This is a genomic window from Kitasatospora sp. NPDC001603 (assembly GCF_040298365.1).
Taxonomy (GTDB): domain Bacteria; phylum Actinomycetota; class Actinomycetes; order Streptomycetales; family Streptomycetaceae; genus Kitasatospora.
In genome coordinates, this window is the sequence record NZ_JBEPAA010000051.1 from 1 (window position 1) to 57,671 (window position 57,671).

Here is a 57,671-nt window from a genome sequence, read left to right on the forward strand (position 1 = left end):
TTGACTTTTGGCACGCTGTTGAGTTCTCAAGGAACGGACACTTCCTTCGGACCGCCTTCCAGCGGGCCCTCCGGGCGCTTCGTTCTTTCGTGTTTGAAGCTTATCAGATGTTTTCCGCTCCGTTTTCCGGAGTTTCATTCATCGGATTCGCATTCCGCCGCCCCTCTCGGTGCGACTCCGGAACTGTACGGGGACCGGCCCGCCACATGCAAATCGCCCCCGTCCGGGCATCCGGGCGGGGGCGATCGAAGAGCGGTCGGCCGGCTCGGCGCCGGCTCAACGCCTGCTCAGCGGACCTCGGTGATCTCCGGGCCGCGGGCGAACGGGTCGAGCGCGGCGCCGCCGAAGCGGTTGCTGTCGCTCTCTCCGGCAGCGGCGGCTGCCCCGCCACCGTCGGCCACCATCTGCGCGTCCTCGGGAAGCTTCAGCACGATCGGGTCGCGCGGCGCCATCGGGGTCTCGCCACGGACGACGACGGTCTGCTGGAAGACCTGCTCCAGGATCCCGGCCATCTCCGGCTGCACCGCGGCCTGGCCCGAGATCACACCGCGCAGGAACCAGCGCGGCCCGTCGCAGCCGACGAAGCGCACCAGCTGGACACCCTGCGTGCCGTCCGGCAACTGCACGGGGACCTGGGCCCGGAGGTGCCAGCCGAGCGGGCCCTCCTCCTCCTCGATGAGGCCGCCCTGCGAGGTGATGCCGTTGGCGATCTCCTCACGGACCTCGCCCCAGATGCCCTCGGACTTGGGAGCCGCGAAGGCCTGGAGCTGGATGGCGCTGTTGCCGAGGACCAGCGTCGCGGCCACGATCGCGTCCCCGGCCACCTCGACGCGCAGTTCCATGCCCTCGACACCGGGGACCAGCAGGCCTCCGAGGTCGACCCGGCCTTCCTCCGGCTGCTCCAGCTCGGAGTGGTCCCACGGACCGTCCGGACGCGGAGCCGGCGGCAGGCCGACCCGCTCCGCCGGGTCCAGTTCGGTCACGTTCTCGCTCTCGGCGGAACCTTCGACGTCATCGGCCGGCTCGTCGGCGCTGATGGCGTCGTCGGCGAGCTGCTCGACAGCGTCCTCGCTCTTCTGGCGACGACGGAACACGGTCACTGTCCTTCCCGGTCCAAGACCGATGCGAATACCTGCTCGGCTTCCTACGAGGCCGCGGGCAGCCTAGACCGCGGCGTGGCCGCCGGTCGACCCGAACCCGCCCTCGGCTCGTGCCGACCCGGGCAGTTCGGCCACCTCGTGGAAGCGGGCCTTCTCGACCTGCTGGATCACCAGCTGGGCGATCCGGTCCCCTCGGCGGAAGCTGACGGCTTCGCGCGGGTCCAAGTTGACGACGATCACCTTGATCTCTCCACGGTACCCGGCATCGACCGTCCCCGGGGCGTTCACCAGAGCAACTCCGCAACGAGCTGCGAGCCCGGAGCGCGGGTGGACGAACGCCGCGTAGCCGTCCGGCAGCGCGATGGCGATGCCGGTGGGCAGGACGATCCGCTCACCGGGGGCCAGTTCGGCGTCGACGGCGGTCCGCAGATCGGCGCCCGCGTCACCGGGCTGCGCGTACGCGGGCAGCGGCAGCTCGGTGTCGATTCGCCTGATCAGGACGTCTACCGGCGGACGGGGGGTGCTGCTCAAGGGTTCACCTCAAAGGCTCGGGCGCGCTTCATCAGATCAGGGTCGTCGAGGACCTTCTCGATGTCCTCGGGACGACCGTGCTGGGTGAAGTGTTCCAGCTTCACCTGGATGAAGAGTGCCTGGGCGCGGAGCGCGACCGGGCCGTCGGGCCCGCCGATCCGCGCCTCGCCGGCGCTGTAGATCTTCCGGCCGTGCACGCCGGTGATCCAGGCGCGCAGGTGCAGCACGGAGTCGACCGGCACCGGGCAGACGAAGTCGGTCTCCAGCCGGCCGGTGACGGCCGGGGCGTGCAGCAGCCAGTTCAGCGTGCCGAGCGTCTCGTCCATCGCGGTGGTCAGCAGCCCGCCGTGGGCCAGGCCGGGGCCGCCCTGGTGGGCGGAGCGGACGGCGAACTCGGCGGTGACGTCGAGGCCCTGGCCCGCCACCGCGTCGATCCGCAGCCCGCCCGGGTGCTCCGGGCCGCAGCCGAAGCAGTGCTCGTAGTGCGAGCCGAGCCGGGTTCCCGGGGCCGGGGCCTCGGGGGCGCGCGGCGGCAGGACGGCGCCCGGCGGGGGCGTGGTGGGCGAGAGCGGCAGGGGCGGCGCCGGCCGCTCGGACGGGGAGGCTGGGGCTACGGAACCGGTCACGGTGCCCAACCCTACCGACCGGTAGCCGGTCCGGGCCCGGGGGTGCCGTCCGCCGCCGGACGTAACGGCGACCACAATGGGGGCATGTACGACGAACGCCTCACCGTGCCGCGCTCCTGGTGGTTGCTCCCGGTCGCGATCGGGCTCACGCTCGCATTGATCCTGCTGCGCCTCAGCGCGGTGGGCGCGCTGGTCGGGCTGGTGGTCGGGATCGCCGCCGGCGCCGCCGCGATCAGCAGCTACGGCTCCGCCCGGATCCGGGTGGTGCAGGGTTCCCTGGTGGCCGGCCAGGCCCGGATCCCGGTCGACGCGCTCGGCGCCGCGCACCCGCTCAGCCCCGCCGAGGCGATGGCCTGGCGCGGCCCGAAGTCGGACCCGCGCGCTTTCATGCTGCTGCGCAGCTACGTCCCGACCGCCCTGCGCGTCGAGGTCAGCGACCCGGCCGACCCGACCCCGTACCTCTACCTGTCGACGCGCTCGCCGATGAAGCTGGCCGAGGCGCTGGACGAGGCCCGGCGCGGCGCCCGCGCCTGACCCGGCAGTCTCCGTTCTCCGGACCGGATCCGGCCCGGAGAACGGAGAGGGACGGTTCCGCGATGCGGGACCGTCCCAGATGTCTCCGTACTGCACGAGCTGCTGCCACGCCGCGCAGTGCGCGGTACCGCGCCGGTACGAATCGGCGCGGTACTGCCGGTACGCCCGCCTCGACGGCCGTCGCCGGTACTGCCGTCCGGCCCCGCTGCCCGGGGCCGGAAGGGGCGGTGTGCCGGTCTCACGAGGTTCCGCGAGCCCGGGCCCATGGCCGCCCTGATACTCAGGCGCCGCAGTCCCGGCAGATCGGGTTGCCGTTCTTCTCGCTGTACAGCTGGCTGCGGTGGTGGACCAGGAAGCAGCTCATGCAGGTGAACTCGTCGGCCTGGCGCGGCAGCACCCGGACCGAGAGCTCCTCGTTCGAGAGGTCCGCGCCGGGGAGCTCAAGGCCCTCCGCCGCTTCGAACTCGTCGACGTCGACCGAGCTGGTGCTCTTCTCGTTCCGCCGGGCCTTGAGTTCCTCGATGCTGTCCTCGTTGAGGTCGTCATCGGTCTTGCGTGGGGTGTCGTAGTCAGTTGCCATGTTTTCGCTCTCCCCCTCCGGGTTGTGCGGTGTGTGCGGTATCTCCAGCGCACGTAACGCATGGGGGGCCGGTCTTGTGCCCGACCCGAGGCGGAGATTTTGCCTTACTTCAAGCCCTGTTACTCAATCGACACTCAGCCAGGGGTCCGTTGGAGTGATCCGATCGGGCGCGGGAGGCCTCACGCTGGGCCATCACCGACCGGCGGCCGGACCCGCCCACCGGACACGCTCAGTCATCAGAGGCCTTGCGACCACTCGATCGTTCCCTTGCCCACCAGGGCTCCCGGCCGATCCGCCCGGACCGCATCGACCCCGAGACCGGTCACGGAACGCAACCGGAGCGGCCTCGACCATGATCACGCTCCGAGACCGCTCCACCCCGTGGAGCGACACGGTGTGACCTTGCTCACGTTCCGAATCTTCCGGGGCAAACCACGGAAAATCCACCCAACAGGAACGGCCGGGTCCACGGCCCGGCGCGTCCTGCGGTTCGTGTCCGGCTGCTACTGGGCGGCCTTGCGGGCGGCCCGGCGGGCCAGCAGGGCGGCCTGCCGCTCGTCGAACTTGGTCGCCTGCGCGTCCAGCCCCCCGAGGAAGACGCCGAGCTCGTCCTGGGCCCGCAGACCGACCGGACCGAGGCCGCCGACCTCCATCACCTTGAGGTGGCGCAGCACCGGCTGCAGCACGTCGTCGTGGTGGATGCGCAGGTTGTAGACGCCGCCGATGGCGATCTGGGCGGCGGCCCGCTCGAAGCCGGGGATGCCGTGGCCGGGCATCCGGAAGTCGGTGACCACGTCGGCGATCGCGCGCATGGCCTGGTCGGGGGCGATCTCCAGGGCGGCCTTCAGCAGGTTGCGGTAGAAGACCATGTGCAGGTTCTCGTCGTTGGCGATCTTCGCGAGCAGCTGGTCGCAGAGCGGGTCGCCGGCGGAGTGGCCGGTGTTGCGGTGCGAGATCCGGGTGGCCAGCTCCTGGAAGGCCACGTAGGCGACCGAGTGCAGCATGCTGTGCGAGTTGTCGGACTCGAAGCCCTCCGACATGTGGCTCATCCGGGCCCGCTCGAGCTCGTTCGGGTCCACGGCCCGGGTGGCGAGCAGGTAGTCGCGGATGGCTATGCCGTGCCGGCCCTCCTCGGCCGTCCAGCGGTGCACCCAGGTGCCCCAGGCGCCCTCGCGGCCGAACATGGTGGCGATCTCGTGGTGGTAGCTGGGGAGGTTGTCCTCGGTCAGCAGGTTGACCACCAGCGCCACCCGGCCAAGCGGGGTCACCTGCGACTGCTCCAGCGACCAGGGCTCCCCGCCCAGCACACCGTCGAAGTCGCGGCCCTGGCTCCACGGGACGAACTCGTGGGGCATCCAGTCCTTGGCGACCTTCAGGTGGCGGTTGAGCTCGGTCTCCACCACCTCTTCGAGGGCCATGATCAGCCGCGCATCGGTCCAGGCGCTGGAACCGGTCGGGGCGGTGCGCTGCACGGGGGCGATGGTCACGAGTGTTGCTCCAGGGGGACGGGCACGCGCGGGACGGGCGCGTTGGGCGGGCACGTCGGGGACACCGAAGTCGGGACGCACTTACGGTTGCGTAGGTTACGACACCGTAAGTTGCTCGGACCGGAAATGACAAGCCGCCCCCGCCAGGCCTTATGTCGTCTTGACGGGCCTGGCGGGGGCGGCGGGATCGGTCAGCGCACGGAGCGCGGGTGGGACGGGCGGCGCAGCGGGGGCGAGACGGGCCTGTGGGGGTGCTCAGGCCGCCGGGATCCGGACCCGCATGGTCAGGCCGCCACCGGAGCGCGGGGTGGCCTCGATGGTGCCTCCGTGCGCCCGGACCACCGAGCGGACGATGGACAGGCCGAGTCCGACGCCCTTGTCGCTGCGGGTGCGGTCGGCGCCCTTGACCCGGCGGAACGGCTCGAAGATGTGCTCCAGCTCGTAGCCGGGGACCACCGGGCCGGTGTTGGACACCACCAGCTCGCCGCCGCCGGGCACCTCGGCGGTGGCGATCTCGACCCAGCCGTCGGCGGAGTTGTAGCGCACGGCGTTCTGCAGCAGGTTGAGCGCGATCCGCTCCAGCAGCACGCCGTTGCCGGAGACCACGGCCGGGTTCAGGGTGGCGCGCAGCTCGACCTCGCGCCGGTCGGCCTCGGCGCGGGTCTGCACCAGGGCGCGGGTGGCGACCTCGGAGAGCTCCACCGGCCGGCGGTCGGTGAGCTCGTTGTCGCTGCGGGCGAGCAGCAGCAGGCCCTCCACCAGTTGCTCGCTGCGCTCGTTGGTGGCCAGCAGGGTCTTGCCGAGCTGCTGGAGGTCGGCCGAGGCGGCCGGGTCGGAGAGCTGGACCTCCAGCAGGGTCCGGTTGATCGCCAGCGGGGTGCGCAGCTCGTGCGAGGCGTTGGCGACGAAGCGGCGCTGGGAGTCGAAGGAGCGGTCCAGCCGGTCGAGCATGTCGTCGAAGGTGTCGGCGAGCTCCTTGAGCTCGTCGTCCGGCCCGTCGAGCTCGATCCGCCGGTGCAGGTCGGACGAGGCCACCTCGCGCGCGGTGCGGGTGATCCGCCCGAGCGGGCGCAGCACCCGGCCGGCCATCGCGTAGCCGGCGGCGAAGGCGATCACGGCGAGGCAGACCAGCACCGTGAGGGCCTTGCGCAGCAGCGTGTTGAGGGCCGCGTTGGAGGCGACCTCGTGCCGGCTGGCGAGGTACTGGTTGAACTGCTCGCTGCTCATCGGCACGCCGTTGACGGTGATGTCCTTGCCGAACAGGAAGGGCGGCGGCTGGACGTCGTGCAGGGCCTGCCGGACGAAGAAGTACATCAGCAGCAGCAGGACGACGCCGGCCATCAGGAACATGCCGCCGTAGAGCAGGGTGAGGCGGATCCGGATGGTCGGGCGGAACGGCAGCCAGGCGAGCATCCCGTCGCCGGGCACGTAGGTGTCGCGCGACGCGTGGTGGAGCAGGGGCGCCCGCGGTGCGTGCGCGGGCTTCGGCGGCACGGGCCCGGGCGGTACGGCGCGCGGGCCGCCGGCGGGCGCGCCGGAGGGCCCGCCGGCCGGGGGCGGGGTGGTCATGATCGTCCTCTCGGGGCGTCCGCCGGGGCGGTCGCGTGGTGGGGGTGGGGCCCGCGGGTGTCCGGCCGGAGCCGGTCAGATCCGGTAGCCGGAGCCCGGCACGGTGACGATCACCGGCGGGTCGCCGAGCTTGCGGCGCAGCGTCATCACGGTGACGCGCACGACGTTGGTGAACGGGTCGGTGTGCTCGTCCCAGGCCTTCTCCAGGAGCTGCTCGGCGGAGACCACGGCGCCGCCGGCCCGCATCAGCACCTCCAGGACGGCGAACTCCTTGGGAGCGAGCTGGACGGGCCGCCCGTCGCGGATCACCTCGCGGCGGCCGGGGTCGACGGAGATGCCCGCGCGCTCCAGCACCGGCGGCAGCGGGACGGTCGCGCGGCGGCCCAGCGCCCTTACCCGGGCGACGAGTTCACTGAAGGCGAAGGGCTTGGGGAGGTAGTCGTCCGCACCGATCTCCAGACCCTCGACCCGGTCGCTGATGTCGCCCGAGGCGGTCAGCATGATCACCCGGGTGGCCAGGCCCTGGTCGACCACGCTGCGGCAGACGTCGTCGCCGTGGACCAGTGGCAGGTCCCGGTCGAGCACCACCACGTCGTAGTCGTTGACCGCGATGCGCTGGAGCGCGGCCTCCCCGTCGTACACCACGTCGACGGCCATCGCCTCGCGGCGCAAGCCGGTGGCGACGGCCTCGGCGAGCAGCTGCTCGTCCTCGACGACGAGAACCCGCACGGTCGTTGTCCCTTCTCCAGGCCGGCCCCGGAAGCGGACGCGCGGCTCCGACGGTGCCTCCATCCTGCCTGGTCGTGCGGTAAAGCAGCGATAAGCTGCCCCGGAGGCAGGAGCGCCCGGGGGCGCGACCGTCGCCGCGGCGACGGCCTCCGTCCCGATTCGTGCCGGGAACACTCCGCTTGGACTGTGACACGGGCAACTTTCTCGCCGGGGGAGGTTTCCCCGACCAGGGGCTGGGGAGGACAGCTGCACACCCGCGATCCGGCTGACGGCCGATCGCACCCACCCGCCGTGCGTTTTATCCGCGCCGGCCCTGGGGCCGGGGCGTCACCGGGAGCGGCCGAGGGCCGTCTCCGCGCCCGACCGGAGATCACGACCTACCGGATCGGACGCTTCCGCTGGCTACCACGATCCTGGGGCGGGGGACGCACGAACGTGCACGTCCGACACAGTAAGGGGGCCCGTATGGACGCCTTCACCGCCGGAATCCTGCAGCGCATAGCCAGCGCCGAGCAGGACCTGCACCGCGCGATCGAGGCCGGGGACGAGTTCCTCGCCGAGGTGGAGCAGTCCGAGCTGGACGACCTCCGCCGACTCGCCGCCGAACACGGCGTCGACACGGTGCTGGAGCGCCACCGCAGCGCTGCCTGACCGACCTGCCGACCCGACGCCGGACTCCGGCACCAGCGGCCCTGTGGGGGCCGTGCGAAACCTCCAGCCCTGGCATTCCCCGTATGCCAGGGCTCTTCGCTGCCCGGACGCCTCTTCGCTGCCCGGACACCGGCCGGGGGGCCGGGTTCCGCACCACCGCGGAACCCGGCCGCCCGGCCGGGGCGGGTCAGTCGGCCCAGGCGCGCAGCCGCGCCAGCCGCTCCTGGAGCGGCTCGTAGACCCCGGGCGCGGCCGCGACGGTCAGCTCGCCGTCCGGCCCCTCGCCGGGGCGGCCGCCGACCAGGGCACCGGCCTCGGTGGCGATCAGACAGCCGGCCGCGCGGTCCCAGGGAGCCAGTCCGCGCTCGTAGTAGCCGTCCAGGCGCCCGGCCGCGACGTCGCACAGGTCCACCGCGGCGGCGCCACCGCGCCGGATGTCACGGACCTCCGGCATCAGCGCGAGCAGTACCTCGGCCTGCCGGACGCGCACCGCCTGCACGTAGTTGAAGCCGGTGCCGATCAGCGCTTCCCCCCACGGCGGGGCCGGGCGGGCCGACACCGGCCGGCCGTCCAGCCGGGCGCCCCGGCCCAGCACCGCCTCGAAGAGCTCCCCCCGCGCGGGGGCGTGGACCACGCCGACGACCGCCCGGCCGTCCAGCTCGGCGGCCACGCTGACGGCCCAGGAGGGCAGTCCGTAGAGGTAGTTGACGGTGCCGTCGAGCGGGTCGACGACCCACCGGACCCCGCTGGTGCCGGGCCGCTCGGACCCCTCCTCTCCGAGGTAGCCGTCGTCCGGGCGGCGGGCGGCGATCAGCTCCAGGAGGAGCTTCTCGGAGGCGAGGTCCATCTCGGTCACCACGTCGACCGGGCTGCTCTTGGTGCCCGCGACCCCCAGGTCGGCGGGCCGGCTGTCGCGCAGCAGGGCGCCGGCCCGCCGGGCGGCGTCCAGGGCGACGTCGAGCAGTTCGTCCAGCAGGGCGGCGGGCGGGGCGGCGGGTCCGGGGCTGGGCACGGGGTCTCCTCGGTGCGGGGTCAGCGCTCGGCGGCGGCCGGGCGGGGGGCGCGCGGGTTCGGGCAGCAGGCCACCGCGCACACGTCGTGGCTGGGGCCGAGCGCGCCGAGGGCGCAGCGGGTCACGGGCGCGCCGCGTTCGGCGGCGGCCCGCTCCAGGACCAGCTCCCGCACGGCGGCGGTGAACCGGGGGTCGGCACCGACCGTGGCCGCCCGGGCGACGGGCAGGCCGAGCTCGGCGGCCTTCGCCACCGCCTCGGTGTCCAGGTCGTACTTGACCTCCATGTGGTCGGAGACGAAGCCGATCGGGACCATCACGACGGCGGGCGCGCCCTGCGCGTGCTGCGCCTCCAGGTGGTCGCAGATGTCGGGCTCCAGCCACGGGGTCTGCGGGGCGCCGCTGCGGCTCTGGAAGACCAGCTCCCAGGGGCGGTCGGCGACCCCGGTCCGCTCGGCGACGGCCGCCGCGATCAGCCCGGCGACGTCCAGGTGCTGGGCGACGTACGCGCCGCCCGGCCGGCCCCGGGCCGGGTCGTCCGGTGCGCCGGAGGTCCGCGCCATGGCGTCGGGGACGGAGTGCGTGGTGAACGCCAGCCGGGCACCGGCCCGCACCGCCTCGGGCAGCCGCGCCAGCGCGGCCAGCGTGGCGTCGATCATCGGCTCGACGAAGCCGGGGTGGTTGTAGAAGTGCCGGAGCTTGTCGACCCGGAGTCCGGACAGCCCCTCCTCGGCGAGCCGGGCCAGCGCGTCGGCGAGGTTCTCCCGGTACTGGCGGCAGCCGGAGTAGCCGGCGTAGGCGCTGGTGGCGAGGACGGCGACACGGCGGTGCCCGTCGGCGGCGAGCTCGCGCAGGGTGTCGGTCAGGTAGGGCGCCCAGTTGCGGTTGCCCCAGTAGACCGGGAGGTCCAGCCCGTGCTCGGCGAAGTCCTTGCGCAGCGCGGCGAGCAGCTCGCGGTTCTGCTCGTTGATCGGGCTCACGCCGCCGAACATGAAGTAGTGCTTGCCCACCTCCTTGAGCCGTTCCTTGGGGATGCCGCGTCCCCTGGTGACGTTCTCCAGGAAGGGGACGACGTCCTCGGGGGCCTCGGGCCCGCCGAAGGAGAGCAGCAGCAGGGCGTCGTAGGGAGCGGCCCCGGTGGGTGAGGGATTGCGCACGTCGGACATGGGACCGATCCTGCCATTGAGGGGCCGGACCGCGACGCCGGGATCGCACCGGTGTCCGGAAAATACGGTTTGCCAAGGTACGTAAGCTGTGTAGTCCAGCCTCGTTCCTTACTCCTGCGGAGCTCCCGTGCTGTCCAGCTACCGCCAGATATTCGCCGCCCCCGGCACTCTGGCCTTTTCCACCACCGGCTTCGTCTCCCGGCTCCCGATCTCGATGACCGGCATCGGCATCGTGACCATGCTCTCCCAGCTGAGAGGCTCCTACGGGGTCGCGGGCCTGGTCTCGGCGACGCTGGCGGTGTCCGCGGCCGTGCTCGGGCCGCAGGTCTCCCGGCTGGTGGACCGCCACGGACAGCGCCGGATCGTCCTGCCGGCCACTGCGGTCACCGTGCTGGCCGCCGTCGGCCTGCTGCTCTGCGCCCGGCTGGAGGCACCGGACTGGACGCTGTTCCTCTTCGCTGCGGGGATGGGCGTGATGCCGAGCACCGGCGCGATGGTCCGCGCCCGCTGGGCCCACCTCTACCGGGACGACGCGCCCAAGCTGCACACCGCGTACTCCTTCGAGGCCGTGGTCGACGAGATCTGTTTCATCGTCGGCCCGATCCTCTCGATCGGCCTGGCCACCGCCGTCTTCCCGGAGGCCGGGGTCCTGCTCGCCGGGCTCTTCCTCATGGTCGGCGTGGTGCTGTTCGCCGGGCAGCGCTCCACCGAGCCGCCGGTCCACCCGGCCGCCCGGCACGCCGGCAGCTCGGTGATCCGCAACCGCGGCCTCCAGGTGCTGATCCTGACCTTCGTCGCGACCGGGGCGATCTTCGGCTCGGTCGAGGTCGTCACCGTCGCCTTCTCCGAGGCCCAGGGCCACAAGTCCGTCGCCAGCGTGATCCTGGCCCTGTGGGCGTTCGGCTCCTGCCTGGCCGGCGTGGTGTTCGGCACCCTCCGGCTCAAGGGCTCGATGGCCGCCCGGTTCTTCGGCGGCGTCCTGTTCATGGCCGTCAGCATGGTGCCGCTGCTGCTGGCCGCCGAGTCCGTGCGGGGCGTGGGCGGACTGATCGCGGTCGGCGCCGCCCTGCTGGTCGCCGGCATCGCCATCTCCCCCACCCTGATCACCGCGATGGCCCTGGTCGAACGGCTCGTCCCGGCCTCCCAGCTCACCGAGGGCATGACCTGGACCACCACCGGGCTCGCCCTGGGCGTCGCCCTCGGCTCCTCGGCCGGCGGCTGGGTGGTGGACGCCTCCGGCGCCGCCGCCGGATACTGGGTGCCGGTGACCGCCGGGGTGTTCGGCGTACTGACCGCCCTGGTCGGCCTGCGGCGCCTCGGAACGGGCCTGGCCGCCGCCTCGGCCGGGCAGCCGACCGCCGAGACCGTAGACCTCGAACGGTGAACTGACTACTCTCCTGCCTACTCGCGGGTCCTACCCGCGGGTAGGGACACCCGGGGCGGCCCCCACCGCCCGGGAGCGCGCCGACACCGTTCGGCCACGGAGCAGGAGGCACGGCATGCCCCAGGCCAGTACCGCACCCCGCACCCGCTGGACCAACTGGGCCGGGAACCAGAGCGCGCACCCCGCCAAGGTGGTCACGCCCGGGACTGCGGAGGAACTGGCCAAGGAGATCACCCGGGCCGCGGACCAGGGGCAGGGCGTCAAGGCGGTCGGCTCCGGCCACTCCTTCACCGCGATCGCCTCGGCCGAGGGCGGCGTCCTGGTCCGCCCCTACGCGATGACCGCCGTCCGCGCCATCGACCGCGAGGCCGGGACCGTCACCGTCGAGGCCGGCCTCCCGCTCGCCCGGCTCAACCGCGTGCTGGCCGCGGCCGGGCTCTCGCTCACCAACATGGGCGACATCGAGGTGCAGACGGTGGCCGGCGCGACCAGCACCGGCACCCACGGCACCGGCCGGGACTCCGGCTCGCTCGCCGCCCAGATCCGCGCCCTGGAGATCGTCCTCGCCGACGGCAGCGTCCGGCACTGCTCGCCCACCGAGGACCCGCGGCTCTTCCACGGCGCCCGGCTCGGCCTCGGCGCCCTCGGCGTGATCACCGCGGTGACCCTCGCCGTCGAACCGGCCTTCCTGCTCACCGCCCACGAGCAGCCGATGCGCTTCGACGAGGTGCTCGACCGGCTCGACGACCTCACCGCGGTGAACGAGCACTTCGAGTTCTACTGGTTCCCGCACACCGACCGCTGCTCCACCAAGCGCAACAACCGCAGCCAGGGTCCGGCCGCCCCGCTGCCCCGCTTCAAGAGCTGGCTGGAGGACGACTTCCTCTCCAACACGGTCTGGGAGGGCGCCTGCCGGGTCGGCCGGCGCTTCCCCCGCAGCGTCCCGACCATCGCCTCGCTGGCCAGCCGCGCCTGGTCGGACCGCAGCTACACCGACACCGCCCACAAGGTGTTCACCAGCCCGCGCAAGGTCCGCTTCACCGAGATGGAGTACGCGGTGCCGCGCGAGGAGCTGGCCGGGGTGCTGCGCGAGCTCAAGGCCATGATCGAGCGCTCCGACTGGCGGATCAGCTTCCCCGTCGAGGTCCGGTTCGCCCCCGCCGACGACCTCTGGCTCTCCACCGCGAGCGGCCGGGACACCGCCTACATCGCCGTCCACCTCTACCGGGGCACCGCCGAGCAGGGCTACTTCACCGAGGCGGAGAAGCTGATGACCGCCCACCGGGGCCGGCCGCACTGGGGCAAGCTGCACACCCGCGACGCCGGCTACCTCGCCGAGGTCTACCCGCACTTCGCCGACTTCACCGCGCTGCGCGACGAGGTCGACCCGCGGCGGGTCTTCGGCAACGACTACCTGCGGCGGGTCCTGGGCGCCTGACCGCCCTCAGCCGGCGGCCGGCCCGGTCGGCGCGCCGCTCGGGGCGGGCGGGGCCGGGGTCGCCGACCCGGCCGGCTTCGACGCGCTCCCGGTCGGCGCGGACGACCCGCCGGACGACCCGCCGGACGGACCTCCGGACGGACTGGCGGACGGGCTGGCGGACGGACCGGTGGAGGGCGACCCGGACGGCGCCCCGCTCGGGCCCGCCGAGGGCGGGGCGGTGCCGCCGCTCCCCCTGCTCGGGCTGCCGCCCGGGGCCGCCGGCTCCGAGGCCGCACCACCGCTCCCGGCCGACGGCGAGGGCGAAGCACCGCCGGTGCCCCGCGACGGCGAGGGCGAAGCACCGCCGGTGCCCCGCGACGGCCCGCCCGACGGCCCGCCCGAGTGATCGCCCGCCGGCGGGTCGGCCGGCTTGGGGGCGACCGTGCCGCCCAGCGAGGTGCCGCTGCCCGACTCCCCCTTCACCGTCGCCGAGACCGGCTGCCCGGTCGCCAGCTCGAAGGCGAGTATCGGGGTCATCGCCAGCACGAAGACCACCGCGGACACCGCCCCGTACGACTTCCAGGTCCAGCGCCGGCGCGCCCGCACCACCCGGGGTTCGTTCCACGCCGGGGAGACCACCGGCCCCCGCGTGTCGGAATCCGGCACCTGGCGCAGCCCGTTCACCACCGGCCCCGGGCCGGTGCGGTCCACCGCCCCGCGCAGTTGCTCACCGGTCCGCCGGAAGATGTGCTGGAACACCGCACCGCCGGTGGTCGCGCCGATGCTGACCACGGCCGCGCCCAGAATGGTTCCGTAGACGCCGAGTTCGGAGGCGAGCAGGGCGCCCACCACGGTGGCCAGCGCACTCGCCGCGACCTGAGCCACACTCAGGTCAATTCGCCTGCGACCTTCCTTGCCGCCCTCCTCGGCGGGCTTCTGCTCCGGCATCGACATCCCTCGGTCAGTACGACTGGTCTTCGAACAAGTCACTCCATCTTGCCCAAAGAAGGACACAAGGGTCGAAAATGCGGTTCTGTGCGGGGGATATATGTGAAGATGATCACCGTGCATCGGCCGGCCGTCGGCCATTGGGGGTGCGCGCTCTTGAGATTCCCGTGAATCGCGGGAGACTTGAGCGGCGAGCCGCCCCTTTGGATGCCACGAATGGAGTACTGTTCGTAAAGCCTGAGCCTTGGGTCGACTTGTCGACTGCCTATCAACCGGCAGATTGACGAAGAGCCACGGAACAGGCACGCACGGCGACGCCCGTCCCGGATCGTCGCGTCACTGCGCGTGCGAGGACGGCCGGGACACCCAGGCGCGACGTCGACGGATGACGTGGCAAAAAGGCAACCGTGCCACAGCGGTGTGACCGGGCGTAAGCCCGACACGCCGGGGAACTCAGCAAGGTTGTGGCCAGTCGCGAGCGGGCAGGCCACACTCAGTACGGGAGCAGCGACGCAGGTGACGTCGGCAGGCACCACCCGGGAGGTAACCGTGCCCGAACTGCGGGTTGTGGCCGTCAGCAACGACGGCACACGGCTGGTGCTCAAGGCCGCCGACAGCACGGAGTACACCCTCCCCATCGACGAGCGGCTGCGCGCCGCCATCCGTGGTGACCGTCCACGCCTCGGCCAGATCGAGATCGAGGTCGAGAGCCACCTCCGCCCCAGGGACATCCAGGCGCGGATACGAGCCGGTGCCTCCGCCGAGGAGGTCGCGCAGGCGGCCGGCATCTCCGTGGACCGGGTCCGCCGCTTCGAAGGGCCGGTGCTCGCGGAGCGCGCCTTCATGGCCGAGCGGGCCCGCAAGACCGCGATCCGCCGCCACGGCGAGTCCTCCGGCCCCCAGTTGGGCGAGGCCGTCGCCGAGCGGCTCGCGCTGCGCGGCGCCGAGAAGGACACCGAGCGCTGGGACTCCTGGCGGCGCGACGACGGCACGTGGGAGGTCATCCTCTACTACCGGGCCGACGGCGAGGGCCGCAGCGCGTCCTGGACGTACGACCCGCCGCGGCGCCTGGTCCAGCCGAACGACGACGAGGCCCGCGCGCTGATCGGCGAGAACGTCGAGCGCGAGGAGGAGTCGGTCTTCCCGTTCATCCCGCGGATCGCCCGGCTCCCCCAGGAGCGGCCGCCCCGCCCGATGATCGACCGGCCCTCGGCCGACCGGATCATGTCCTCCCGCGAGGTGCGGGAGTCCCGGGAGGCCACCGCCGAGTCCCGTGACTCGCTGACCAGCCTGCTCGACGTGGTCCCCGCCTTCCGGGGCGACCTCGCGGTCGGCCCCGCCCCGATCGAACCGGTGCCGCCCGTCGAGGTCGCCGAGGAGACCGAGGAGCCCGCCGCCGCGGCCGCACCCGCGGTCGGCGCGGGCTCGGCGTACGCCGACATCCTGATGCCGCGTGCGGTCGCCCCGCACCGGGAGCGGCTGGTCGGCACCACGGACCGGCAGGCCGAGGCGGACGGTGTCCGGCCCGGGCGCCGGGCCACCGTGCCGAGCTGGGACGAGATCGTCTTCGGCAGCCGGCGCAAGAAGCAGGAGTAGGCAGACGTGGAACGAGGGGTGGCTGGCCGGTCGGCCCGCCACCCCTCCCCCGTTCCGTCGATCAGCCGGGCTGCCCGGTGACCGCCACCGGGCGGCTCTCGTCGCTCGACCACTCGCTCCACGAGCCCGGGTACAGCGCGGCCGGCAGCCCGGCCACCGCCAGGGCGAGGATCTGGTGGGCCGCCGTCACCCCGGACCCGCAGTACACCGCGGTCTCCCGTTCGGCGGCGCCCAGCGCGCGGAACCGCTCGGCCAGTTCGGCGGCCGGCCGGAACCGCCCGTCCGGGCCGACGTTCTCGGTGGTCGGCGCGGAGAGCGCCCCCGGCACGTGGCCGGCCCGCGGGTCGATCGGCTCGGTCTCGCCCCGGTAGCGCTCGCCCGCCCGCGCGTCCAGCAGCAGACCGGTCCGGGCCAGCGCGGCCGCGCCGTCCCCGTCGACCGTCGGCAACTGCCCGGGCACCGGCTTGAAGTCACCCGGCTCCGGGCTCTCCACCTCGGTGGTCACCGGTAGCCCGGCCGCCTGCCACGCGGCGAACCCGCCGTCCAGCACCCGCACGTCCGGGTGACCGGCCCAGCGCAGCAGCCACCAGGCGCGCGCCGCCGCCAGCGAGGTCGCACCGTCGTACACCACCACCGGACGGTCGGCGCGGACCCCGAGGCGGCGCAGCGCGGCGCCCAACTCCTCCGGGTCGGGCAGCGGGTGACGGCCACCGCGCCCGGGCGGCCCGGCCGGGGCGGCGAGGTCGGTGTCCAGCGCGACGAAGCCCGCACCGGGCAGATGGCCCGCCGCGTAGTCCTCGATGCCGGGAGGGCCGCCGAGCTGCCAGCGCACATCGAGCAGGACGGGCGGGCGCGCCGAGGCGAGCGCCTCCCGCAGGCCGGCCACCGACACCAGCGGGGAGTCATCGTGAGAGGTCGTCATGGCGGTCATTCTCGCGCAGCACCACCAACTCAACGCTCTTTGTGCGGTCTTTGCCGGACTTTCCGCGCGGCCCGAGGGTTCGGCGCGCGCCGGGGTGGAACCATCACCCTCACGTGCGCAGGTCCGTGCGCCGACCGCCCCGTGAGGAGGCCCGCATGCCCGCGGTGACACTCCGGCTGGCCCAGGGCACGCCGTGCTGGGTCAGCCTGATGACCGACGACCTGGACGGCGCCCGCGCGTTCTACGGCGAGCTGCTCGACTGGACGTACACCCCCGGCCCCACCGAGCTCGGTGACTACGTCCGGGCCGAGTCGGGCGGTGCGCCGGTCGCCGGCCTCGGCGTCTCCGCGGTGCCCGGCTTCCCGGTGCAGTGGACCACCTACTTCGCGGTGGACAGCGCCGACCGGACGGCCCAACTGGTGCACGAGTGCGGCGGAACGGTGGCGGTCGGGCCGCTCCAGGCCGAGCGGGCCGGACGGCTGGCGATCGCGGCCGACGTCTCCGGCGCGGTCTTCGGCCTCTGGCAGGGCGAGGAGCACATCGGCCGCGAGGCCGGACCCGAGCCCGGCGGACCGGCCTGGGCCGAGCTGCTCACGCCGGACGCGGAGGGCGCCGCGGTGTTCTACGGCGCGGTGCTCGGGCGGCCGGTGGCGCCCGCCGGCGGCGAGTCCGCGCTGCTGGTGGACGGCCGGCCGGTGGCGGGCATCCGGCACGGCGCCGAGCTGCGCGGCCACCCGCCGCGCTGGCGAGTCCACTTCGCCGTCCAGGACGTCGAACTGACGGTCCGTCGGGCGATCCGGCTGGGCGGCCGGGTGCTGCTGGAGCCGCACGAGAGCGGGCGCGGACCGGTGGCGCGACTGGCGGACCCGCAGGGCGGGCACTTCTCGGTGCTGCAGGCGGGGCTCCGGTAGGAGCGGGTCAGGCCTGCTGCTCCTCGAAGGGCAGCACGTCCGGGGAGAGCACCGAGACGCGGGCGGTGGCGGCGGTCAGCCGGCGGCGGTGGTGCCGACGGCAGAGCACCTCGTAGCCGACCTCGTCCTCGCGCACCGTGATGTCGCCGATCACGACCTGGGCGCCCTCGACCACCATCACGCCGCCCACCGTCCGGGCGTTGTGGGTGGCCCGCGCGCCGCACCAGCAGAGCGCCTCGACCTGGAGGACCTCCACCCGGTCGGCCAGTTCGATCAGCCGCTGGGAACCGGGGAACAGCCGGGTGCGGAAGTCCGTGGTGATGCCGAAGGTGAAGACGTCGATGCCGAGTTCGTCCACCACCCGGGCCAGTTGGTCGACCTGCTCGGCGGCGAAGAACTGGGCCTCGTCGCAGATCAGGTAGTCCACCCGGCCGCCGGCCGAGAGCCGGTGCACGACGTGGGCGTGGAAGTCGAACTCGTCCGCCACCTCGACCGCCTCGGCCTGCAGGCCGAGCCGGCTGGAGATGGTGGCCGCGCCGGCCCGGTCGTTGCGGGTGAGGATGATCCCCTGCCGGCCGCGCGCGGCGTGGTTGTGGTCCATCTGCAACGCGAGCGTCGACTTCCCGCAGTCCATCGTGCCCGAGAAGAACACCAGTTCAGCCATGGGTGGTGCGAAGGCCTTTCACTTCAAGGGGGTTCACGTGCGGACTTCGAGCAGGGGCACGAACTGCTCGACCGGGGTCATCGAGCCGTGCAGACCGATCATCGCGGACTCGCCGGGCTCGTTGCGGGAGGCGGTCACCGCGACGTCGTCCCGGGCGGCGGCGACCACGTCGCCGATCCGCAGGTAGACCCGCTCGTCCACCGAGGGTCCGAACCAGCCTGCCGCGATCGCGTCGTCCCGGGTGGCCACCCACATCCGGTCGCCCAGCACCTCGCTCCAGACCGTGTACACGTCGGCGGCCGCGCCGGGCACCGCGTAGACGTGCCGGGCCCGGCCCTCGCCGCCGAGCAGGGCGACGCCGGCGCCCAGCTCCCAGTCCTCGTCGAAGTCGATCCGGTCCTCCGGAGCGATGTCGATCATGCCGTGGTCGGCAGTGACGTACATCGCCGACCGCGGCGGCAGCTGCTCGGCCAGGCGGCGGGCCAGGCGGTCCACCGCGTCCAGCGTCATCCGCCAGTCGTCGGAGTCCACCCCGAACCGGTGCCCCGCGCCGTCCAGCTCGCTCACGTAGGTGTAGACGAGGGCGCGGTCGTGCTCGGCCAGCCAGCGGGCGGCCTGGTCCATCCGCTCCTCGCCGGTGGTGCGGCCGAGGAAGCTGCCGCCGGAGAGCGCCACCCGGGTCAGCGGGGTCTGGGCGAACAGCGGCGAGGAGACCTGGGCGGTCGCCACCCCGGCGGCGTGCGTCTGCTCGAACACCGTCGGGTACGGCTGCCAGGTGTGCGGGGCGACCGGCGGCTGCCAGCGCAGCTGGTTCATCAGGTGGCCGGCGCCCGGCACCGCGACCGTGTAGCCGACCAGGCCGTGCAGGCCGGGCGGGGTCCCGGTGCCGACCGACGCCAGCGAGGTGGCGGTGGTGGACGGGAAGCCGGCGGTCAGCGGGCGGCCGGTGCCGGCGAGCGAGCTGCCGATCAGCGAGGAGAGGAACGGCGCGTACTCGGGGTGGCGCAGCAGCAGCTCCCAGCCGAGTCCGTCGACCAGGAAGACCACCACCCGGTCGGCCGGGGCGATCGGCAGTGCGGCGGTGAAGCCGGGCACGCCGAGTCCGGCCGCCACCGAGGGCAGCAGGTCACAGAGCGAGCCGCCGCCGTACAGGGGGGCCGGGGCGGCGGCGGGGTCGAGGATCTCGAAGGCGTCGTGGGCGTCGGGTGCGAAGGACATGGGTGAGAGGCTGACTTCCTGGCTTCCGGTGCGTCGGCTCAGACCCGCGGACCGTTGCTGATCGTGGCGTCGGAGAGCGCCCGGGCGAACACCAGGGCCTGGGCGACCGTCTCCGGGCCGTCACCCGCCTCGCTGACCCGCAGTGACAGGTCGTCAGCGGTGGCCGATCCGGTGTAGCCGTGGTCGGCCTCGCAGTTCGGGTCCGAGCAGCCGGCCGGCTCCAGGTCCAGGCGCTGCACGGCACCCCAGCCGATGGTCAGCACGACCTCGCGGGGCAGCGTGCCGGGGGTGTAGGTCTCCGGGTTGGCGACCATCCGGCTCACCACGACCGAGCCGATCCGGTCCAGCCGGACGCTCTCGGTGGAGGTGGTGGCGTAGGGCACCGCGGGGCCGGCCTCGCCGCCGGACTGCTCGTCGGTGTGGCTCACCACGAAACGGGTCGGGGTCAGCACCAGCACGGTGACGTGCCGGCGCACCTCGTTGGCGTCGAAGGTGGTCTCCTGGTGCACCAGGTAGGAGCTGATCGGCTCGGGACCCACCGCGGACTCGACCGCCTCGGACACCAGGGCCGGGTAGTAGCCGCTGCGCTCGATCGCCGAGCGCAGGTCCTGAGTGGTGGTGGTACCGGTCTTCGCCATAACTCCATCCTGGCATGGTCCGCCGACGAAGCGGGCGGCGCGGCGCCGAGCTTCCGGACGACAGCGCCCCCGGACAGGGCGCAACCAAGGAAGGTTACAGCGTGCTCATCGCGCGCGGGCCCAGATCGCTGCGGACGGGCAGGGGCGCGATCCGCACCCGCGCCCCCAGGATCGCCAGTCCGTGCGGGGCGACGACCACGGGTTCGAGGTCCACCGAGGCGACCTCCGGGAGATCGTCGACCAGCCGCGACACCCTCAGCAGCAGTTCCTCCAGCGCGGCGGTGTCCACCGCCTCGGCGCCGCGCCAGCCGAACAGCAGCGGGGCCGCCCGGACCTCGCGGATCAGACCGGCGACGTCCTGGTCGGTGGCGGGGACCAGACGGTGGGCAACATCACCGAGCAGCTCGGCCGGGGCGCCGGCCAGACCGAAGGAGAGGATCGCGCCCACCGCCGGGTCGACGGTGGCCCCGATGACGGTGTCCACACCGCGCGGGGCCAGGCGCTGCACGACGAGTTCGGCCTGGGCGGCCCCGCCGAGCAGCGCGTCCAGCTCGCGGTGGGCGCGGCGCAGCCCCGGCTCGCCGGTCAGGTCGAGGCGGACGCTGCCGAGGTCGGGGCGGTGGCGCAGGTGCGGGGCGGTCGCCTTGAGCGCCACCGGGTAGCCGAGCGTCGCGGCGGCACGGACGGCGGACTCCTCGTCGGGCGCGGGCAGGGTCGGGGAGACGTCGATGCCGTAGTGCGCGAGCAGCGCGGTGGTGCCGGCCTCCGGCAGGGTGATCCGCGCACCGCCCGGCTGGGTGCGGGCGGCGATCGCGGTCCGGGTGCTGAGCGCCGCCTCGACCAGGTCGCGGGCGCCGCCCTCGTCGATCCGGTCCAGCTCCGGGACGCGGGCGGTCTCCTCCGCCTCGGCCGTCCGGCGCCGCCACTCGGCGTGGTGGACGGCGTGCGCGAGGGCGCGGACGGCGCGCTCCGGTGCCGGGTAGGCGGGGATGCCGCCCGGGCGGAGCCGGCTCGGCAGGTCGGTCAGCGCCAGGTGGGCGAGCACCAGCGGCTTGCCCAACTCCCTCGCGCGCTCGCCCGCTTCGAGCAGGGCGGCGGCGATCTCGGGGTCGTCGGAGCCCATCTCGGGATCGTCCGGGCCGGTCAGCCGGCCGCCCATGAAGGCGTGCGCGGAGGTGCCGATGGGCGGGATCGCGACGGCGATCACCGCGTCCACGGCCGGGTCCGCGAGTGCGACGTCCAGCGCGATCCGGAAGTTCTCGCCGGTGGCGGCCGTGGTGAGGTCGACCGGGGTGCGGGGGCGCAGACCGGCGCTGAGGCAGGCGTCGTGGGTGAGCAGGCCGAGCGAGTCGGAGTTGCCGACCACGGCGACCCGGTCGCCGGGCGGCAGCGGCTGGAGCGCGAGCAGCTCCCCGGTGTCGTACAGCTCGGTGATGGTCTCCACCCGGGTGACGCCGGCCTGCTCGAACAGGGCGTCGACGGTGGCGTCGCGCAGCCCGCTGGCGGTGACCGGGATGGCGTGGCCGGGCGGCAGGCTGCCGGTGTGGCGGGCGCCCTTGACGACCACGATCGGCTTGACGGCGGCGAGCCGGCGGGCGATCCGGGTGAACTTGCGGGGGTTGCCGAAGGACTCCAGGTAGAGCAGCACGACGTCGGTGGCCGGGTCCTCCGCCCAGTACTGGAGGAAGTCGTTGCCCGAGACGTCGGAGCGGTTGCCGACCGAGGCGAAGGAGGAGACGCCGAGGCCCCGGCGGTGGGCGGCCTCCAGCAGGGCCACGCCGATCGCGCCGGACTGGCAGAAGATGCCGAAGCCGCCCCGGCGCGGCAGGACGGGTGCGAGCGAGGCGTTGAGCGGGAGCGCGGGGTCGGTGTTGATCAGGCCGAAGGCGTTCGGGCCGATCACCCGCATGCCGGCCGCCCGGGCCTGGCGGACCAGGGCGCGCTGGCGGTCGCGGCCCTCCGGGCCGGTCTCGGCGTAGCCGGCGGTGACCACCACCAGGCCCTGCACGCCGTGCGCGCCGCAGTCGGCGACGGCGGCGGGGACGGCGGCGGCCGGGACGGCGATCACGGCGAGGTCCACCGGGCCGGGGATCTCCAGCACCGAGCGGTGCACCGGGACGCCGTCCAGCGCGGTGCCGGGCGGGGCGTTGCGGTTCACCGCGTAGACGCGGCGGTCGTCACCGTGCGGCAGCCCGCCGAGCAGGTCCCGCAGGATCGCCCGGCCGACGGTCTGCGGGTGGCGGGAGACGCCCACCACCACGACCGAGCGCGGGGTGAGCAGCCGCTGCACGGACCGCGCCTCGGCCCGGTGCTCGCGCGCCCGCATCACGGCCAGCGAGGCGGCGGTCGGCTCCAGGTCGAACTCCAGGTGGACCACACCGTCCGCGAAGCTGCGGTGCTGGGTGTAGCCGGCGTCGGTGAAGACCTTCACCATCTTGCGGTTCTCCGGCAGCACCTCGGCCTGGAAGCGGCGGATGCCGCGCTCCTGGGCCACCGCGGCGATGTGTTCCAGCAGTGCGGAGGCGACCCCGCGGCCCTGGTGGGCGTCCTGCACCAGGAACGCCACCTCGGCGTCGGTGCCGGTCTCCGAGGGGCGGCCGTCGGCGTCGATCCGGTCGTAGCGGACGGTGGCGATGAAGCGGTCGCGGACCACCACGGCGAGGCCGACCCGGTTCACGAAGTCGTGGTGGGTGAAGCGGCGGACGTCCTTGTCGGAGAGCCGCGGGTAGGGCGCGAAGAAGCGGAAGTACTTGGACTGGTCCGACACCTGCTCGTAGAACTCGACCAGCCGCCCGGCGTCGGCGGGCGTGATCGGCCGGATCCGGGCCGTGCCGCCGTCACGCAGCAGGACGTCGGCCTCCCAGTGCTGCGGGTAGTCCGCGTCCTGGGACTGCCGGGGCTGGGGAGCCGGCCGGTTCTGCGGATCCTGCGGGGTCTGCTCGGGGTGCGGTACCGCGGAGTCGTCCACATTCGTCAGGTTATCCGGCGGCGAGCCGAATGGCGCCGGACGTGTCGTCGCGGCAGGGTGGAGACGGCCACTGGCCGGGGGTTATGCCCCCGAAAGAAACAATCACAAGTCCTGAACGCGGCGGCTCGCAGGGGTTGCCTGCGTGCAACACTGGTCTAGACAACATGGTCGAAGGGACCCCCCTGCCCCGGCCATGACCAGCTTCACCGGAAAGGCACGTCTCATGGCTGAGCGCCGCGTCACCATCGGTTGGGCCGAGGGCCTGCACGCCCGTCCCGCCTCCGTCTTCGTCCGGGCCGTCACGGCCACCGGCGTGCCGATCACCATCGCCAAGCCCGGCGGCACCCCGATCAACGCCGCCTCCATGCTCGGCCTGCTCGGCCTCGGCGCCCAGGGCGGCGAGGAGGTCATCCTCGCCTCCGACGCCGAGGGCGCGGACGAGGCCCTGGACCGCCTTGCCCAGCTGGTCCAGGAAGGCCTCGACGAGCTGCCGGCCGCCGCCTGAGCACCGTCGAGGAAGGGGGGCACCGCCACGGCGGTGCCCCCCTTCCGCGTGCCCGGCTCCGGGTACCCGGCGGCGCCGGAGCCGCGGGCCCCCGCGCCCGGGTCAGCCCTTGACGCAGACGACCTGCTTCAGGTGGGCGACGACCTCCACGAGGTCCTTCTGCTGCTCGATGACCTTCTCGATCGACTTGTACGCACCGGGGATCTCGTCCACGACGCCGCTGTCCTTGCGGCACTCCACGCCCTTGGTCTGCTCGACCAGGTCCTGGGTGGTGAACCGCTTCTTCGCGGCGTTGCGGCTCATCTTCCGGCCGGCGCCGTGCGAGGCGGAGTTGAACGCCGCCTCGTTGCCGAGGCCGCGGACGATGTAGGAGCCGGTGCCCATCGAACCGGGGATGATGCCGAAGTCACCGGAGCCGGCCTTGATCGCGCCCTTGCGGGTCACCAGCAGGTCGACGCCGTCGTACCGCTCCTCCGACACGTAGTTGTGGTGGCAGCTGATCACCTCGTCGAAGGTGACCCTCGCCTTGGCGAACTCACGGCGGACGACGTCCTGGAAGAGCGCCATCATCACCGCGCGGTTCTTCTTGGCGTACTCCTGCGCCCAGAAGAGGTCCTCGCGGTAGGCGGCCATCTGCGGGGTCTGCGCGATGAAGACCGCGAGGTCCTGGTCGATCAGCCCCTGGTTGTGCGGCAGCGACCGGGCGACGCCCATGTGGTGCTCCGCCAGCTCCTTGCCGATGTTCCGGGAGCCGGAGTGCAGCATCAGCCACACGACTCCGGTGCTATCAACACATACTTCGATGAAATGGTTTCCCCCTCCGAGGGTCGCCATCTGCTGCATGGCCCGCTCGCGGCGCCACTTGACCTCGTGGGCCACGCCGTCGAACCGCTCCCAGAAGTCGTCCCAGCCCGCCGTGGCGAAGCCGTGGAGCTTCTTCGGGTCGACCGGGTCGGTGTGCAGGCCGCGGCCGACCGGGATGGCCTGCTCGATCTTGGAGCGCAGTCGCGAGAGGTCGTCGGGCAGGTCCCCGGCCGTGAGCGAGGTCTTGACGGCGCTCATCCCGCAGCCGATGTCGACGCCGACGGCCGCCGGGCAGACGGCGCCCTTCATCGCGATCACGGAGCCGACCGTCGCACCCTTGCCCAGGTGGACGTCGGGCATCACGGCGAGGCCGTGCAGCCAGGGCAGCGAGCTGATGTTGCGCAGCTGCTGCATGGCCTGGCCCTCGACGGTGGCCGGGTCGGTCCACATCCGGATCGGCACGCGGACGCCGGGTACCTCGGTGTACGACATGGTTGAACGACCTCCAAAGGTCGGCTGGTTCAAGCCTAGGTGGGGTGCCGCGCGAAGAGTCCCGGCGCGGCTCGGGGAAGTTCCGGGGGTGGGGCTCAGACGCCCTGGGCACAGCGGGAGAACGGCCTCGGGGAGCGTCGTGCAGTTCGCTCGACCCGCATGGTGACCGCCTCCTCCCGTTCGTGTGTGCCGGGGAACATCTACCCACGCGGCGCCCGGGGCCCGCAACGGGATAAAACGCGGGGGCCCGGCGGAGCGGAGTGCTCCACCGGGCCCCAGCCCGTACCGGGGGGATCAGGCGCTGATCAGGCGGTGATCACGGTGACCTCGCCGATGCCCAGCTCGCGCACCGGGTCGGCGATCGTGGCGGCGTCGCCGACCAGGACGGTGACCAGGCGGTCCGCCGGGAACGCCGCGACGACGGCCTCGGTGGCCTCCGCCGTCGGCAGCTCGGCGAGCCTGCGGTAGACCTCGGCCTGGTAGTCGTCCGGCAGGTCCTGCTCGACCTGGTCGGCCAGCGTGCCGGCGACGGAGCCCGCGGTCTCGTACTTCAGGGGGGCCACGCCGACCAGGAACTGCACGGCCTCGTCGCGCTCCGCGTCGGTGAGGCCCTCGGCGGCGAGGGTCCGCAGGATGGTCCAGGTGTCGGCGAGCGCCGGCGCGGTGGACGCGGTGTCCACCGAGCCGCTGATCGCGATCAGCGCACGGCCGGAGCCGTCGGCGGCGGAGCGCAGCGGCTGGGCGAACGCCCGGACGCCGTAGGTGTAGCCCTTCTCCTCGCGCAGGACGCGGTCCAGGCGGGAGGTGAGGGTGCCGCCGAGGCAGTAGGTGCCGAGGATCTGGGCGGCCCAGGCCGGGTCGTGGCGGTCCGGGCCGACGCGCCCGATGAGCAGCTGGGTCTGGACCGAGCCGGGGCGGTCGACGATGACGACGCGGCCGGTGTCGTCGCCGGTCACCGGGGCGTGCACGGTGGGCTCCGCGGTGGTGCCGGTCCAGGTGCCGAGGGTGGCCTCCAGGAGCGCGGGCAGGTCGGTGCCGGTGAGGTCGCCGACCACCACGACGGTGGTGGTGGAGGGGCGGACGTGGGCGTCGTAGAAGGCCTTGACGGCGGCCCGGTCGATGGACTTGACCGTGTCGGCGGTGCCGCCGCGGGGGCGGGAGAGCCGGTCGGCGCCGTCGAAGAGCTCGGCGTAGAGGGCCTTGGCGGCGCGGCGGGCGGGGTTGGCCGCCTCGTGGACGAGCTCGTCGAGCCGGTTGGCGACCAGCCGCTCGATCTCGTCCTCGGGCAGCGCGGGCGCGCGCAGCGCGTCGGCGAGCAGGCCGAGGCCGCGCTGGAGCCGGGAGGCAGGCACCTCCAGGGAGACCCGGAGGCCGGGGTGGTCGGCGTGCGCGTCGAGGGTGGCGCCGGCCCGCTCCAGTTCGGCGGCGAACTCCTCGGCGGTGAGGGTATCGGTGCCCTCGTTGAAGGCGCGGGCCAGGATGGTGGCGATGCCGTCGAGGCCCTCCGGCTCGGCCGCGAGCGGCACGTCGAGCTGGACCTCGACGGCGACGAGCTGCTGGCCGGGGCGGTCGCAGTGCAGGACGGTGATGCCGTTGCCGAGGGCGGCGCGCTCGGGGGCGGGGAACGCCCACGGCTCTGCGGTGCCGGGCTCGGGCTTGGGGTGGAACGTCATGGCGGGGACGTAGTCGGTGCTCATGCGGCAGCGCCCTCCTCTTCGGTGGCGTCGGTGGCGGTCTCGTCGGCGTCGGTGTCGTCGCCGGTGGTGGGCTCGTAGACCAGGACGGCCCGGTTGCGCGGGTGCAGGCGGGCCTGGGCGACGGCCTGGACCTCCTCCGCGGTGACGTCGAGCACCTTGGCCAGGGCGCTGCCCAGCAGCTTCGGGTCGCCGAACAGGACGGCGTAGCGGCAGAGTTCGTCGGCGCGGCCGGAGACGGTGGTGAGCCGGTCGAGCCACTCGCGCTCGATCTGGGCCTGGGCGCGCTCCAGTTCGGCGGCGGTGGGGCCCTCCGCGGCGAAGCGGGCGAGCTCCTCGTCGACGGCGGCGTCGATCTGCTCGATGGTGGCGTCGCCGGAGGTCTTGACGTCGAGCCAGCCGAGGCTGGGGGCGCCGGCGAGGCGGAGCAGGCCGAAGCCGGCGGCGACGGCGGTGCGGTCGCGGCGCACGAGGCGGTTGTAGAGACGGCTGGACTCGCCGCTGCCGAGGATGGTGAGGGCCAGGTCGGCCGCGTCGGCCTCGCGGGTGCCGTCGTGCGGGAGCCGGTAGGCGGCCATCAGGGCGCGGGACGGGACGTCCTCGTGGATGTGCTCGCGGATCTCCCGGCCGAAGGTGTCGGGCAGGGTGCCGTCGCGCGGGGGCTGCTTGCCGTCGTGGCCGGGGATGGAGCCGAAGTACTTCTCCACCCAGGCGATGGTCTGCTCGGGGTCGATGTCGCCGACGACGGAGAGGACGGCGTTGTTCGGCGCGTAGTACGTGCTGAAGAACGCGCGGGCGTCCTCCAGGGTGGCGGCGTCGAGGTCGGCCATGGAGCCGATGGGGGTGTGGTGGTACGGGTGGCCGTCGGGGAAGGAGAGCGCGGTGAGCTTCTCGAAGGCGGTGCCGTAGGGCACGTTGTCGTAGCGCTGGCGGCGCTCGTTCTTGACGACGTCGCGCTGGTTCTCCATGGACGTGTCGTCCAGGGCGGCGAGCAGCGAGCCCATCCGGTCGGCCTCCAGCCAGAGAGCGAGCTCCAGCTGGTGGGCGGGCATGGTCTCGAAGTAGTTGGTGCGCTCGAAGCTGGTGGTGCCGTTGAGCGAGCCGCCGGCGCCCTGCACGAGCTCGAAGTGGCCGTTGTTCGAGACGCTGGCGGAGCCCTGGAACATGAGGTGCTCGAACAGGTGGGCCAGACCGGTACGGCCCTTCACCTCGTGGCGGGAGCCCACGTCGTACCAGAGGCAGACGGCGGCGACCGGGGTGAGGTGGTCCTCGGAGAGGACGACGCGCAGGCCGTTGGCCAGGCGGTGCTCGGTGATGGCGATGGCAGCGCCAGTTCCTCCGGTGGAGGCGGATGCGGGGGCCGGGTTGGCCATGCGCTCGGGTCCTTCCCGTCGTCGATGTCGGGGGTTCGTGTGGCGTCCCCCATTGTGGTGCAACGCGGGGAGGGCTCGGATGTGTCCGCGCGGACCGGGCGTTCGCCAGGGGCGGAAGAGGGGCGCTGGCTCGGAGTGTCGGCGCGAGGGTCCACAATGGGGGCGCTGGGCCCTGTTGACGACAGCCGACGAGGACAGCACACGACGGCAGACGCAGACGACGACTGACGACGACGAGACGCAAGCGAGACGTAAGGGAGCCCCGCCGCGATGGCCCGCCGCAGTTCGCAGACCCCGCCGCCCGGAGATTTCGAGGAGCGGATCCTCGACGTCGACGTCGTGGACGAGATGCAGGGCTCCTTCCTGGAGTACGCCTACTCGGTGATCTACTCGCGTGCGCTGCCCGACGCACGGGACGGCCTGAAGCCGGTGCACCGGCGGATCCTGTACCAGGCCAACGAGATGGGCCTGCGGCCGGACCGCGCGCACGTGAAGTGCGCCCGCGTGGTGGGCGAGGTGATGGGCCGGCTGCACCCGCACGGTGACGCGTCGATCTACGACTCGGTCGTCCGGATGGCGCAGCCGTTCTCGATGCGGCTGCCGCTGATCGACGGGCACGGGAACTTCGGTTCGCTGGGCAACGACGACCCGCCGGCCGCGATGCGGTACACCGAGTCGCGGTTGACGGCGGCTTCGATGGCGATGGTGGAGTCGATCCACGAGGACACCGTCGACTTCGGCCCGAACTACGACGGCAGCGAGCAGGAGCCGCTGGCGCTGCCGGCCGCGTTCCCGAACCTGCTGGTGAACGGCGCGACGGGGATCGCGGTCGGGATGGCGACCAACATGCCGCCGCACAACCTGTCCGAGGTGGTGGCGGCGGCCCGGCACCTGATCAAGCACCCGAACGCCGACCTGGACACGCTGATGCGGTTCGTGCCCGGGCCGGACCTCCCGACCGGCGGCCGGATCGTCGGCCTGTCGGGCATCCGGGACGCGTACGAGTCGGGCCGCGGCACCTTCAAGATCCGTGCGACGACGACGATCGAGAGCGTGACGGCCCGCCGCAAGGGCATCGTGGTCACCGAGCTGCCGTACAACGTCGGCCCGGAGAAGGTCATCTCGAAGATCAAGGACCTGGTCAACGCGAAGAAGCTGCAGGGCATCGCGGACGTCAAGGACCTCACCGACCGCGAGCACGGGCTGCGGCTGGTGATCGAGGTGAAGAACGGCTTCGTGCCGGAGGCGCTGCTGGAGCAGCTCTACAAGCTGACGCCGATGGAGGAGACCTTCGGCATCAACAACGTGGCCCTGGTGGACGGCCAGCCGCTGACGCTGGGTCTGAAGGAGCTGCTGGAGGTCTACGTCGACCACCGCTTCGAGGTGGTGCGCCGGCGCAGCGAGTTCCGTCGGCGCAAGCGCCAGGAGCGGCTGCACCTGGTCGAGGGCCTGCTGGTGGCCCTGATCGACATCGACGAGGTCATCGCGATCATCCGGTCGAGCGACAACGCGGCGCGGGCGAAGGAGCGCCTGATGGAGCGCTTCTCGCTGTCGGAGACGCAGACCGCGTACATCCTGGACACGCCGCTGCGCCGGCTGACCCGGTTCGACCGGGTGGAGCTGGAGGAGGAGCAGGCGAAGCTCAACTCCGAGATCGCGGAGCTGACCGAGATCCTGGAGTCGGACACCCGGCTGCGCAACGTCGTGTCGGGCGAACTGGCCGCGGTGTCGAAGCAGTTCGGCACCGAGCGGCGGACGGTGCTGCTGGAGGCGGGCGCGGCCCCGTCGGCGGCGCTGTCCGTTCCGCTGGAGGTGGCGGACGACCCGTGCCGGGTGCTGCTCTCCTCGACGGGCCTGCTGGCGCGGACGGCGGACGGCGAGCCGTTCGAGGTGTCGGAGAAGCGCTCCAAGCACGATGTGATCGTTTCGGCGGTGCCGGCCACGGCGCGGGCGGACATCGGTGTGGTGACGTCGGCGGGCCGGGTGCTGCGACTGCCGGTGATCGACCTGCCGGCGCTGCCGCCGACGCCGTCGCCGACGCTGGCGGGCGGCGCCGCGGTGGGCGAGTTCCTGCGGCTGGAGACGGGCGAGCGGGCGCTGGCGCTGACCACGCTGGACGAGTCCTCGCCGGGTCTGGCGCTGGGCACGGCGCAGGGTGTGGTGAAGCGGGTGGTGCCGGAGTGGCCGGCGAACAAGGACGAGTTCGAGGTGATCGCCCTCAAGGAGGGTGACGAGGTGGTCGGCGCGGTCGAGCTGCGCACCGGCGAGGAGGACCTGGTCTTCATCGCCTCCGACGCCCAGCTGCTGCGCTACCCGGCGGGCCAGGTGCGCCCGCAGGGCCGACCGGCGGGCGGCATGGCCGGGATCAAGCTGTCGGACGGCGCCCGGGTGCTCTCCTTCACCGCCGTGGACCCGGCCGTGGACGCGGTGGTGGTCTCGGTGGCCGGTGCCTCGGGCACGCTGACGGGCGAGGAGCAGAGCTCCTGGAAGGTCACGCCGTTCGAGCAGTACCCGCGCAAGGGCCGGGCCACCGGTGGTGTGCGCTGCCAGCGGTTCCTGCGCGGCGAGGACGTGCTGTCCTTCGCCTGGGCGGGTGCCGCGCCGGCCCGCGCGGCCGGCGCCAAGGGGGCTCCGGTCGACCTGCCGGAGCGCGACCCGCGTCGTGACGGGTCGGGCACGCCGGTGACGGCGCCAATCGGTGTGGTGGCCGGCCCGGTGTAAGGGCGGAACGGTGTAACGGCGGCCCGGTGTAAGGGCGGAACGGCGTAACGGCGGCCCGGTGTAACAGCGGCCGGCCGCAGGTCGTGGGAGGGGTGCCGGAGTCCGGCGCCCCTCTCGCGCGTCCGGGCCGGGTCGCAGGAGCCGCGTACGGGGAGCCCGGGGGCCCCGGGAGCCGAGGGGGCCAAGCGGGTGCCAAGCCCCGGTGGCCCGAGGGGCCAAGGGTAGCCTTGCCTGCGTGAGCACCTGTGCGACCGTGTCGCGTGAACTGTCGGAGCCGCTGGCCGCCACGGCGGCCACCGCCACCACCTGGCTGCTGATCGAGCAGACCGGGCCGTGGGGCGCGAAGGCGCTCGCGGAGAGCCATCTGGACGCCGCGGTGGGGCGGGCCCTGGAGGCGGCCGCCGCGGGGACGGGCGTGCGGGTGGCGCTGATCCGGCGGCCTGGCCGGCACGCCGACTGCCTGCCGACCGCGCGGCACGAGGTGTTCCTCGCGCACACCGTGCCGGGTCGCGGCTGGGTGCGCCGGGGGGCGGTCACGGACCCCGCGGAGCTGCTCGGGCTGGACTTCGGGGCGCTGGGGGCGGGCGAGCACGGCGGGTTCGGCGCGGAGCACGTCGGCGGACCGGTGGCCCTGGTGTGCACCAACGGCCGACGGGACCGCTGCTGCGCGCTGCTGGGCCGGCCGCTGGCCGCCCAGCTGACGGCGGCCGGGCACAGCGAGGTGTGGGAGGTGACCCACCTGGGCGGGCACCGCTTCTCCCCCACCATGCTGGTGCTGCCGTACGGCTTCGCCTACGGGCGGCTGACGGCGGAGAGCGCCAAGGAGGTGCTGGCGGCGACGGCGTCCGGGCACATGGTGCCGGAGTGGTCGCGGGGCTGCTCGGGCTGGGAGCGCCCGGGCCAGGCGGCCGACCACGCCGTCCGGCTGGCCACCGGCGAGACCGAGGTGGACGCGCTGACCCTGAGCCAGCGCTCCGCCGGCGCGGGGCGCTGGCTGGTGACCGTGCGGCACCGGGACGGCCGGGCCTGGGAGGTGGACGTGGTCGAGGGCGCGAGCGAGCCGGCCCGCCCGGAGAGCTGCGGCAAGGCGGCGGGCACGCCGTCGCGGATGGACGTGGCGGCGGTCCGGGCGCTGTCGGTCCAGGAACGGTGACGGCCCCGCGCCCGTGGGGGTGGGCGCGGGACCGCCGGCGCGGGGTCAGCCCGTGGCGGCCTTGCCGACGAACTCCGTGGTGTAGGTGCGGGCCAGGTCGATGGAGCCCTCCTTGCCCTTGACGTCCGGGTGGAAGGCGGCGAGCACCGCGAGGACGGTCTTCGGCCCGTCGGCGGGCATCACCCCGTCCGTGGTGAACATCGGCAGGGTCGCCCCGATCGCCGCCGCGTACTGCTCGGCGCCGCCCTGCGCGTAGTCCGCGGGCATCTTCTCGGCGATCTCCGCCGGGGTGTGCGCGGCCATCCACTTCAACGTCCTGACGAAGGCGTTGGCGAGCTTCTGGGTGGTGTCCTTGTTCTTCTCCACCCACTCGGAGCTCATGTAGAGCGAGGACGAGGGGTAGAGCCCGCCGAGTGCGGCGCGCGAGCCCTCGGGGGTCCGCATGTCGTAGAGGATCTTGCCGAGGCCCTTGTCGAGAACGGCGGCCACGGTCGGGTCGGTGGTCATGCCGGCGTCGATGCTGCCCTGCTGGAGCGCGGCGATGAAGGTCTGGCCGGCGCCTACCGCTATCGGGCTGAACTCGCTGACCGCGGTGCCGTTCTTGACGGCGAGGTACTTGGTGAGGAAGTCCGTGGAGGAGCCGATGCTGGTGACGCCGAGCTTCCTGCCCTTGAAGTCGGCGCCCGAGGTGATGGCGTCGGCCTGCTTGGCGGAGACGATCTCGACCTCGCCCGGTGCCTGGGAGAACTGCACGACCGACTCGACGTTCTTGCCCTTCGCCTGGAGGTCGATGGTGTGGTCGTAGAAGCCGACCGCGCCCTGGACGTCCCCGGCGAGCAGCGCGGTGGTGGCGTTGACGCCGGCCGGTTCGCTCAGCAGCTCGACGTTGACGCCGGCCTCGGCGAAGAACCCGAGGCGCTGGGTGAGCATGGCGGGCAGGTAGATGACCTTGTCCAGGCCGCCGACCATGATCTTGACCTTGGGGCCGTCGACCTTCTGCCCGGCCGGGGCGGCTCCGCTGTGGGAGACGGAGGCGGCGTCGTTGGCGCAGGCGGCGAGCGGGAACAGCAGGACGGCGGCGAGGGCGGCGGCGGCAGCTCTGCCGGTCGGGTTCGGGCGCATGGGTGGGGGTGCCTCTCTGCGGTGGAACGGGGTGGGGTTCAGCGGCCGTCGCCGGAGTCGGCGGGCTTCCAGCGGAACAGCTTCTTCTCGGCGAAGGTCAGCAGCCCCTCGGTGAACAGCGCGACGACGGCGAGGATGGTCATCGCGGCGTACACGCCGGCCGCGTTGAAGGTGCCCTGGGCCGCGGCGACCAGCAGGCCGAGGCCCTTGGTGGCGCCGATGTACTCGCCGACGATGGCGCCGATCAGCGCGAAGCCGAAGCTGACGTGGAGGCTGGTGAAGATCCACGTGGTGGCGGCGGGGATGACCACCTGAAGGGTGACCCGCCGGTTGTCGGCGCCCAGGATGCGGGCGTTGGCGACCAGGTTGCGGTCGACCTCGCGGGCGCCCTGGAAGGCGTTGAAGAAGACCGGGAAGAACACCAGCACCACCGCCGAGGCCACCTTGGAGGCCGGGCCGAGGCCGAACCAGATCAGGAAGATCGGGGCCAGCACGATGCGCGGGATGGCGTTCAGCACCTTGATGTAGGGCCCGAACACGTCGGCCAGGAAGCGGATCCGGCCGAGGGCGATGCCCAGCAGCACGCCTCCGGTGACACCGATCACCCAGCCGGTGAGGGCCTCGTAGAGGGTGTAGCCGATCTGCTCGCCGAGCGAGCCCTGGGCCGTGCCGTGGGTGATCCACTGCCAGATCTGGTCCCAGATCCTCGTCGGCTGGGAGAAGTTGAACGGATCGACGACCTCGGTGCGGGCGCACAGCTCCCAGAGTCCGAGGAAGGCCACCAGCACCGCGATCCGGGCTCCGTAGATGCCCAGCCTTCGCCTGCGGGCGGCTCGTTCGCGGGCTTCCGTCCTGGTGGCGGTGGCCACCGGGGCCTTTCCGGCGACGGCCGGCGCGGTCTCAAGCGGCACGACCCGCTCCTCTCTCCCGGGTGATGCGCACCTCTTCGCCGAGCGACGCCCAGATCTCCCGGTACAACTCGACGAACCTCGGCTCCAGCCGGACCGCCTCCACGGTGCGCGGGCGGGGCAGGTCGACGGTGAAGACCTCCTTGACGGTGGCCGGGCCAGCCGTCATCACCACGACCCGGTCGGCCAGCGCGATCGCCTCGTCCAGGTCGTGGGTCACGAAGACCACGGACGACCCGGTGCCGGCCCACAACTCCAGCAGCTGGTCGGACATCAGGGCGCGGGTCTGCACGTCCAGCGCCGAGAACGGCTCGTCCATCAGCAGGATGCCGGGGTCGTTGACGAAGGTCTGGGCGAGCGCGACGCGCTTGCGCATACCGCCGGACAGCTGGTGCGGGTAGCGGTCCTCGAAGTCGCCGAGGCCCACCCGGGCCAGCCAGTCGCGGGCCCGCTCCCTGGCCTCGGTGGCCGGCACGCCGCGGAAGCGCGGGCCGGCCGTGACGTTGGACAGCACGGTCCGCCAGGGGAAGACGGCGTCCTGCTGGAACACGAAGCCGACCTTCCGGTCGATGCCGTCGACCGGCCGGCCGTACACCCGGACCTCGCCCTCGGTGGGCTCCTCCAGGCCGCTGACCAGGGTCAGCGTGGTGGACTTGCCGCAGCCGGTGGGGCCGACGACGGCGACGAACTCGCCCTGCGCGACGGTCAGGTCGAGGTCGCGGACGGCGGTGTGCAGGGCGCCGGACGGGGTGCGGAACCGCTTGGTGGCGCCGGTCAACTCGATCGCCGGGGCCGGCGCCGGCCCGGTCGCCGGGGTTGTGCTCATGGAACCTCCCGGGGTGCTCTGTGCTTGCCCCGGGAGGCTAGGAGCGGCGGGGGCGGCGGCGGGAGACTTCTCGGCGAACTGCGGGTTCTCCGCGTTGAGGGCTGTTCTGCTCGTTTTGCTTCCGCTACAACAGCGGGGGCACGGCTGACAGAACCACCCCGGAAACATAGGGTGTGCCGACCACCGACCCGCCACCCACCCGGTTCCGCCCGATCTGCCCGATCCGCCCCGCCCGATCCCCCAATCCCCCCGCCCCGCCCTGATCCCCCTCGCCCGTCGACCGCGGCCGGTCGGACGCCCCCGAGAGGAGGCCCGGATGAAACACCCCCACTGGCCCCGCCGGGTCTTCGCCCAGCTGCTGCTGAGCCAGACCGTGGTGACCGTCGGCGTCACCGTCCTCACCGCCGGCCTGTTCCTGGCACCGGTCAGCGCCGAACTGGACCACGACGCGATGCAGCGCGCGCTGTCCATCGCCCAGGCCACCGCCGGCGACGAGACGATCGCCCGGGCCGCCGAGGTCCGCGACGCCGCCACCGCCCAGCGCAACGCCGAGCAGATCCGGACGGCCACCGGCGCCAGCTTCGTCGTGGTCACCGACCTGGACGGCATCAGGCTCTCGCACACCGATCCCGGCCGGATCGGCCAGCGGGTCTCCACCGATCCCGAGCCCGCCCTCGCCGGGCGCAGCGTCACCGCCATCCAGGAGGGCACCCTGGGCCGTACCGCGCGCGGCAAGGTCCCGCTGCGGGTCGCCGACGGGCGGATCGTCGGCGAGGTCTCGGTGGGCATCAGCGACGACTCGATCCGTCGGCGGCTGCTGAAGATGCTCACCGGCATCCTGCTCTGCGCGGGCGCCGGGCTGACCGCCGGCACCGTCGCCACGCTGGCGCTGGCCCGCCGGCTGAAGCGCCGCACCCACAACATCGCGCTGGCCGACATCTCGGCGCTGCTGGTGGAGCGGGAGGCGATGCTGCACGGCATCCGGGAGGGCATGGTGGCGCTGGACGAACGGGGCCGGATCCGGCTCGCCAACGACGAGGCGGGGCGGCTGCTCGGCCTCCCCGAGGAGTTCGCCGGGCGGCCGATCGACGAGGTGCTGCCGCCGGGCCGACTGGCCGACGTGCTGGCCGGGCGGATCACCGGCGCCGACCTGCCGGCCGTCCGGGACGACCGGGTGCTGGTGGTGAACCGGATGGCGACGGCCGAGGGCGGCGCGGTGGTCACCCTGCGCGACCGCACCGAGCTGGAGTCCCTGGTCCGTGAGCTGGACACCACCCGCAGCCTCACCGAGGCCCTGCGGGCCCAGGACCACGAGCACGCCAACCGGATGCACACCCTGCTCGGCCTGCTGGAGCTCGGCCGCCACGACCAGGCGGTGGCGTTCATCTCCGAGCAGTCGGGCTCGCACGCGGCGGCGGTGGCCCGGATCGGCGAGCGGGTGCGGGACCCGCACGTCGCGGCGCTGCTGGCCGGCAAGGCGGCGGTCGCGGCCGAGCGCGGCGTCCGGCTGGCGGTCGCCCCGGCGGCGCACCTGCCGGACGCGGTGGTGGACACCCGGGCGCTGGTCACGGTGCTCGGCAACCTGATCGACAACGCCGTCGACGCGGTGGCTCCGGGCGGCGGCGGTCAGGTGGCGGTGACCCTGGCGGCGGCCGGGTCCACCCTGCTGGCCGAGGTCGCGGACAGCGGGCCGGGGGTGCCGGCGGCCCTGCGCGAGCGGGTCTTCGAGGAGGGGTGGACCAGCAAGGACGCGCCCGCGCACCGGCCGCGCGGGCTGGGGCTGGCGATGGTGCGGCGGCTGGTCGAACGGACCGGTGGCCGGATCGTGCTCGACACCGGGCCGCTCGGCGGCGCCCGGTTCACCGTCGAGCTCCCCGAGGCCCTGCACGACGACCCCCCGGCCGCGCCCCTCCCCGCACCGCCCGTCCCCGCACCGCCCGTCCCCGCACCGCTCGTGGAGGCCCGATGATCGACGTACTCGTGGTGGACGACGACTTCCGGGTCGCCGACGTGCACGCCGCGTACGTGGCCAAGGTGCCCGGCTTCCGGGTCACCGGCACCGCGCACTCGGCCGGTCAGGCGCTCGCCGCGCTGGAGCGCCGCCCGGTGGACCTGCTGCTGCTCGACCACCACCTGCCGGACGAGACCGGCCTCGCCCTGGTGCGGCGCCTGCGCGAACGGCAGGTGGCGTGCGACGTGATGATGGTGACGGCCGCCCGGGACGTCTCCACGGTGCACGCCGCGATGCAGCACGGCGCCCTGCAGTACCTGGTCAAGCCGTTCAGCTTCGCGGGGCTGCGGGAGAAGCTGGTCGCCTACGCGCAGCTGCGGCACGCGCTGGCCGGACCGGCCGCGCGCGAGGCGGGCCAGGACGAGGTGGACCGGCTCTTCGCCACCCTGCGCGGCACGGCGGCCCCCGCGGCCGCCCTGCCCAAGGGCCACTCGGCGCCCACCACCGACCTGGTGCTCGGTGTGCTCCGCCGCGCCGGCCGCCCGCTCTGCGCCCAGGAGGTCGCGGACGCCACCGGGCTGAGCCGCTCCACCGCGCAGCGCTACCTCAAGCAGCTGGAGCGGGACAGCCGGCTGCGGCTCACCCTGCGGTACGGCGACACCGGGCGGCCCGAGCACCGCTACGTGCTGGCCGTCCGGGCCTGAGGGCCGCCCCGGGCCGAACGCCGCCGTTCACGGCGGAACCCCGACGGGTCCCGGGCCCGTCGGGGTTCCGTGCGCGCCGCGCGGCGCCCGCCGCCGCTCAGGCCGCGCCGGCTCCGGTGAGGGAGCGGACCTCCAGCTCGGCGTAGCGGTCCGCGTCGGCCGGCTCGGGCGAGGTGAGGGTGCCGATCCAGCCGGCCAGGAAGCCCAGCGGGATGGAGACGATGCCCGGGTTCTCCAGCGGGAACCAGTGGAAGTCCACCCCCGGGAAGAGCGCCACCTTGGTGCCGGAGACCACCGGCGAGAAGGTCACCAGGACGATCGCCGGGATCAGCCCGCCGTACACCGACCAGACCGCGCCGCGCGGGGTGAACCGCCGCCAGAACAGCGTGTACAGCAGCACCGGCAGGTTGGCCGAGGCGGCGACGGCGAAGGCCAGGCCGACCAGGAAGGCCACGTTCAGCTGCTGGGCGAAGAGGCTGAGCGCGATCGCGACCGCCCCGATCCCCACCGCCGCGATCCGGGCGACGCCGACCTCCTCGCGCTCGGAGGCCTCCCGGCGGGCCCGCCGGGAGGCCGGCACGCCGCCCCGCCGACGGCGCGGGCGCCCCCGCCAGGCGCCCGCCCAGATGTCGTGGGCGAACGCGGCCGAGGAGGCGAGCGTCAGCCCGGCGACCACGGCCAGGATGGTGGCGAAGGCGATCGCCGAGATCAGCGCGAACAGCACCACCCCGCCGGTGCTGCCGTTGCCGCCGCCGAGGACGAGGGCCAGCAGCGGGACGGCCGTGTTCCCCGCCGCGTTGGCGTGCCGGACCTCCGCCGAGCCGACCAGCGCGGTGGCGCCCAGGCCGAGCGCGATGGCCATCAGGTAGAAGCCGCCGACCAGCCCGATCGCCCACATCGTCGAGCGCCGGGCGGCCCGGGCGGTGGGCACCGTGTAGAAGCGGGACAGGATGTGCGGCAGGCCCGCGGTGCCCAGCACCAGGGCGAGGCCGAGGCTGAAGAAGTCCAGTCGGCTGGTGAAGCTCGCCCCGTACTTGAGCCCCGGCTCCAGGTACCGCTGCCCGGCGCCGCTGTGCTGGGCGGCCTGCCGCATCAGCTCACCGACGTCCCCGTGGAAGCGGACCATCAGCAGCACGGTGAGCAGCACCGAGCCCGCGATCAGCAGGAAGGCCTTGACGATCTGGATCCAGGTGGTGGCTCGCATCCCGCCGACCGTGACGTAGACGATCATCAGACCGCCCACCGCCACGATGGTCCAGGTCCGGGCCTGGGTGCTGCTGGTGCCGAGCAGCAGGGCGACCAGGCTGCCCGCGCCGACCATCTGGGCGACCAGGTAGAGCAGGGTGACGACGACGCTGGCGCCGCCGGCCGCCGCCCGGACCTTGCGCCGCCGCAGGCGCAGCGCCAGCACGTCGGCCAGGGTGTACCGGCCGGCGTTGCGGACCAGCTCGGCGACCAGCATCAGCACCACCAGCCAGGCGACCAGGAAGCCGATGCTGTAGAGCACGCCGTCGTAGCCGTACAGCGCGATCAGCCCGGCGACGCCGAGGAAGGAGGCGGCGGAGAGGTAGTCGCCGGAGAGCGCGAAGCCGTTCTGCAGCGGGGTGAAGTCACGGCCGCCGGCGTAGAAGTCCTCGGCGGCGCTGCCCCGGCGGCCCACCCAGAGGGTGATGCCCAGGGTGACCAGGACGATGACGGCGAAGAGCACGATGGCCAGGTCGTGGTGGTCGCCGGCGGGGGCGACGGGAGGCGGGGTCGCGGTCCTCATCGCAGCTGGTCCTGGGTGTCCCAGCGCAGGCCCAGCGCGGCCCGGTCCCGCTTGGTGCGGGCGTTGCGGGCGTAGAGCCAGGTGAGCAGGAAGGTCGAGGCGAACTGCAGCAGGCCGAGCAGCCAGGCCACGTTGACCGGGCCGGCGACCTGGCTGCGCATCAGCCCGGGCGCGCCGGCCTGGGCGGCGACGTACAGCAGGTACCAGCCGAGGAACGCCCCGCTGACCGGGAGGACGAAGGCCCGGTAGCTGCGCTTGATCTCCTGGAACGCGTCGCTGCCCTGGACGGCGCGGTACACCTCGCTGCTGTCGACGGCCGACGGGGCCTCGACCGGCGGCACGGGAGCCGGCGCGAGCGGCCGGGCCGGCGGGGCGGCCTCCATCCGGGCCGCGGGCGGCGCGGACGGCACCGGTGGTGCCGGCGGCGGCACGGCGGGGGCCGGCGGCGCGGGCCGGTCGGGCTGGGGGGCCGCGGCGGGAGCGGCCCACCAGTCGAATCGCTGCCCCTGTCCGGGGCTGCTCGTCTGCTGCTGTGGCACTACTGCTCCTGGACCGGCGGGGCTCTGACCGAACCCATGATGGAGGCCCGCGGAGCCCGCCAACTCCCATTGCAGATACGTTCACTCGATGAGGTGATCGATGATCCGACAGGTGCTCATCCGACTACTGCTGCGTACCGGTGAACCCGTGGCGAAAGGCGTACGCGACCGCCTGGGCGCGGTCCCGCACCCCGGTCTTGGCGAACAGATTGTTGATGTGCGTCTTCACGGTGGCCGGGCTGACGAACAGCCGACGGGCGATCTCGGTGTTGGAGAGGCCCTCCGCGATCAGTGCCAGCACCTCGGCCTCGCGGGCGGTCAGCCCGTCCGGCAGCTCCGCCGGGCGCCCCGCTCCGGGCCCGGCCGGACCGGACCGGCCCGCACCGCCGCCACCGCCACCGCCACCGCCGCCGCCACCGCCACGCCCGCCGCCGTGCGACGCGTCCCACCCGCCCGGCGCGGTGGCCTGCTGCGCACCGCCCGCCAGCCGCTCCAGCAGGCGCAGCTGCACCTGCGGCGAGAGCCCGGCGGCGCCCGAGCGGACGTCCGCGATGGCCCGGGCGATCTCGTCGCCGCCGGCGTCCTTGGTGAGGTAGCCGCGCGCCCCGGCCTGCAGCGCGGGGAAGAGCGACTCGTCGTCGGCGTAGGTGGTCAGCACGACGACCTCGGTCTCCGGGTGCGCCGCCCGGATCCGGCGGGTGGCCTCGACCCCGTCGCAGCGCGGCATCCGCAGGTCCATCAGGACGACGTCCGGGCGGTGCCGCTCGACCAGCTCGACGGCCTCCTCGCCGTCGGCGGCGGCGCCCACCACCTCGATGCCCGGCAACAGGCCGAGCAGCATCACGATGCCCTCGCGCACCACCGTCTGGTCGTCCGCGACCAGCACCCTGGTCGGATCCGCCCCGGTCACACCGGCACCCGCAACAGCACGCGCCACCCTCCCTCGTCCGGGCCCGCCAGCAGGGTGCCGCCGAGCAGTTCCGCGCGTTCGCGCATCCCCAGCAGACCGTACCCGCTGCCGGTGGCCGCCAGCCCACCGGCCGATTCGCCGCGGCCCGGGCGGGTGTTGCGCACCTCCAGCTCCACCGCGCCGGGCAGGTAGCGCAGTTCCAGCGCGCAGCGTGCGCCGGGGGCGTGTTTGCGCACGTTGGTCAGGGCCTCCTGCGCTGTGCGCCGGACCGCGAGCCCCGCTTCGGCGGGGAGCGGGCGCGGGGTCCCGGTGACGGTGAACGCCGCCCGCTCGCGCCCGGTCAGCTCCACCAGGAACTCGCCGACCGGGGTGAACTCGCCGCGCAGCGCGGAGAGCGCCTGCCGGGTCTCCGCCAGGCCGTCCTGCGCCATCCGCCGCGCCGCCACCACCCGTTCGCGGACCTGCTCCCGGTCGGTGCCCGCGTCCAGCATCAGCCGGGCCGCCTCCAGGTGGACGAGCTGCGCGGAGAGGCTGTGGGCCAGGACGTCGTGGATCTCGCGGGCGATCCTGGCCCGCTCGGCGAGCGCCGCGCTCTCCGCCTCGGCGGCCCGCGCGGCCCGTTCCTGGGCCAGCAGCCGCCGGGCGGTGCCACGTGCCTCGCCGTCCATCCGCAGCAGGTAGCCGAGCAGGGTGAGCCCGCCCACCGTGGCGAGGATCCCCAGCCAGCTCTCCCAGCTGGCGGCCGTGTAACTGCCGAACGCGGCCGCCGCCGTGGCCAGCGCGGCGCAGGCGGGCAGCCGGACCAGCGCGGTCAGGGCCAGCCCGCCCCAGACGAAGTCGGCCAGCAGGTGGGCCCTCCCCCACTCGGCGACCCAGGCGGTGCCGATCAGGGCGGCGGCCAGGGCGAGCGCGGGCCGCAGCAGCTGCGCGCGGGCGGCCCGCAGGAAGGCGGCCGTCAGCAGGACCACCGCGGCCAGCCCGGCCGCCGCCGCGGCCACCGCCCAGCCGGTGTACCCGCCGCGGGAGAACGTCCCCCAGCCCAGGGTGACGAGCAGGACCGTCCGGCCGATCAGCGTCAGGACCCGCCGGGCCGGGCTCTCCGTGTCCCTCTCCGGCCCCTCGCGGGCCGGCCAGCCGGTCCAGCTCCACCCGGGCACGGGCCTCCCTCTCCTCGGTGTGGTCACGCGCGGGCCGACCGGTCAGCCGGCCACGCCGGCGCGGTACGGCGTCGCCAGCTCCCGCGCCCTCCAGTTCACCACGACGGTCCGGACCACCAGCAGCGCCGCGAGCCCGAGCATCAGCGCGCTGCCGCTCTGGTGGACGTGCAGCGCCGCGCCCAGTCCGTACAGACCGATCCGGACGACGATCATGCCGGCCCAGGCCGCCCCGGTGGCCTTGGTGGCGCGGGTCCAGAGCGCGCCGTCCTCGCCGCGCCAGATCCGGACGGTCCAGCCCCAGACGCAGCCCATCGCCAGCACCACCAGCAGCGAGGCGGCGGTCAGCCCGATCGAGAGGGCCCGGTGGGCACCGTCGACCAGGCCCGGGTCGCGCAGCGCGAGCACGGCGAGGACCAGCGGCAGCACCCAGAACCGGCGCTCGGTGTCGAGGCGCTGCGGGCTCAGCTGGCGGCGGACCACCAGGGCGACCACCGCGATGATCACGAGGACGTTGACGAGGCCGGTCATCGGATTCTCCGTTGCGACAGGAGGGCTTGCTGACCTCTCCGACGCTACGGATCCGGCGCCCCCCGCTGATCGGCGCCGGGGTGGACCGGGGGTGGAGCCGGCACGGCGGGGGCCCTCCACCCGAGGGTGGAGGGCCCCCGCCGTGCGGCGGTGCGCTCAGGCGTCGATGCGCGAGCGGTCCAGGGTGGCCGCCGAGTCGACGATGAACTCCTTGCGGGGGGCGACGTCGTTGCCCATCAGCAGGTCGAAGATCTTCTCGGCCTGCTCCAGGTCGCCCAGGTTGATCCGGCGCAGGGTGCGGTGGCGCGGGTCCATGGTGGTCTCGGCCAGCTGGTCGGCGTCCATCTCACCGAGGCCCTTGTACCGCTGGACCGGGTCCTTCCAGCGCATGTTCTTGCGCTGGAACTCCAGCAGGGTGGAGCGCAGCTCGGCGTCGGAGTAGGTGTAGTGGTACTTGTCCTGGCCCCGCTTGGGGTTGGTGAGCTCGATCCGGTGCAGCGGCGGGACGGCGGCGAAGACCCGGCCCTGCTCGACCATGGGCCGCATGTAGCGCTGAAAGAGCGTCAGCAGCAGGCAGCGGATGTGCGAGCCGTCGACATCGGCGTCGGCCATGAAGATGACCCGGCCGTAACGGGCCTGGTCGATGTCGAAGGTGCGGCCCGAACCGGCCCCTATCACCTGGATGATCGCGGCGCACTCGGTGTTCTTGAGCATGTCGCTCACGGACGCCTTCTGCACGTTGAGGATCTTGCCGCGGATCGGCAGCAGCGCCTGGAACTCCGAGTTGCGGGCCAGCTTGGCGGTCCCGAGCGCGGAGTCCCCCTCGACGATGAAGAGTTCGCTGCGCTCGACGTCGTCACTGCGGCAGTCGGCCAGCTTGGCCGGCAGCGAGCTGGTCTCCAGCGCGGTCTTCCGGCGCTGGGCCTCCTTGTGCTGGCGGGCGGCGACCCGGGTGCGGGCGGCCGCGACGACCTTGTCCAGGACGGCCCTGGCCTGGACCTTCTCGTCCTTCTTGGCGGAGGTCAGGAAGGCCTTGAGCTCCTTGGCGACCACCGCGGCGACGATCCGGTTGGCCGCCGAGGTGCCCAGCACCTCCTTGGTCTGGCCCTCGAACTGCGGCTCCGCGAGCCGGACGGTGACCACGGCGGTGAGGCCCTCGGTGGCGTCGTCCTTGGTGATGTCGTCCTCGGCGACGCGCAGCAGCTTGGCGGCGCGCAGTGCCTCGTTGACGGTCTTGGCGAGCGAGCGCTCGAAGCCGGTGACGTGGGTGCCGCCCTTGGGGGTGGCGATGATGTTGACGAAGGAGCGCAGGGTGGTGTCGTAGCCGGCGCCCCAGCGCAGCGCGATGTCCACGCCGAGGTGGCGGGTGACCTCGGTGGGCGTCATGTGGCCGACCTCGTCCAGGACGGGGACGGTCTCCTTGAAGGTGCCCTCGCCGTGCAGCCGCAGCACGTCGCAGACCGGCTTGTCCGGCGCGAGGAACTCGCAGAACTCGGCGATGCCGCCGTCGTAGTGGAAGGTCGACTCCTCGACCACGTCGCTCTCGGTCAGCCGCTCGTCACGGACGACGATGGTGAGGCCGGGGACGAGGAAGGCGGTCTGCCGGGCCCGGTTGTGCAGGTGCTCCAGGGAGAGCCGGGCGTCCTTGAGGAAGATCTGCCGGTCGGCCCAGTAGCGGATCCGGGTACCGGTGCGGGTCTTCGGCACCTTGCGGGCCTTGCTGAGGCCGTTGGCGGGCTCGAAGGGGGCGTCCGGGCCGCCCTCGGTGAAGATGCCCGGGGTGCCCCGGCGGAAGCTGACCGCGTGGGTGTGGCCGCCGCGGTCCACCTCCACGTCCAGCCGGGCCGAGAGGGCGTTGACGACGGACGCGCCCACGCCGTGCAGGCCGCCCGAGGCCGCGTAGGAGCCGCCGCCGAACTTGCCGCCGGCGTGCAGCTTGGTCATCACGACCTCGACACCGGAGAGCCCGGTCTTGGGCTCGACGTCCACCGGGATGCCGCGGCCGTTGTCGCGCACCTCCACCGAGGAGTCGTCGTGCAGGACGACGTCGATGCGGTCGCAGTGGCCGCCGAGGGCCTCGTCGACCGAGTTGTCGATGATCTCCCAGAGGCAGTGCATCAGGCCCCGGCTGTCGGTGGAGCCGATGTACATGCCGGGGCGCTTGCGAACCGCCTCCAGGCCCTCCAGGACGAGCAGGTGCCGAGCGGTGTAGTTGGAGCCGTCGTCCCCGGCCAGCAGTGCGGACGGCACGGTCGATTCGGCACTCACGCGGCACTCTCCTCGGTGAAGTTCTGTCTCATCGGTCACATCCGGGCACAGCCGGAACGTCCGCCAGTGCAGCACACCGCACCGACAACAGCTCCGCCACGTGTGCACGCCCCTGCGCTGGGTCACAGCACGACGAGCCGGTCCCGCGCAGCTTGTACGCGCTGCGCGAACACGCACCGCGCCGGATTCCGCGCACCGGAGCGCCATCTCCTCCCGGTACCACCGGTCCTGGCGGATCGTGGGACCGGGCGCAGGCTCCGGAACTGCCGTTATGCAGGCTACCGGGGCCCAGGACGGGGCTTATGCTCCAACCCAGCAGAGGATTATGCTACGCGGACCTCGCACCCCGTCCCGATCGGGCGTTCGAGGGACAGGCGGATCCTGGGATTCGGTACGCATGAACCACCGGCCCCCGGGGCACGTCCTCATCAACACAGCAGAATCCTCAAAGAAGAAAAGCCACGAGCGGGAACGTTTTCGGCCTGGTTGGATGTTGACCCTGGTACGACAGCTCGTCGAGCTAGAGAAGAGGCGACGTGACTACTGTTCTGACCCCTGCGAGCCCGCTCACCGCGGCTGACCGCTGCGACCGCTGCGGCGCCCAGGCCTACCTGCGCGTCGTACTCGCCAGCGGCGGAGAGCTGCTCTTCTGTGCCCACCACGGCCGGAAGTTCGAGCCCGAGCTCAAGAAGATCGCCGTGGAGATACAGGACGAGAGCGGCCGGCTCAGCAGCACCACCAACGCCACGGCCGCCGACGAAGAGCGCTGATACCGGGCGCCACAGCAGCAGCAGGCCAACGAGCTGTGTCCGGCCGCGCACCGCGCGCGACCGGCGAGCCGGGCGGCGGGTCCCCTGACGGGGGTCGGTCGTCCGGCTCTGCTGTTTCCGGCCGCGATCGGACCGGCTGCGATCCGGCCGGGCCCACCGCGGTTTCGTACGGGCCGCCGCGCCGCCCGGCGGTCCGGGCGACGCGACGTCAGAACGTGACCGCGCGACTACAGGACGGAGCGTACCGCGTCGGCGACCGCGGCGACGCGGGTGTAGACACCCGGGTGGGCCGCCTCCGCGCAGCCCGTGCCCCAGGAGACCAGCCCGGCAAGGCGTCCGGCGACGACCAGCGGGCCACCGCTGTCCCCCTGGCAGGCGTCCTTCCCGCCCTTCTCCGCACCGGCGCAGACCATGCCGCGGGCGTCGAAGTGCCCGTCCGGCCCGCCCGGGTAGGCCTGGGCACAGGTCCGGTCGGGGATGACCGACACGTCGACACCACGGAGCGTGGGCGAGTAGTCGCCCTTGCCCGAGGTGTCCCCCCAGCCGTAGACCTGCGCCCGGTTCCCCTCCCGGTACGGCTCGGTGTCCCCCTGGCCGACCAGGTCGATCACCGGGCGGGCACCCTGCGACTCGGTGAGCGTGAGCACCGCCACATCGTTCATGTTGGCCGCGAAGGCGTAGTCGGGGTGGATCCAGACCGCCTCGACGGGCACCTCACGGCCGGCCGAGCCGCGCAGGTCGTCCCGGCCCACCACGACCTTCAGCCCCGGCCGCTCCACCTGCCGGCCCTTGGCCTCGTCGTAGAAGCAGTGCGCCGCCGTCACGACCTTGGTCGGAGTGACGAGCGCACCGCCGCAGAACTGCCCCGAGCGACCGTTGCCGAACTGCTGGCGGCTGGCGACCGCCACCATCCACGGGTGGTCGGCGGTGCTCACGACGGCGCCGCCGATCACCCGCCGCTGGGCCTCGGCCGGTGCGGCCGGGCCGAACGCGACCAGCGTCGCGGGCATTGCGGCGAGCAGGCCCAGGACGGCCGCCCGGTAGCGGCGACGCACCGGCCGGCCGGCCGGGCACGCCGAGGGCGAGGCGACGGTCGGCAGGTCCGCGCGATCCGGGTTGGGCAGCACCGTGTCTCCAGTTGGCTCGGTAGCGGGCAACCGGCACAGCGTAGGTGATCGGCTACGGTCCGCGACCGGTTACCGCCGCACCGCCACCCGGACGAGCGACAACAGCCACCCGGACGCTGACGCGCCCTATCGCCCTGTCGCTCTATCGTCCGGTCGCCGCCCCGGAGTCACGCCGGACACGGAGAAGGCCCGGAGCGCAGTGCTCCGGGCCTTCTCACGGTGCGGATCGCCGGACCCGGCCGGACCGGGTGGTCCGGCGGCGGTCCCGCCGGTCGCGGATCAGTCCAGGTAGTCGCGCAGCACCTGGGAGCGCGACGGGTGGCGCAGCTTCGACATGGTCTTGGACTCGATCTGGCGGATGCGCTCACGGGTGACCCCGTACACCTTGCCGATCTCGTCCAGCGTCTTCGGCTGACCGTCCGTCAGACCGAAGCGCATCGAGACGACGCCCGCCTCGCGCTCGGACAGGGTGTCCAGCACCGAGTGCAGCTGCTCCTGGAGCAGGGTGAAGGAGACCGCGTCGGCCGGCACGACCGCCTCGGAGTCCTCGATCAGGTCGCCGAACTCGCTGTCGCCGTCCTCACCCAGCGGGGTGTGCAGCGAAATGGGCTCGCGACCGTACTTCTGGACCTCGATGACCTTCTCGGGGGTCATGTCGAGTTCCTTGGCCAGCTCCTCCGGGGTGGGCTCGCGGCCCAGGTCCTGGAGCATCTGGCGCTGGACGCGGGCCAGCTTGTTGATGACCTCGACCATGTGCACCGGGATACGGATGGTGCGCGCCTGGTCGGCCATCGCGCGGGTGATCGCCTGGCGGATCCACCACGTGGCGTAGGTGGAGAACTTGTAGCCCTTGGTGTAGTCGAACTTCTCGACCGCACGGATCAGGCCCAGGTTGCCCTCCTGGATGAGGTCCAGGAAGAGCATGCCGCGACCGGTGTAGCGCTTGGCCAGCGAGACCACCAGGCGGAGGTTGGCCTCCAGCAGGTGGTTCTTGGCGCGGCGGCCGTCCTCGGCGATGATCTCCAGCTCGCGCTTGAGCTTCGGCGCCAGCTTGTCGGCGGCCGAGAGCTTGTCCTCGGCGAACAGGCCGGCCTCGATGCGCTTGGCGAGCTCGACCTCCTGCTCGGCGTTGAGCAGCGGGACCTTGCCGATCTGCTTCAGGTAGTCCTTGACCGGGTCGGCGGTGGCACCGGCGACGGCGACCTGCTGGGCAGGCGCGTCGTCCTCGTCGTCGTCGGAGAGGACGAACCCCTGCGACTCCTCCTCGGGCTCCGCCTCCTCGCCCGCCTTGTCGCCGGGCAGCGCGACGTCCTCGATCAGCTCTTCCTCGCCGCCGATCTCCTCGTCGCCCTTGCCCGCCTTACCGGCGGCGGTCTTCTTGGCAGCGGTCTTCTTGGCCGGCGCGGCGGTCTTCTTGGCGGCCGCCTTCTTCGCCGGGGCGGCCTTCTTCGCCGCAGGCGCCTTCGCCTCGGCGGAGAGCGTGGCTCCCGCCTCGGTGATCTCGGCGGACACCGTGCCGACCGACGCCGCGGCGGCCGCGACCGCCGGAACGGAGATGGTCGCGCCGGGCGCGATGCGCACGGGGGGCTTGGTCGGGGCCGCCGGAGCGGCCGGGTTCCGGGTGGTGACCGCCTTGGTGGCAGTGCGCTTGGTGGGGCTCTTGGCAGCGACGCTCTTGCGCTTGGCACCGGCCGGCTCGGCCGCGCTGACCATAAGGTCCACCCCCTCCTCAATCAGAACCTGGTTGAGGCTGCGCATGACGTTCTTCCACTTGGTGACCGGGATCTGGTCCGCCTCGAACGCCTGGCGCACGTCGTCACCGGCGATCTGCCCCTGGGCCTTGCCCCGCTCGATGAGCGCCAGCAGAGCCGCGGACTCGGCGATCTCGGGGGGAAGCGAACGGGATGTGCTGGCCGACACGAACAACCTCTCGGACGATGAGTGGACTCGAACCCGTACCGGCCGCCCGAGCGGGCGGGGAAGGAAATCGCGCGTCGGACGCGCGGTGTCGATTCCGACCGACTCGGGCTTGAGGACTGGGTTTGCAGGACGGCAGCAGCGCCGCAGACCAACACAGCATTCTGACATGTTGGGGTATTCCGGAGCTGCTTCCGCTCAGGACACATCGCTGCTACTCGTCAAGTGTTACGCATGGCCTTCGTGTCGCGGGTCACACCACTCGGCGCCCGCGGCCCGGGGCCGGCTTCCATCATCCCTCACTCGCGAGCAAGCTCTTGGCATGGGCAGACCACCGCGGCCCGGGGCGGCTCCCGCAGGGCGTGCGGATTCCGCGGAGTCCGCGGATCACGGCGGTTCACGGCGGATCACAGCGATTCACGGCGGAGCGGGCGTCCGACGGCCGGGCCCGGGCGTGAAGAAGCCCTCCGGCTGCGCCGTGCGGTGCAGCCGGAGGGCCGGGAGTTCGCGGGGCCGCTCGATCGCCGGGTGGGCGACTCAGTGCTCCCGGGGAGCGGGGACGGACGGCTCGATCTCCGGGTGGACGGTGAGCAGCGCCCGCACCGCGGCCTCGCCCGCCGTGCCGTCGCCGGTGCCGAGGGCGTCCACCAGCCGGGCGTGCAGGCTGACCGAGGCCTCCGAGGGGCGCTCGCAGGAGGTGGGCGGGCCGCCCGACACCTGGAGGGCGCAGGAGACGATCCCGGAGAGGTGCTCCAGCATCCGGTTCCCCGCCATCTGCAGGACCAGGGCGTGCAGCTCGGCGTCGGCCCGCGAGAACGTGGAGAGGTCGGCCTGGGCGGCGGCGTGGCCCATGATCTCGATCAGTTCGACCAGCCGCTGCTGGACGTCCTCCCGGCCGTGCCCCGCGGCGAGCCTGGCGGCCAGCGGCTCGATCGCCCAGCGGAGCTCGAACAGCTCCCGGCGCTGCTCGTCGCGCTGCGGGCCGAAGGCGCGCCACTCGATGATGTCCGGGTCGAGCAGGTTCCAGTCGCCGACCGGCCGGACCCGGGTGCCCACGTTCGGCCGGGCACTGACCAGGCCCTTCGCCTCCAGCACGCGCAGCGACTCGCGGACGACGGTGCGGGAGACCTCGAAGCGCTGGCCGATCTCCTCGGGGACGAGCGGGCGGTCGGCACCGATGTCGCCCGAGACGATCATCTGACCGAGCTGCTGCACGAGCTGGCCGTGCAGGCCTCGGCCACGACTGCTGGTGGTCTTGCGGCCGACCCGGCCCAGATCCGACTCGGCGCCCTCCCAGCGGGGCGCCGGCGGGGTCGGCCGGTCGGCGTACGAGAAGCGGTCCAGGTCGCCGGCGCCGGGGATGGCACCTTCGGCGGAACGGGCGGGGGTCATGGTGGGGTGCGCAAGGGTACTCACAAGTCCTTTGTCGGCGATCGGCGGGCGCAGCTTGAGAATTCTCGTGAAAAGCACACGAAAGGGTGATCGACCGTGACTGGATAATTGACTTCTTATCAGGAAGAACCGCACATTACGGCCACTGCTGGTCGATCTTGGCAGACCGTCAGCGACGGTCCGGGCCTTGCGAGGGGCTTCCCGGTGGCTTCCCGGTGGCCTCCCGGCCCTCGGCGAGGCTTTCGACCGGCCTCCGCCGGGAGCCGCGCGGGCGGGCGCCCGACCGGCCCGCACGCCCGCCCGTCGCCTCAGAGCGCCCGCCGCCGGGCCTGGACCAGGAGCGAGACGAGCAGCAGCACCAGCGCCGGCGCCGCGACCGCTGCCAGCAGCGCCGGGTCGGTCAGCACCGAACCGCCCTCGGCAACCCGGTCGTCCCCGCCGTACACCCATCCGTACGCCCACTCGACGCCGGACTGAAACGGCAGCAGGTCGGTCGCGCGGGCCGGCCAGGCGGTGCCGGTCTGCCGGAGCACCAGGGCCACCCCGGACTCCAGCAGCGGCGGCAGCGCGCAGAGCAGCAGCACCCCCGCGGCGGCACTGCGGGTCAGCGAGGCCGTCAGCACCCCCGTCCAGCCCGCCACGACCACCAGCAGGACGAAGGCCAGCAGGGCGGCGGGCACCCCCTGGCCGGCCGCGAGCGCGGCGGGGGCGAAAGCCCCGGGCAGGTCCGCGAGCCCGCTGAAGCCGGCCGAGGCGAGCGCCTCGGACACCCGGCCCGACAGGGCGGCCGGCTCCGACCAGGCGGCCACCGCCACCCCGTCCGGGAGCGCGAAGTGCACGACCACGGTGTCGATCAGCAGGGTGACCAGCGCCAGCAGCCCGGCCACCGGGGCGATCACCACCAGCTTGGCCAGCAGCAGCCGCACCCGGCGCGGATACGACACCTGCGAGGCCGCCAGCCCCGGGTGGCGCACCTCGTGGCCGTAGGAGAGCGCGCCCAGCAACCCGGCGCCGAGCGCCGCGAACGGCAGCGGGATCAGCGGCACGGTCGCCGTCAGCAGCCGCACGCCGGCCGACCCGGCCAGCGGCCCGGCGGGAGTCTGGGCGGCCAGCACCGCGGCCACCGCGGCGTCGCAGAGCAGCACGGCGGTGAGGAGCAGCCAGGTGGAGCGCAGGCCGCGCAGCCGGCGCAGCTCGTAGGCCAGTACACGCACGGTTCACTCGCTCCGGTGGTCGGGGGTGGTGGGGGTGGTGGGGGTGTCCGGGGCGTCGGGGGCGGTGCCCGGGAGCGGTCGGCCGAGGCGGACGGTGTCGGCGGTCATCAGGTCGCCGGCGTCGGCGTCCTCGCGCCGGGCGCGGGCACCGGGGTCCGGGGCGCTGCCGGACCGGGCCAGTCCGCGGAGGCCGTCCCGGAAGAGGCGGTCCACGACGACCGTCGGCGCGGTGTCGGCGCTCTCGATGACCCCACCGGTGTCGGGGGTACCGGCGGTCGCGGGGGTGCCGGCGGTGTCGGGGGTACCGGCGGTCGCGGGGGTGCCGGCGACCTCGGGAGTGCGGCCGGTGTTCGGAGCTTCGGCGGTTGTCGGCTCGGGCCGGCGGGGCGGGTGGGGGTCCCGGGGCGCCCGTGACTTCCGGTCCTGCCGGCCTTCCCGGTCCTGCCGGCTTTCCCGGCCCTGCCGGGTTTCCTGGCCCTGCTGGCCCTGCTGGCCCTGCTGGGGCGTGCGCCGGGTGGCCCGCGCGGCGACCGCCGACAGGGCCGTCGCGGCGGCGACCGCGACGGTACCGGCGGCCGCGGCCGCGGCGGACGACGAAGGCAGCGCGAGGACCGGCAGCGCGCCGGTGCCCGCCGCGCCCGCGGCCGGCCTGGGCACCTGCGCCGACTCGCTCGGGGAGGCCTCGGGCTCCACCGCCGCCTCCGCCGGGCGGGGCTCCGCCGAACGGGGCTCGGCCAGGCGCCCGGACCTGGGATCGGCCGGGCGGTGCTCGGCCTGCGCCGACCTGACCCGGAGCCGACCCGACCGCCCCGAGGCCGTGGGCAGGGTGACCCGGGGAGCGGGCTGCTCGACCACCCGGTCGGCGAGCTCGTGCAGCAGGATGCCGTGCCGGTAGGCGAGTTCACCGATCTCGGTGCGATCGATCCCCGCCACCGCGAGGCCCGCCCCGCCGTCCCGGCGCACCGCCGCGCCCTGGGCCGCCAGCAGATCGGCGAGCCGGGCCATCTGCGGCCCACGCACGGCGACCTCGGGGCTGAGCCGGGTGCGGCAGAACTCCTCCACCGGCTGATCGGCCACCAGGCGGCCCTGGTCGAGCGTGACCACCCGGTCCGCGAGCCGGGAGGCCTCCTGCGGCGTGCGGGTGGTGACCAGGACCGTGCCGCCGGCGACCCCGAACGAGCGGAGGAAGGAGTGGAACCACTCCACATTGCGCGGCGAGAGCCCCTCGGTGGGCGCGTCGAGGATCAGGGTGCCCGGGTCGCCGAGCAGCGCCGCGGCGAGGGCGAGCCGCCGGTGCATGCCGGGCGAGAAGCTGCGCAGCCGCTGCCCGGCCACGGCCGCCAGCCGGGTCTGCTCCAGCAGTTCGTCGGCCCGCCGGGCGGGGACTCCGACGGCCGCCGCCAGCATCCGGAGGTGGCTGACGGCCTTTCGGCCGGGGTGCCCGGCGACCGCGCCGCCGGCACCGCCCGGGCCCGGCAGCAGTACGCCGACCTCGCGCTCCGGGCGGCGGAGCCGACGGTAGGTGCGGCCGTCGAAGAGCGTGACGCCCTGGCCGCGTTCGAGTTCGAGCATCAGCCGCAACGCGGTTGACTTGCCCGCGTCCTCGGGACCCAGCAGTGCCGTCACGGAGCCGGCGCGGGCGTCGAAGGTCAGGTCGAGCACCGCCGGCGGGACACCCCTGCGGTAGACCTTGGTCAGTCCGGTGATCTGGATCATCGCTGGCTGCTCCCGTGCCCTCGGCCGACCTGGTCTGCGCGACACGGGGCCGTGCCCGCACGGCCCCGCGCCAGCACATTAGGGGGCCGGAGCGGCGATTCCGGGCATTACGGGAGCGGCACAGGCCCGCTGCCCACGCACCTCACCCGATCAGGGGACAATCCGATCCTGCGACGGAGTCACCGTCGCACCGATCGGGCGAGCGGTTCCGGGCGTCGCGGTTGTTCCGGGCTCTGCGGGTGTCGGGCGCCGCGGGCGTCGGGCTCTGCGGGTGTCGGGCGCCGCGAGCACCGGTAGCCCGGCGGCCGGGAGGGCGGGCGCGGGCCCGGGGCTGGACGGGAGGCCCGCTCAGGACTCCGGGCGCAGCATGGGCGGGTTGAGCACGGTGGCGCCGCCGGGGGTGAACAGCTGCGCGGGGCGGCCGCCCTGGCGCGTGGTCGTGCCGCCGGAGGGCAGCAGGAAGCCGGGGGTGCCGGTGACCTTGCGGTGGAAGTTCCGCGGGTCGAGCACCACGCCCCAGACCGCCTCGTAGACCCGGCGCAGCTCGCCTACGGTGAACTCGGGCGGACAGAACGCCGTCGCCAGTGAGGAGTACTCGATCTTGGACCGGGCCCGCTCCACGCCGTCGGCAAGGATCAGCCCGTGGTCGAAGGCGAGCGGGACGCCGTCGACCGGGCTCGGTCCGAGCAGTTCGGCGACCGGGGCCCAGCGGGCGCCGCTGGCGTCGCCACCGGCCCGCGGGGTCGGCAGGTCGGGCGCCAGGACGAGGTAGGCCACGCTGACCACCCGCATCCGGGGGTCGCGCTGCGGATGGCCGTAGGTCGCGAGCTGCTCCAGGTGGGCGCCGGCCGCACCGGGGCCCGCCGCGTCGTGGCCGGGAGCGGAGTAGGCGCGCAGACCGGTCTCCTCGGCCAGCTCCCGGGACGCCGCCTCGGCCAGGCCCTCGTCCAGGCGGACGAAGCCGCCCGGCAGGGCCCAGTAGCCCTGGAAGGGGGGCTCGCCCCGTCGGACCAGCAGGGCGCACAGCGCGTGGTCCCGCACCGTCAGGACCACCAGGTCAACCGTGACAGCGAACGGGGGGAAGGCCGACGGGTCATAACGCGACATGGCGACGATCATAGTCGTCTCTCTGACGATAAGCACAGGCCCGCGCACGAAGCGTGCCTGACCGTCCGCGCCCCCGGCCCGTCCCTGCCCGTGCCCGGCTCTGGGCGGCCGGCCGGTCGGGCGGGGCGGGCGGCCCCGCCCGACCGGGGCGCGGTTCGGCGGTCAGCGGGCGACCAGCTGGAGCTCCGCGGACGCCTCCTCGACCATCGCCACGCCGATCCGGCTCACCCGCACCGAGAACGGCTCGCCCGCCACCCGCAGCCCGGTCAGTTGCAGCTCGCCCAGCGGCGCCGTGCTGGCCGGCCGGACCAGCACCCGGCCGCCCGGTACGTCGGGGCGCACCCCGGCGAGGGCGAACACCGCGTGCACGGCCCCGGCCGCCGAGACCGCCGCCGGGTGGCACGCGGTCGGGTGCGGCACCGGCGGGCAACCGGGGACGCGCTGCTCCCCCGCGTACATCTCGGGCAGCCGGCCCTCGAAGTGGGCGGCCGCGCCGAGCAGGCCCTCCAGCAGCGCGCCGGCCTCGTTCTCGTGGCCGGCCTCGGCCAGCCCGGCGATCGCGAGGGCGGTCTCATGGACCCGCACCGCCCCGCTGCGGTGGCCGAGCGGATTGAACCGGGGCGACTTGGCGCTGAGCGTGCGCAGGCCCCAGCCGCTGTCCAGCTCGGGCGCGGCCAGCCGTTGGGCCAGCACCCTGGTCTGCTCGCGGTCGAGCAGGCTCTCGTGCCGGCCGCCGTCGGCGCAGAGCCCCGGGTCGAGGAGGTGGACGAAGGAGGAGGCGACGGCGGGGAGCTGCTGACCCCCCGGGGCGAGGCCCGCCGCCGGACGGCCGCCGGAGAGGTCGTCGATCCAGAACCGGTCCCGGAAGCGCCCCCGCAGACCGGCCGCCCAGGAGCGCCACTCCTCGGCGCCGGGGCGGCCGAAGGCGTCCAGCAGCTCGGCCCCGTGCAGCGCGGCCCGGTGCGCCTGGGCCTGGACCTCGGCGCGGGCCGCCACCGGATGGGCGGCGCGCTCCTCCACCGGACGGCTCAGGTCGGTGACGAAGCCGTCGACCAGGCCGTCGCGGAGCGCCCCGAGCGCCCGCTCGGCGGCCGGCAGCAGCTCGGCCACCTCGTGCCGGGGCAGGCCCCAGCGCCAGGCCTCGGCGAGCACCGTGACGAACAGCAGGGTCGCCTCGGTGGCCGTGCAGGTGGGCGGCAGCTCCGGACCGCCGTGCCGCAGCGCCCCGGGCAGCAGCCCCTCGGGGCGTTGGCCGGGGCCGCCCTGGCCGGCCGGGGGCGCGAGCTGCTGACGGCGGGCGAGTGCCCGCAGGGTGCCGGCCGCCAGCCGGGTGCCCAGCGGGAGCATCAGCCGGGCCGCCCAGAGCGCGTCGGCCGGGGCGAGTCCGAAGCGCCAGGGCGCGCCGGAGGCCGGGTAGAGGTCGGTCGGGCGGTCCGGGTCGGCGAACAGCAGGCCGCCGAGGGCGTCCAGTGCGCGCGGCACCAGCGACTGGACCCGGGGGTCGTCACTGCGGACCTCCGGCTCCGACCACGGCAGCGGGACCCCGGTGCCGCGGCCGCCCGGCGGCCGGGGACCGGGGGTGGTGCTCTCCAGCTCGGTGCGCAGCTCGACCGACCACCGGGCGCCGGGCTGCACCTCCAGGTCCCAGCGCAGCACTCCGGCGCCGGCCAGCACGGCGTGCGGCGAGGGCTTGGCGCTGACGACGGCGCTGTGGGTCGGCCCGGCCCAGCGCAGCCCGGCGGACTGCACCTGTCCGGGCAGGTCCGGCGGCCGGTGCCCGGCGGCGATCTCGCCGACCGGGCCGAGGTCCGTGCCGAGCGCGATCTCCAGCGGCAGCCGGGCCGGCCTGCTGCCGGTGTTCCGGACGGTGACCGTCTCGATCCCGTCGGCATGGCGCAGCCGTTCGACGGTGAGCGCCGGATCGGGGTCGAGGTCGCCGGGGATCCGGACGGCTCCGAGGAAGCGGGCCTGCGCCGCCGAGGTCAGGGTGCCCTGGAGCGGCAGCGGCTCCATGCCGCCGATCCGCAGTTCCATCCGGGCCAGGACCCGGACTCCGGAGCGGTAGAAGCCGTGGAGGCCCTGACCGCGCAGCTGTCCGTCCGGACCGGAGGCGGCCATCGAGGGGGCGTTGACGCAGAGCACCGCGTGGTGAACTGCGGCGGGCTGCGGACGCGGCGGCGCCGCCGACCGGGCCGGGCCGGCGGGTGCGCCGCCCGGCATGCCCGGCGGTACCTGGTCGGGACGCCCGACCGGTCTCGGCGCACCGACCACGCTCTCGGCCGGCATGGCCTGTGGTGGCCTCATGGCGGTCACCGGACTCTCCTCCCCTCGGCGGTCCGGTGGCCGGTGGGGCCGGTGGGCCGCGAGCACGCTCGATCGCGTGCTGATGATGCCTGGCCGGCGGGGGTTCCCGCCGGCGTGTCTGCCGTGTCTGGCCGTACCCGTCGCCGGGCCGTGCCATGCGGTGCCCGGTGCCGCCGGGGTACCGAGGTTCGCCTTTCCCGGGCACCCGCTGGTGCCCGGCACTTCGTCACGGCCTTTGCCCGGTCGCACCGGTGACACCGTGTCCCGATCGGCGCCCCGGTCCCGCCGTGGACGGGCGCGGGGCGGCCACCTTCTGCCGGCCGCCCGTCGGCCGATCGGCGCCCCGGGCACCGTCGGCGGGCCGCACCCCGGTACTCGCGGCGCGGCGTCGTCCGGCTGCGGGAGCCCGGTGTCCGTCCGGGCACAGTGCCCCCGGGGTGAACGCCGCGGACCGGCCGCAGGTAACGCCCGAACCGTCACTTCGGCCTGCCGCACCGGGGTACCGGGCGGTCGTGCCGCCGCCGGGCCGCCGGCGCTCCGGGCCGGTGCCGTGACGGGCCCGGCCCACGGGTGCCGCGGCTGTCGTACAGCCTCGCGCGGCTCCTCGGGCGGACGGTCGTGAACGGCAACCGTCGAACCCGTGTCCGACCGCCGTCAGGATACGGTGCGGGGGTTGCGGCGCCCGCACCGGCAACACCGTGAGCGGCGGCGTGACGGCTGTGAACCAGACACATACCGAGGAGTTGTATGTCCACCGCCAGCCGGCTGCCCGGGATTGTCACGACCGACCACGTCTTCCGCGTGCCCCTCGACCACTCCGCCCCCCAAGGCGAGCAGATCGAGGTGTACGCCCGTGAGGTGGTGGCCGCGCGCCGCGAGAAGGACGACCTGCCCTGGCTGCTCTTCCTCCAGGGCGGACCGGGCGGCAAGGCGGGGCGCCCGCTCGGCCGCGACGGCTGGCTGGAGCGCGCCCTCGACGACTACCGGGTGCTCCTGCTCGACCAGCGCGGCACCGGGCGGTCCACGCCCGCGAACCGGCAGACCCTCGCCCGGCGCGGCGGCGCCCAGAAGCAGGCCGACTACCTGGCGTGCTTCCGCGCGGACTCGATCGTGCGGGACGCCGAGCTGATCCGGCGCCGACTGCTCGGCGACGACCGACGCTGGAGCGTGCTCGGCCAGAGCTTCGGCGGCTTCTGCCTCCTCACCTACCTGTCGATCGCGCCCGAGGGGCTGCACGAGGCCTTCGTCACGGGCGGTCTCGCGGGCCTGCGGAGCTCGGCCGACGACGTATACCGGGCGGCCTACCCCCGGGTGGTCCGCAAGAACGAGGAGCACTACGCCCGCTTCCCGCAGGACGTCGAAGCGGTCCGGCGGATCGCCGCCCACCTCGCCGACTCCCCCGCCACGCTGCCCGACGGCGGGCTGCTCACCGTCCAGGCGTTCCAGGGCCTCGGCATGATGCTCGGCGGCGGCAGCGGCTCCGGAAGCCTGCACTACCTGCTGGAGGAGGCCTGGGTGGAAGGCGTCGCCGGGCCCGAGCTGTCCGACACCTTCCTGGCCGGCGTCCAGGCGAAGGTCTCCTTCGCCGAGGGGCCGCTGTACGCCGTGCTGCACGAATCGATCTACGGTCAGCGGTCGGTGGACGGGGCGGGCACCGGCTGGGCGGCCGAGCGCGTCCGCAAGGAGTTCCCCGAGTTCGACGCCGGGGCTGCGCTGGAATCGGGGGCCCCGGTGCTGTTCACCGGGGAGATGATCTACCCCTGGCTGTTCGACACCGACCCGGCGCTCCGCCCGCTGAAGGAGACGGCGGAGCTGCTCGCCGCCCGCACCGACTGGGCCGACCTGTACGACCCGGCCCGACTGGCCGTCAACGAGGTGCCCGTCGTGGCGGCGGTCTACCACGACGACATGTACGTCGACACCGCGGACTCGCTGGAGACCGCCCGGGCCGTACGCGGCCTGCGGACGTGGGTCACCAACGAGTGGGAGCACGACGGGCTCCGGGTCAGCGGCGGCAAGGTGCTGGACCGTCTGATCGCGATGGCCCGCG

General features: G+C 73.8%; 46 protein-coding genes and 1 pseudogene (1 of these 47 running past the window's edge). 13 read left to right on the forward strand and 34 right to left on the reverse strand.

Features of this window, described 5'->3' with window-relative positions:
* Positions 1–287 precede the first annotated feature (287 nt).
* From ABT263_RS27075 to ABT263_RS27085, 3 genes and pseudogenes are all read right to left on the reverse strand, one after another.
* Positions 288–1,094, reverse strand: coding sequence for a DUF3710 domain-containing protein (locus tag ABT263_RS27075; RefSeq protein WP_329489901.1), 807 nt, complete (start codon positions 1,092–1,094; stop codon positions 288–290).
* A 2-nt stretch (positions 1,095–1,096) separates the two neighbouring features.
* Positions 1,097–1,631: pseudogene (gene dut, locus ABT263_RS27080) on the reverse strand (dUTP diphosphatase).
* Positions 1,628–2,206 carry a PaaI family thioesterase gene (locus ABT263_RS27085; protein WP_352294247.1) on the reverse strand — a complete coding sequence of 193 codons (579 nt, stop codon included), beginning with the start codon at positions 2,204–2,206 and terminating at the stop codon, positions 1,628–1,630. Before ABT263_RS27085 ends, dut begins: the two are co-directional and overlap by 4 nt.
* Before the next feature lie 135 nt (positions 2,207–2,341).
* Here ABT263_RS27085 and ABT263_RS27090 point away from each other — a divergent pair, with 135 nt between their 5' ends.
* Positions 2,342–2,791, forward strand: a complete 450-nt coding sequence (locus tag ABT263_RS27090) for a DUF3093 domain-containing protein (RefSeq protein WP_329489899.1) — start codon at positions 2,342–2,344, stop codon at positions 2,789–2,791.
* Between the two features lie 280 nt (positions 2,792–3,071).
* Here the strand turns inward: ABT263_RS27090 and ABT263_RS27095 are convergent, their stop codons facing one another.
* From ABT263_RS27095 to ABT263_RS27110, 4 genes are all read right to left on the reverse strand, one after another.
* Positions 3,072–3,371 carry a DUF4193 domain-containing protein gene (locus ABT263_RS27095; RefSeq protein ID WP_073924890.1) on the reverse strand — a complete coding sequence of 100 codons (300 nt, stop codon included), beginning with the start codon at positions 3,369–3,371 and terminating at the stop codon, positions 3,072–3,074.
* A 503-nt stretch (positions 3,372–3,874) separates the two neighbouring features.
* Positions 3,875–4,858 (reverse strand): acyl-ACP desaturase, encoded by a 984-nt coding sequence (locus tag ABT263_RS27100; RefSeq protein WP_329489898.1) that lies wholly within the window; start codon positions 4,856–4,858, stop codon positions 3,875–3,877.
* A 255-nt stretch (positions 4,859–5,113) separates the two neighbouring features.
* Entirely contained in the window at positions 5,114–6,427 is a 1,314-nt protein-coding gene (locus ABT263_RS27105; protein ID WP_380388621.1) for a sensor histidine kinase, read from the reverse strand.
* 75 nt (positions 6,428–6,502) lie between these two features.
* Complete coding sequence (locus tag ABT263_RS27110; protein ID WP_329489897.1) at positions 6,503–7,156, reverse strand: response regulator transcription factor; 654 nt, start codon at positions 7,154–7,156, stop codon at positions 6,503–6,505.
* Positions 7,157–7,621: 465 nt separating this feature from the next.
* On the opposite strand from ABT263_RS27110, the gene ABT263_RS27115 reads away from it, so the two are divergent.
* On the forward strand, positions 7,622–7,807 hold the full coding sequence (locus tag ABT263_RS27115; RefSeq protein WP_352294190.1) for a hypothetical protein: 186 nt from the start codon (positions 7,622–7,624) through the stop codon (positions 7,805–7,807).
* Between the two features lie 187 nt (positions 7,808–7,994).
* Here the strand turns inward: ABT263_RS27115 and ABT263_RS27120 are convergent, their stop codons facing one another.
* Both ABT263_RS27120 and ABT263_RS27125 read right to left on the reverse strand, forming a co-directional pair.
* Positions 7,995–8,819 carry an inositol monophosphatase family protein gene (locus ABT263_RS27120; protein WP_352294192.1) on the reverse strand — a complete coding sequence of 275 codons (825 nt, stop codon included), beginning with the start codon at positions 8,817–8,819 and terminating at the stop codon, positions 7,995–7,997.
* A gap of 20 nt (positions 8,820–8,839) precedes the next feature.
* A complete protein-coding gene (locus tag ABT263_RS27125) occupies positions 8,840–9,982 on the reverse strand; it encodes a ferrochelatase (RefSeq protein ID WP_352294194.1) in 1,143 nt (380 codons plus the stop codon).
* A 127-nt stretch (positions 9,983–10,109) separates the two neighbouring features.
* Between ABT263_RS27125 and ABT263_RS27130 the strand changes: the two genes are divergently transcribed.
* Both ABT263_RS27130 and ABT263_RS27135 read left to right on the forward strand, forming a co-directional pair.
* Positions 10,110–11,366: an MFS transporter gene (locus tag ABT263_RS27130; protein WP_352294196.1), complete on the forward strand. Its 1,257-nt coding sequence runs from the start codon at positions 10,110–10,112 to the stop codon at positions 11,364–11,366.
* Positions 11,367–11,481: 115 nt separating this feature from the next.
* Positions 11,482–12,804: a D-arabinono-1,4-lactone oxidase gene (locus ABT263_RS27135; protein ID WP_352294198.1), complete on the forward strand. Its 1,323-nt coding sequence runs from the start codon at positions 11,482–11,484 to the stop codon at positions 12,802–12,804.
* A 6-nt stretch (positions 12,805–12,810) separates the two neighbouring features.
* Here ABT263_RS27135 and ABT263_RS27140 read toward each other — a convergent pair whose 3' ends face one another.
* On the reverse strand, positions 12,811–13,734 hold the full coding sequence (locus ABT263_RS27140; RefSeq protein ID WP_352294201.1) for a hypothetical protein: 924 nt from the start codon (positions 13,732–13,734) through the stop codon (positions 12,811–12,813).
* A 516-nt stretch (positions 13,735–14,250) separates the two neighbouring features.
* Between ABT263_RS27140 and sepH the strand changes: the two genes are divergently transcribed.
* Positions 14,251–15,330 carry a septation protein SepH gene (gene sepH, locus ABT263_RS27145; RefSeq protein ID WP_352294203.1) on the forward strand — a complete coding sequence of 360 codons (1,080 nt, stop codon included), beginning with the start codon at positions 14,251–14,253 and terminating at the stop codon, positions 15,328–15,330.
* 61 nt (positions 15,331–15,391) lie between these two features.
* Here the strand turns inward: sepH and ABT263_RS27150 are convergent, their stop codons facing one another.
* Positions 15,392–16,252 (reverse strand): sulfurtransferase, encoded by an 861-nt coding sequence (locus ABT263_RS27150; RefSeq protein ID WP_352294205.1) that lies wholly within the window; start codon positions 16,250–16,252, stop codon positions 15,392–15,394.
* 155 nt (positions 16,253–16,407) lie between these two features.
* Here ABT263_RS27150 and ABT263_RS27155 point away from each other — a divergent pair, with 155 nt between their 5' ends.
* A complete protein-coding gene (locus tag ABT263_RS27155) occupies positions 16,408–17,163 on the forward strand; it encodes a VOC family protein (protein ID WP_352294207.1) in 756 nt (251 codons plus the stop codon).
* 7 nt (positions 17,164–17,170) lie between these two features.
* Here ABT263_RS27155 and ABT263_RS27160 read toward each other — a convergent pair whose 3' ends face one another.
* The 4 genes from ABT263_RS27160 to ABT263_RS27175 form a co-directional block, all read right to left on the reverse strand.
* A complete protein-coding gene (locus ABT263_RS27160) occupies positions 17,171–17,827 on the reverse strand; it encodes a thymidine kinase (RefSeq protein WP_329489887.1) in 657 nt (218 codons plus the stop codon).
* A gap of 33 nt (positions 17,828–17,860) precedes the next feature.
* On the reverse strand, positions 17,861–19,045 hold the full coding sequence (locus ABT263_RS27165; RefSeq protein ID WP_352294209.1) for an alkaline phosphatase family protein: 1,185 nt from the start codon (positions 19,043–19,045) through the stop codon (positions 17,861–17,863).
* Positions 19,046–19,083: 38 nt separating this feature from the next.
* Complete coding sequence (locus ABT263_RS27170) at positions 19,084–19,683, reverse strand: DUF5998 family protein (protein WP_329489885.1); 600 nt, start codon at positions 19,681–19,683, stop codon at positions 19,084–19,086.
* Between the two features lie 94 nt (positions 19,684–19,777).
* A complete protein-coding gene (locus ABT263_RS27175; RefSeq protein WP_502885872.1) occupies positions 19,778–22,651 on the reverse strand; it encodes a bifunctional acetate--CoA ligase family protein/GNAT family N-acetyltransferase in 2,874 nt (957 codons plus the stop codon).
* Between the two features lie 223 nt (positions 22,652–22,874).
* Here ABT263_RS27175 and ABT263_RS27180 point away from each other — a divergent pair, with 223 nt between their 5' ends.
* Entirely contained in the window at positions 22,875–23,156 is a 282-nt protein-coding gene (locus tag ABT263_RS27180; protein WP_352294211.1) for an HPr family phosphocarrier protein, read from the forward strand.
* A gap of 102 nt (positions 23,157–23,258) precedes the next feature.
* Here the strand turns inward: ABT263_RS27180 and ABT263_RS27185 are convergent, their stop codons facing one another.
* From ABT263_RS27185 to ABT263_RS27195, 3 genes are all read right to left on the reverse strand, one after another.
* Positions 23,259–24,452: an RtcB family protein gene (locus ABT263_RS27185; RefSeq protein ID WP_352294213.1), complete on the reverse strand. Its 1,194-nt coding sequence runs from the start codon at positions 24,450–24,452 to the stop codon at positions 23,259–23,261.
* A gap of 305 nt (positions 24,453–24,757) precedes the next feature.
* Complete coding sequence (locus ABT263_RS27190) at positions 24,758–26,125, reverse strand: M16 family metallopeptidase (protein ID WP_352294251.1); 1,368 nt, start codon at positions 26,123–26,125, stop codon at positions 24,758–24,760.
* A 20-nt stretch (positions 26,126–26,145) separates the two neighbouring features.
* Positions 26,146–27,519 carry a M16 family metallopeptidase gene (locus tag ABT263_RS27195; RefSeq protein WP_352294214.1) on the reverse strand — a complete coding sequence of 458 codons (1,374 nt, stop codon included), beginning with the start codon at positions 27,517–27,519 and terminating at the stop codon, positions 26,146–26,148.
* A gap of 270 nt (positions 27,520–27,789) precedes the next feature.
* On the opposite strand from ABT263_RS27195, the gene ABT263_RS27200 reads away from it, so the two are divergent.
* Both ABT263_RS27200 and ABT263_RS27205 read left to right on the forward strand, forming a co-directional pair.
* Positions 27,790–30,240 (forward strand): DNA gyrase/topoisomerase IV subunit A, encoded by a 2,451-nt coding sequence (locus tag ABT263_RS27200; protein WP_352294216.1) that lies wholly within the window; start codon positions 27,790–27,792, stop codon positions 30,238–30,240.
* Between the two features lie 235 nt (positions 30,241–30,475).
* A complete protein-coding gene (locus ABT263_RS27205; protein WP_352294218.1) occupies positions 30,476–31,393 on the forward strand; it encodes a ferredoxin family protein in 918 nt (305 codons plus the stop codon).
* 45 nt (positions 31,394–31,438) lie between these two features.
* Here ABT263_RS27205 and ABT263_RS27210 read toward each other — a convergent pair whose 3' ends face one another.
* Genes ABT263_RS27210 through ABT263_RS27220 form a run of 3 tightly spaced genes read right to left on the reverse strand, consistent with a single transcriptional unit; the run spans position 31,439 to position 34,249 of the window.
* On the reverse strand, positions 31,439–32,515 hold the full coding sequence (locus tag ABT263_RS27210) for an ABC transporter substrate-binding protein (protein WP_352294220.1): 1,077 nt from the start codon (positions 32,513–32,515) through the stop codon (positions 31,439–31,441).
* 38 nt (positions 32,516–32,553) lie between these two features.
* Positions 32,554–33,384: an ABC transporter permease gene (locus tag ABT263_RS27215; protein WP_380388628.1), complete on the reverse strand. Its 831-nt coding sequence runs from the start codon at positions 33,382–33,384 to the stop codon at positions 32,554–32,556.
* A gap of 31 nt (positions 33,385–33,415) precedes the next feature.
* Positions 33,416–34,249 (reverse strand): ABC transporter ATP-binding protein, encoded by an 834-nt coding sequence (locus ABT263_RS27220; RefSeq protein ID WP_329489875.1) that lies wholly within the window; start codon positions 34,247–34,249, stop codon positions 33,416–33,418.
* Positions 34,250–34,565: 316 nt separating this feature from the next.
* On the opposite strand from ABT263_RS27220, the gene ABT263_RS27225 reads away from it, so the two are divergent.
* Together ABT263_RS27225 and ABT263_RS27230 are read left to right on the forward strand one after the other, a co-directional pair.
* Complete coding sequence (locus ABT263_RS27225; RefSeq protein ID WP_352294222.1) at positions 34,566–36,218, forward strand: ATP-binding protein; 1,653 nt, start codon at positions 34,566–34,568, stop codon at positions 36,216–36,218.
* Positions 36,215–36,904, forward strand: coding sequence for a response regulator (locus tag ABT263_RS27230; RefSeq protein ID WP_329489873.1), 690 nt, complete (start codon positions 36,215–36,217; stop codon positions 36,902–36,904). Before ABT263_RS27225 ends, ABT263_RS27230 begins: the two co-directional genes overlap by 4 nt.
* A 97-nt stretch (positions 36,905–37,001) precedes the next feature.
* Here the strand turns inward: ABT263_RS27230 and ABT263_RS27235 are convergent, their stop codons facing one another.
* The 6 genes from ABT263_RS27235 to ABT263_RS27260 form a co-directional block, all read right to left on the reverse strand.
* Positions 37,002–38,672, reverse strand: coding sequence for a monocarboxylic acid transporter (locus ABT263_RS27235; protein WP_352294224.1), 1,671 nt, complete (start codon positions 38,670–38,672; stop codon positions 37,002–37,004).
* The gene (locus ABT263_RS27240) at positions 38,669–39,211 is read right to left on the reverse strand and encodes a DUF485 domain-containing protein (protein WP_352294226.1); all 543 of its coding nucleotides are present in this window, start codon (positions 39,209–39,211) and stop codon (positions 38,669–38,671) included. The genes ABT263_RS27235 and ABT263_RS27240 overlap by 4 nt, the downstream gene beginning before the upstream one ends.
* A gap of 124 nt (positions 39,212–39,335) precedes the next feature.
* The gene (locus tag ABT263_RS27245) at positions 39,336–40,052 is read right to left on the reverse strand and encodes a response regulator (protein WP_502885873.1); all 717 of its coding nucleotides are present in this window, start codon (positions 40,050–40,052) and stop codon (positions 39,336–39,338) included.
* Positions 40,053–40,117: 65 nt separating this feature from the next.
* Positions 40,118–41,278 carry a sensor histidine kinase gene (locus ABT263_RS27250; protein ID WP_352294229.1) on the reverse strand — a complete coding sequence of 387 codons (1,161 nt, stop codon included), beginning with the start codon at positions 41,276–41,278 and terminating at the stop codon, positions 40,118–40,120.
* A 42-nt stretch (positions 41,279–41,320) separates the two neighbouring features.
* Positions 41,321–41,806 (reverse strand): DUF1453 domain-containing protein, encoded by a 486-nt coding sequence (locus ABT263_RS27255; protein WP_352294231.1) that lies wholly within the window; start codon positions 41,804–41,806, stop codon positions 41,321–41,323.
* A gap of 156 nt (positions 41,807–41,962) precedes the next feature.
* Positions 41,963–44,074, reverse strand: coding sequence for a DNA gyrase/topoisomerase IV subunit B (locus ABT263_RS27260; protein WP_352294233.1), 2,112 nt, complete (start codon positions 44,072–44,074; stop codon positions 41,963–41,965).
* Positions 44,075–44,610: 536 nt separating this feature from the next.
* Here ABT263_RS27260 and ABT263_RS27265 point away from each other — a divergent pair.
* A complete protein-coding gene (locus ABT263_RS27265) occupies positions 44,611–44,844 on the forward strand; it encodes a DUF7455 domain-containing protein (RefSeq protein WP_352294235.1) in 234 nt (77 codons plus the stop codon).
* A 227-nt stretch (positions 44,845–45,071) separates the two neighbouring features.
* Here ABT263_RS27265 and ABT263_RS27270 read toward each other — a convergent pair whose 3' ends face one another.
* The 7 genes from ABT263_RS27270 to ABT263_RS27300 all read right to left on the reverse strand — a co-directional run bounded on the left by ABT263_RS27270 (position 45,072) and on the right by ABT263_RS27300 (position 55,621).
* Positions 45,072–45,854, reverse strand: coding sequence for a S1 family peptidase (locus tag ABT263_RS27270; RefSeq protein WP_502885874.1), 783 nt, complete (start codon positions 45,852–45,854; stop codon positions 45,072–45,074).
* Between the two features lie 396 nt (positions 45,855–46,250).
* The gene (locus ABT263_RS27275; RefSeq protein WP_329489864.1) at positions 46,251–47,891 is read right to left on the reverse strand and encodes an RNA polymerase sigma factor; all 1,641 of its coding nucleotides are present in this window, start codon (positions 47,889–47,891) and stop codon (positions 46,251–46,253) included.
* A gap of 534 nt (positions 47,892–48,425) precedes the next feature.
* Positions 48,426–49,358, reverse strand: coding sequence for a FadR/GntR family transcriptional regulator (locus ABT263_RS27280; RefSeq protein WP_352294239.1), 933 nt, complete (start codon positions 49,356–49,358; stop codon positions 48,426–48,428).
* A 230-nt stretch (positions 49,359–49,588) separates the two neighbouring features.
* Positions 49,589–50,494, reverse strand: a complete 906-nt coding sequence (locus ABT263_RS27285; protein WP_352294241.1) for a hypothetical protein — start codon at positions 50,492–50,494, stop codon at positions 49,589–49,591.
* A 3-nt stretch (positions 50,495–50,497) separates the two neighbouring features.
* Positions 50,498–52,210 carry a DUF8746 domain-containing protein gene (locus tag ABT263_RS27290; RefSeq protein ID WP_352294243.1) on the reverse strand — a complete coding sequence of 571 codons (1,713 nt, stop codon included), beginning with the start codon at positions 52,208–52,210 and terminating at the stop codon, positions 50,498–50,500.
* A 348-nt stretch (positions 52,211–52,558) separates the two neighbouring features.
* Complete coding sequence (locus ABT263_RS27295) at positions 52,559–53,317, reverse strand: NUDIX hydrolase (RefSeq protein WP_329489860.1); 759 nt, start codon at positions 53,315–53,317, stop codon at positions 52,559–52,561.
* 162 nt (positions 53,318–53,479) lie between these two features.
* The gene (locus tag ABT263_RS27300) at positions 53,480–55,621 is read right to left on the reverse strand and encodes an amylo-alpha-1,6-glucosidase (protein WP_352294253.1); all 2,142 of its coding nucleotides are present in this window, start codon (positions 55,619–55,621) and stop codon (positions 53,480–53,482) included.
* Positions 55,622–56,368: 747 nt separating this feature from the next.
* Here ABT263_RS27300 and ABT263_RS27305 point away from each other — a divergent pair.
* Positions 56,369–57,671, forward strand: partial view of an alpha/beta fold hydrolase gene (locus ABT263_RS27305; protein WP_352294245.1) — the 5' portion only. Its footprint extends 11 nt past the window's final position; the window shows 1,303 of its 1,314 coding nt (coding positions 1–1,303); the start codon lies at positions 56,369–56,371; its stop codon lies off the right edge, out of view.

Coding starts and splice junctions, on each gene's coding strand:
- ABT263_RS27140 (WP_352294201.1), bottom strand. CDS start 13,734: ATGCCGGAGCAGAAGCCCGCCGAGGAGGGCGGCAAGGAAGGTCGCAGG.
- ABT263_RS27300 (WP_352294253.1), bottom strand. CDS start 55,621: ATGAGGCCACCACAGGCCATGCCGGCCGAGAGCGTGGTCGGTGCGCCG.
- ABT263_RS27245 (WP_502885873.1), bottom strand. CDS start 40,052: ATGCTGCTCGGCCTGTTGCCGGGCATCGAGGTGGTGGGCGCCGCCGCC.
- ABT263_RS27115 (WP_352294190.1), top strand. CDS start 7,622: ATGGACGCCTTCACCGCCGGAATCCTGCAGCGCATAGCCAGCGCCGAG.
- ABT263_RS27270 (WP_502885874.1), bottom strand. CDS start 45,854: ATGCCCGCGACGCTGGTCGCGTTCGGCCCGGCCGCACCGGCCGAGGCC.
- ABT263_RS27185 (WP_352294213.1), bottom strand. CDS start 24,452: ATGTCGTACACCGAGGTACCCGGCGTCCGCGTGCCGATCCGGATGTGG.
- ABT263_RS27230 (WP_329489873.1), top strand. CDS start 36,215: ATGATCGACGTACTCGTGGTGGACGACGACTTCCGGGTCGCCGACGTG.
- ABT263_RS27235 (WP_352294224.1), bottom strand. CDS start 38,672: ATGAGGACCGCGACCCCGCCTCCCGTCGCCCCCGCCGGCGACCACCAC.
- ABT263_RS27195 (WP_352294214.1), bottom strand. CDS start 27,519: ATGGCCAACCCGGCCCCCGCATCCGCCTCCACCGGAGGAACTGGCGCT.
- ABT263_RS27105 (WP_380388621.1), bottom strand. CDS start 6,427: ATGACCACCCCGCCCCCGGCCGGCGGGCCCTCCGGCGCGCCCGCCGGC.
- ABT263_RS27135 (WP_352294198.1), top strand. CDS start 11,482: ATGCCCCAGGCCAGTACCGCACCCCGCACCCGCTGGACCAACTGGGCC.
- ABT263_RS27180 (WP_352294211.1), top strand. CDS start 22,875: ATGGCTGAGCGCCGCGTCACCATCGGTTGGGCCGAGGGCCTGCACGCC.
- ABT263_RS27090 (WP_329489899.1), top strand. CDS start 2,342: ATGTACGACGAACGCCTCACCGTGCCGCGCTCCTGGTGGTTGCTCCCG.
- ABT263_RS27210 (WP_352294220.1), bottom strand. CDS start 32,515: ATGCGCCCGAACCCGACCGGCAGAGCTGCCGCCGCCGCCCTCGCCGCC.
- ABT263_RS27295 (WP_329489860.1), bottom strand. CDS start 53,317: ATGTCGCGTTATGACCCGTCGGCCTTCCCCCCGTTCGCTGTCACGGTT.
- ABT263_RS27160 (WP_329489887.1), bottom strand. CDS start 17,827: ATGGCTGAACTGGTGTTCTTCTCGGGCACGATGGACTGCGGGAAGTCG.
- ABT263_RS27255 (WP_352294231.1), bottom strand. CDS start 41,806: ATGACCGGCCTCGTCAACGTCCTCGTGATCATCGCGGTGGTCGCCCTG.
- ABT263_RS27095 (WP_073924890.1), bottom strand. CDS start 3,371: ATGGCAACTGACTACGACACCCCACGCAAGACCGATGACGACCTCAAC.
- ABT263_RS27190 (WP_352294251.1), bottom strand. CDS start 26,125: ATGACGTTCCACCCCAAGCCCGAGCCCGGCACCGCAGAGCCGTGGGCG.
- ABT263_RS27170 (WP_329489885.1), bottom strand. CDS start 19,683: ATGGCGAAGACCGGTACCACCACCACTCAGGACCTGCGCTCGGCGATC.
- ABT263_RS27290 (WP_352294243.1), bottom strand. CDS start 52,210: ATGATCCAGATCACCGGACTGACCAAGGTCTACCGCAGGGGTGTCCCG.
- ABT263_RS27125 (WP_352294194.1), bottom strand. CDS start 9,982: ATGTCCGACGTGCGCAATCCCTCACCCACCGGGGCCGCTCCCTACGAC.
- ABT263_RS27200 (WP_352294216.1), top strand. CDS start 27,790: ATGGCCCGCCGCAGTTCGCAGACCCCGCCGCCCGGAGATTTCGAGGAG.
- ABT263_RS27155 (WP_352294207.1), top strand. CDS start 16,408: ATGCCCGCGGTGACACTCCGGCTGGCCCAGGGCACGCCGTGCTGGGTC.
- ABT263_RS27150 (WP_352294205.1), bottom strand. CDS start 16,252: ATGACGACCTCTCACGATGACTCCCCGCTGGTGTCGGTGGCCGGCCTG.
- ABT263_RS27165 (WP_352294209.1), bottom strand. CDS start 19,045: ATGTCCTTCGCACCCGACGCCCACGACGCCTTCGAGATCCTCGACCCC.
- ABT263_RS27225 (WP_352294222.1), top strand. CDS start 34,566: ATGAAACACCCCCACTGGCCCCGCCGGGTCTTCGCCCAGCTGCTGCTG.
- ABT263_RS27220 (WP_329489875.1), bottom strand. CDS start 34,249: ATGAGCACAACCCCGGCGACCGGGCCGGCGCCGGCCCCGGCGATCGAG.